Source organism: Streptacidiphilus neutrinimicus (genome assembly GCF_000787815.1).
Taxonomy (GTDB): domain Bacteria; phylum Actinomycetota; class Actinomycetes; order Streptomycetales; family Streptomycetaceae; genus Streptacidiphilus; species Streptacidiphilus neutrinimicus.
Map to the genome: position 1 here is coordinate 24877 of NZ_BBPO01000018.1, position 56649 is coordinate 81525.

Genomic DNA, 56649 nt, shown 5'->3' on the forward strand with positions numbered 1-56649 from the left:
CGTTGACGCCACGCCCGCGCCCGCGCTCGCGGCACCCCGGCCCGCCGCCCGCCGCAACGCCTGACGCGAGGCAGCCTCCGGGGCGGCCACCGCCCCGACAGCACGGCACCACCCTCCGCCCCCTCCGAGGAGTCCACTGCCTTGTCTGTGAAGACGATCTGGGACATCGACCACGCCTGCGGCCACAGCAGCCGCACGGACCTCTCCTCCCGCGCAGCCGACCAGCGTGCCGGCTACGCCCGATGGCTGGCCAAGCGCGAGTGTCCGGACTGCTGGCGCAAGGAGCACCAGCGCGACGCCCAGGACACCGCTTCGTGGCTCGTGGCCAAGCGCGCCGCCGAAGTCGCCGCGGCCGACGAGTGGCAGGAACGATTCCGCATGCCCCCGCTCGACGGCCCGGAGCGCGCCGTCCCCTGGGCCTCGACCGTCCGGCACCAGCTCATGACCGCCGCCTACTCCGCGCTGGTCAGCGAAGGCGACCTCGACGAGGCCGACTGGCAGGAACTGGAGGACCAGGCGCGCACGGTCACGCGCGCCGGATGGTGGATCGACCAGCGCGAGGCCGACGCCGCCGACCTGCCCGAGCTGCTGGCCGCCGCCTCGGACAACGACCGCACCAACGAGAACCCTTACTAGGCCGTCCGCCTGACGCCACGTCACAGGATGCGGGCCCGCGATCGAAGGGTCGGCGGGCCCGCTTCTACCAGAGCTGCGGCGATTTTGCACGCTCCGCCCGGTCGCGAGGGTGGATGCACACCCCGACCGAAGGAAGGTCCCTCTTCATGCACGTCTTGGTTGCCTGCAGCGGCAACGCCACGCTCGAAACGGCGCTCCTGGACGCCGGTCACCGCGTCACCCTGCTGGTACCCGCCGACACGGTCGAGCAGCGCCGCGCCGACACCCCGCGAGCCGACGGCGTCTTCGGCATCTCCCGATGGCACGACCCCATCGAGGCCACCCGCCTCCTGCCGCTCCTGCCGGCGGATCTCGACCGGGTGGCGACGATCGACGAACAGGCAGTCGCCCGACCCTGCGCGGTCATCCGCGAGCGCCTCGGCCTGCCGGGCCTGACCGTCGCCGACGCCCTCGCGCACACCGACAAGGACGTCGCCAAAAGGCGCCTGTCCCGCGCCGGGATCCGCGTAGCCCGGCACCTGCCCGTCCGCTCAGGCGCGCAGGTCGCCAAGGCAGGCGAGGAACTGGGCTGGCCGGTCGTGGTCAAGCCCGCGCGCGGCGCCGGTGCCACCAACACCTTCGTCGTGGAGGACAAAGCGCACCTCGACCGGCTGATCCGCCAGGGCGTCTTCGACCGCAGGGTGCCGGACAGCACCGGCCGCTTCGGCGCCGGGGAGTTCCTGCTGAGCCTCAACGAGCGTCCCGGCGGCTTCCTCGTAGAGGAGTTCATCCGGGCCAAGGAGGAATGGTTCGTCGACCTCTACCTCCACGAAGGCGAACTCCTCGGCGCCTTCCCCGGCCGGTACAGCGCTCCCCTGCTGGGCGTACTCGGCCGACACCAGTGGGACGCGGTCGTCCCCGCCAGCCACCGGGACGCGCGCGAGGTGGTGAAGTTGGCACTGCAGGCGAGCCGGGCGCTCGGCAGCGGCACCGGCGTCGTGCACTGCGAGATCCTGCGGACGCCGGACCGGGAACCGAAGCGACAGTGGGTGTTCGGGGAAGCCGCGCACCGGCCGGGCGGCGGCGGCATCGCCACCCTGTACTGCCGCCAGCACGGCCTGGACCTGCCGCCGATCCTGGCGGCACTGGCCGTCGGCGAACGCCCGGACATTCGCCTCGACGCCGCGCCGCCGACCCTTGCCAACCTGGTCATCGCCGCGCCCCCGGGCACCGTGCGGCGCGTCGCCACCGCCGACGAACTGCTTCGCCTGGACGGCGTCCTCGACGCCCAGGTCAACCTCACGCCGGGCCAGCGGACCCCGGGCAACTTCGGCACCATGAGCCTGGCCGGCGCCGTGACGCTGCGCGCCGAGAGCCTCGACGACGTTGCCCGCCGCTGCGAAGCGCTGGTCGACGCCCTCGGCCTGGAGGTCACCGGCCCGCAGACGCAGGTCGAGGGGTGCGTGCGATGACGACCACCTCGACCAGCCCCAGCACCTGGCTCCCCCGCGCGGCCGACCTGCCCCAGGTACCGCTACCGGCCCACCTGTTCCACACGACCGCCTGGGCGGCGGCCTGGGAGCAGGCGGCCCCGGAAGTCATCCGCTCGCACCACCACCTGCTCCTCGACGGCCCGGACGACCCCCGGCCCGAAACGGTGAGCTTCCACCTCGTCGAGCGCAGCGGGTTCTGGGACCGGCTCCAGCACGACGCCGCCATAGAGGTTTCCTGGCCAGCACCCGTGCTGTGCGCGGGCAGCCTCTACGCCGAGTACGGAGGCGCTGGCGCCGGCACTCCGGAGCACATCTCCGCCGTGCTCGGCAAGGGCCTCGCGCTCGCCCGCCGACTGGGCGCAGCCGCCCTGGTCCTGCCGAACCTCACGCTGGCGGAGGCCGAACCGTGGCTGCGCGAGCGGCGACCCGACGCGCGGGTCTTCACCGACATGGCGCACACCGCGCCGGTCGCCGGCGGCCTGGCCGCCCTCGCCGACCGCGCTCCGCGCCGGCAGGCGGTTCGCGACCTGATGCGCCAGCAGCGCCGCGGCGCCGACCGCGGCCTGCGGCTGAAGGTTCTGCAGGGCGAGGAAATGCTGCCCTGGCTCGACCGCTTCTCTCCGCTCGCCGGAGCGACCGCCGAGCGCCACGGCACTCCTCTCTATACGGCGCCCATGTTCCGGGCCCTCGCCCTCGTCCCCGGCGCCGTCCTGCTGGCCGCCGTGCTCGGCGAGGACGACCTGGCGGGCGCGTTCTTCTCCTTCCGCCACCGGGACCGGCTCCACCTGTGGGGAGCGGGGATCGACCACGCCCGCCAGCGGGACCTGCACACCTACACCTGGCTGATGGCCGAGTCCGTCGAGTACGCCCAGCGCACCGGAGCGACCGTGCTGGACGCCGGCCGCGGCAACTGCGCCTACAAGGTCCGGCACGGGCTGACCGGTGAGCGCCTGGACTCCCTGGTGTACCTCACCCGCCCCGCACCCGCGCTCACCGCGCAGTTGACCCGGCTCGGCGACCGGCTCCTCTCCTTCGCCCGCACCGGCAACCCGCAGCCCTGAGCCCGCCGCGGCCCCGGAGGCTTCACGCCTTCCGCCGCTGGCCCGGCTCTGGCAAGCCCGGCACCGCACCGTTCGGCACCGATGCCGCACCTCTCCCTCCCTTCCATCCCTCGTAAGGAATTGGCCACTTGAAGCACCGCAGCCTGCGTACCCGCATCGCGCTGACCGTCGCGGCCACCGCGACCGCTGTCCTCGGCACCGCCATCCCGGCGAGCGCCACCACCTTCTCCCACGTCTCCGGCTGCTTCGCCTGGAGCTGGTCCGACTCCGGCTGGTTCACCACGACCGTGTACTGGCACAACCGCTGCTCGACCCGTCACCGCATCGAGGTCGTGTGGGACGGCCAGGCGTACGACCCCACCGTCCGGCTGGTCAACGGCGACGGCAAGGGCAACGCCTGGACCACGTCCGACGCGGTCACTGGTGTGTACGACCTGGGCCGGGCGTGACGCCACCGCCGCCGGGGCCCCGTCAGCCGGTCTCGGTGATCTCGATCCTGCGGGAGCCCGCGACCGGCCGCTACGAGGCGCGCAGCACCAACAACTGGGAGCGCACGGGAGAGCCCTTCCTCCAGGACCTGCTGCAGCGGATCGGCTACGTGCCGGAACAGCGCCGCGGCCGGACGGTCCTGCGCCTGCCAGACCACCTCCGGCCGTCCCAACAGCGCGACCTCGCCGTGACGGCTGCGGTGACAGCGCGGCGGTTGGGCCATGAGGTGCGTCTCTCGCCGGATCTGCACGGAGCACAGGCCGAACCGCTCCATCCCCGGCCCCGGTTCGGCCAGCCGCTGGCCAGCCTGGCCTCCGAAATCGCCGAGGCGCCGGACAGCGACGCCCTGGCCGGGCTGCTACTGGAGCTGACCGCGCCGGTGACCGGTCTGCTGCCCTCCGCGGCAGCAGCGCTCGCCGAGGCCGGCCTGTGGCTGTCCGCCAACCGTCCAAGCGCCCCGGACGACCACGCCACCCAACTCACGAAGGCAGCCGAACAGCTCCAACGGCTCGCGGCGCGAGTCGCCGCGGCCCAGGCGCACACGGCGCACCTCGGCACCTCGCAGCACCCACCGGCGACGGCTCCCCGCCTCCGGGCCGTCCCCAGCCCGCAACCGCCGGTCGCACCGTCCACCGTGACGCGCCGAGCCCGCTGACTCCCTAGGAGCACCTCTTGATCTCCATCACCCTCAACCCCGACGGGGGCGTCACCGCCGAGGGAGGCGACTCGGCCGCCCACGACATAATGGTGACCCTGGGCTGGATACCCAAGCAGTCCCCCGGCCGCCTCTGGCAGGCCCTGCCGCCGGGTCTGACACCTGCGCAGGAGCGCGCGGCGGCCTCGCGCACCGCCGACCTGCTGCACGCAGCCGGCCATCGGGTCGAGCTGGCCCCGGAGCTGGACGTCGAACCGGAGCCCCTGCGCCTCGACGCCGGCAACGAGCAGACGGCCAGCCAGACGATCGCGGCCCTCACCGAGCGGCTGAGCCAGGCCACCAGCGCCGCTGAGATCGCCGAGATCACCGCGCAGGTCACCGACCAGAACAACGGCGCTCTCCACCACCTCTTCGCGTTCTTCCCGGCGGCCGTCGAGCGGATCGCGAAGGTCACCGCCTTCACCCCCGACCCCGACCCCCAGGTCCAGGCCCGGATCGACGAAGCGATGCAGGCGGCGATGGTCTTCACGCTGGACGAGGCCGAGATCCCCGCCGCGGTCGACCACCTCCTCCACGCGTTCGCGCGGGCGATGAATCCAGAGGCGGCGACCGTCCTCGTCGACCGGCTCACGCGGCAGGCCGCGGCAGCTCCCGCTCTCCGGCCGGTGTCCGGCAGCGACCCGGCCTCCCTTCCCACGGCGCTTCCCCGATCGGGGGCGAGCCGCCGTGGCTCCCGCTAACCGACGGACCGGCGACAAGGCACCGGGCATCGGCCCGGCCGCCAGCGCCAGCCCGCCTTAGCCCTTCGCCGAAGAGCCCCGCACCGTCGCGCCCGCTCGCAACGGACAGACGTCCGCCCGTCGCCGCCAACCACACACAGGAGCGCCATGACCAGCAGAAGAGCCCGCACCGCCGCCATCCCACCCGCCACTCCGGCCGGGTGCGCCCCCGGTGCGCTCGCGCGCGGACCTCCCAAGGACCCGCCCTTGCCCAACTCCTCCGCCCCTTCTCCGCGTTCCTCGACTCCCGGCACCGATCTCGCCCTCGGTGCGCTCATCGGTGGCGCCTGTGTACTCGCCGGCTACGGCACCCTCGCCTGGGCCGTCGGCAACCTCGCCGCGCTGGCCGCCGATCAGCCCAGCGCGCCCTGGACCCCAGTCACCGCGGCCCTGCACCCGCAGCAGCTCTGGCCGCACCTGCCCGGCTGGGAGATCCTCGCCTTCGCCCGCATCACACCGGGCCTGCTGCTCCTCGCGCTTCTCGCCCTTGGCCTGGGCGTGTGGATGCGGCTGCGGAAGGGGCGTGCCAAGGGCTTGGCACAGGCGCGCGACCTCTCCACGCTGCTGCCGCGCGAGACCACCGCCAAGGCGCGGGACCTGCGACCCAGTCTGGCCCTGGTCAAGAACCCGCCCGCGGACGAGACCGGCCTGCTGCTCGGCACGCTCCGGCCCGGCCGCCGCGAGGTCCGAGCCTCCTGGGAGGACGTCCTCCTGGCGATCATGGCACCACGGTCCGGCAAGACCTCCGGTCTGGCGATCCCCTCGATCCTGCGGGCGCCCGGGGCCGTCCTGCTGACCAGCAACAAGGCCGCGAAGGACGCCTACGCCGCCTGCTTGGGACCGCGCCGCGCGGTCGGCACCGTGTGGACGCTGGACCCCCAGCAGATCGCCCACGCCGAGCGCGTCATGTGGTGGGACGTGCTGGCGGACGCCCACACCCTCGCCGGGGCCAGGCGGCTGGCAGGCCACTTCGTCGCCGCCTCTGTGGACGAGTCGAACGCGAACGACTTCTGGTCGACGGCCGCCGCGAACACTCTGACCTCCCTGTTCCTCGCGGCGGCCCGTTCGGGGCGCCCGATCACCGAGGTACTGGCCTGGCTCGCGTCCCCGTCCGACCGCACGCCCGTCGACCTGCTTCGGGACGCAGGTTTCGACGCCGTCGCAGCCCAACTCCAGGGCACCGTCGCCGGAGCGGTGGAAACGCGCGACGGAATCTACGAGACCGCGAGGCAGTACGCGGCCTGCCTCTTGGACCCGGATATCGCCGCCTGGGTCACCCCCCAGCCGCTGCTTCCGGAATTCCAGCCCGCGGAATTCGTGACCAGCCGCGACACACTCTTCCTGCTCTCGAAGGACGGCGGCGGCAGTGCCAGCGCGCTCATCGCAGCCGCAGCCGACGCAGTCATGCGGGCCGCGGTTATCCAGGCGGAGCTCTCCGGAGGGCGTCTTGACCCGCCGCTGCTGGCGATCCTCGACGAGGCAGCGAACGTCTGCAAAATCTCGGACCTGCCCGACCTGTATTCCCACCTCGGTTCGCGCGGCGTCATTCCGATCACCATTCTCCAGAGTTACCGGCAGGGCGTCCGGGTCTGGGGAGAGGCGGGCATGGACGCCCTGTGGAGCGCTGCCACCTGCAAATTGATCGGTAGCGGGATCGACGACGCGGATTTCGCGGACAAGCTGAGCAGGCTCGTGGGCGAGCACGACGTGGAGACCCTCTCGTACTCCACCTCGGATTCCGGGACCTCATCGTCGACGAGCATGCGGCAGGAGCGGATCCTGCCCGCCGACGAGATCCGGGCGCTTCCCAAGGGCCAGGCGCTGCTGCTGGCGACGGGGATCCGGGCCGCCCTGGTGGATCTCAAGCCCTGGTACAAGGAGCCCGACGCGGGGCCGCTGGCCAAGCAGTCCGCCGAGGCCACGGCGGCTATCACCGAGCGCGCGCTCGCCAAGACCAGGGCTGCCGCTGGCCAACCGGAGGACGGGCTGCCGCAGGGCTGGCCGGCATGAGCGCGCGCCCCCGCTTTCCCGCGGTCGCATCCGACGCACCGTCTCGCCCGGCGCTGCGGACTCTCTCCTTGGGCGCCGGGGTCCAGAGCACCTGCCTGCTCCTGCTCTCCGCTCTGGGCCGCCTCCCGAAGGTCGACTTCGCGGTCTTGTTGGACACCGGCTGGGAACCCGAGGCCGTGTATTCCCATCTCGACCGTGTGGAGCGCGAGATCGCACGGCCCGCTGGAATCCCGATTATCCGGGTCTCTTCCGGGAATATCCGCGACGACGCACTGGACCCGGCGCACCGATTCGCGAGCATGCCACTCTTCATCCGCAATCCCGACGGCGGCGAAGGAATGACCCGGAGACAGTGCACGGGTGAATACAAGATCAAGCCGATAAAGACCCAGGTGCGTTCTCTCCTCGGCTATCCATATCCCAAGCGCATTCCGTCCGCCGTCTTCGTCGAGCAGTGGATCGGGATCAGCAAGGACGAGTTCCATAGGGCCAAGGACGCGGACGTGAAGTACATGCGGAACCGTTTCCCCCTGCTGGAGCTGGACATGTCCCGGGAGGACTGTGTCGACCTGCTGGGCGAGCACGGATTCGGGAGCACCCCGAAATCCGCGTGCCTAGGATGCCCTTATCACGGGAATTCCCAGTGGAGGTCTCTGCGGGACAGTTCGCCCGGCGAATGGGCCGACGTCGTCGCCTTCGACAGGGCCATCCGGGCGGGAAACGCCCGAGCGACCGCAGAGGGCTCCCCGCTGCTCGGCCAGGCGTACCTGCACCGCAGCCGCGTGCCTCTCGACCAGGCGCCGATCGACCGCCCGAGCAGCCGGGAGCGGGCCGCCCGCCAGACCAACGCGCCGTCCTCCTGGAGGACGGCGACGCGGACGGCTGCTCGCCCTGGGCCTGCCGCGGCGAGCACGCGGCCGTCGCGAGCGAGGCGGCGTGAAGACCTCGCCCGACCGGCGCCGGGACCTGCCCCTCTTCCTCAACCAACCCTGCCTTCAAGGAGCTCCTGTGCCCCGCCGCCGATCCGCGGTACCCGAGTACCTGGACCGTCCCGCTTTCCAGCCCACCGGACGGTGGACCGTCCTCGGCCGGACCCGGGCCTGGCTGGAGCAGTCCGCGCTCGCGGACCTCCTGGCCGCGCGCGACCAGGCGCTGGCCAGCCGCGAGCAGGCTCGGCTCTACCGCTACACGAGCGGGCCGCGGCTGTGACCCGTACCGCGACGGCCGTGGCTTTCGCCACCGAGGTGGCCGCGCGCCTACCCGGCTGGCGGCCGATGGCGCCCTACCACCGCCTGGTTCCGTATCTGGCCGCCAGCGCCGCCGACACGGTCTGGGACGACAGCTCGTTGCTCACCGCCATGCGCCAGCACCCGGTCTCCGACGTGGCGATGCTGGCCGGCACCGTCGGCGACGAGCGGATGCAGTTGCTCGTCCTGCCCCGTCCCGCCCGGCGCGGCTACCTGGTGGGCGCGATGCTCAACTGGGCTACTCCGCACCCGGATCCGACGTCCGACATCTGGGCGCACGTACCGCGTGCCGTCGCTGTCCCAGCCGATCCGGCGCGCGCGGCCAGCAGCCTGTCCGACCGACTCCTGCCCCGCATCACCCAGTGCCTGTGGAGCGTGCGCACCGAGGCCGTCGACCGAGCGGTCCGCCTCATCCGGACCGCCTCCGCGAGCTGGGACGCCGTCAGCGACAGTTTCTGCGACGCAGCCGGGTATCCGCTCGACGACCAGGCTTACGGCCAGGGCCTGGTTGCCCGCGACGCCCAGGCTTGGGACGGCTTCGCCGGCTACCTCGTGCACGGCCCGGCAGTCCTCGCCCGGGTCGAGGCTGACCTTCGCGGTGCCGGTTCCGAGTCCTCTGCCGGCGACCGCTGGCGGGTCTCGGAGCTTCGCCACGCGCTGACCGAAGGGCTCCGGCTCCAGAGCGAGTGGCTGACAGGCAGCGAGCAGGGACGCCTGTCGGGGGCCGGGCCGGCTCGACTTGCGGATCTGGAGGCGGAGCGCAACGAGGAAGCCTGGCACGCCATGACCATCGTTGCCGAACACGGCGCGGGCCTTGGCGAGTTCACCGAGCGCCTGGCGGCCCTGGGGAGCGAGGTCCGTCCCGGAAGCCGAAGCGTGATGCCCCGCCCGATCTCGAACCCGCGGTCCCAGCCCGCCGCGGCACGGACGCCTCCGGGACTGCCGGTGACACGGGGGCGACGCCGGTGAGCTACGCCGCCGCCCCCGCTGCCGGAGCCGAAGAACACGACCCGGTCCTCCTCGCAGAGCAGGCCCTCCTGGGTGCACTGCTGCTCGACCCCGGCCAGATCGGAGCCCTGGCAACCTCGCTGCGCCCGGAGGACTTCTACCGCCCCGTGCACGCCGAGACGTACCAGGCCCTGCTGGAGCTGGCCGTCTCGGACCGGAGCGCCGAGGGGCAGGCGGCGGATCCCGGCAACCTTCCGCTGCCGCTGGCGGTGCAGGCGCGCGTGTCCCGCCGGCTGCCCGGCCTGTCGCCGTCGTACACGCACGCCCTGATCGCCCGGTGTCCGCACCCGGCCCACGCCGCCGCCTACGCCCGGATGGTCGTGGACGCGGCCCTGCACCGCGAGATCACAGAGCACGCCTCGCGGCTGGCTCAGGTCGCGGAGCGCTCGCGCGAGGTGTCCAGTGTCCTGCACTACCTGGACGTACTCACCGACGCGCTGTCGAAGGCCGGGCGCTCGTTGACCCGGCCGCCCGATCCCGCCGCCGCACCGGCACGGCGAGCAGCGGCTCTCGATCGTTCGGGCAGCGCCGTCGGTACTGAGCAGCACGTGGTCGACGAGCAGATGGTCCTGGCTCTGCTGCTCCAGAACCCCTCGTCGCTGCCGGAGATCGCCCGGTGGCTGGTGCCCGCCGACTTCACCGAACCGGCCCATTCCCAGATCTACGCCTGCCTCGTCGCCGTCCACCGGCGCGACGACGTGGTGGACGCGCTCACCGTGCTGTGGGAGGCCCGCCACCGCGGCCTGCTCAGCAACAAGGAGCTGACGGCCAGCGCCGTGCTGATGCTGAGTTCCGATGTCGTGGGTGGCGATGCCGACTACTGGGCCTGGGCAGTGCTGCAGTCCGCGGTGCTACGGCACATCGCCGCCGCAGCAGCCGAGGTCATGCGCCTGGCTCTCCAGCCGTCGGCCCCTGAGCAGCTCATCCGTGACGCCTCCGCGGCCTTGGCCCCGCTGAGGGCCCTGCGGCTCCGCTGGCAGCGGGCCGTCGGCGACGCAGCCGCGCCGGGCGCCGGACCAGGGCCGCCTCCGCTCGTGCTGCACGCCACCGCCCGCCCCGCGAAGGAGCTTCCCGATCGACGACCAGTCCCGCCGGCTCACCGGCCTCGCCCACGATTACCACTATCTGCTCGACCACCCCCTGCGTGCCGGCCCGGCCGGCCCGGTGCCGGACCTCGACTCCGTCGCTTCCCGGCTCGACCGCACCGCCACGCTACTTGCGGACACCTGCACCGCAGCATGCGCGCCGCCTCCGACAGCCCGCGACCCCCTGGCGCTGCACTGCGCGACGCAGGCCGCCGCTGGACTCGCGGAATCCGTGCGCCATCTCGGCACCGCATTCGCCGGCCTGGGCCTGCTGCACAACCCGGCGCTGTCGGACTACCAGCGGGCAGCGACGCTCCAGGAGTGCATCGGCCACCTGCACCTCGCCGACCGGTGGCTGGACGTCGCCCGACTTCGGCTCCTGAACCAGCCGTCGCCGTCCGAAGACCTCGGCTCCCGCGCTTTGGCAGCCCGAATGCCAGGTGCCCTCTCCCCGCCCACCGCCCGCGCCGACGGGCCCGTGAGGCCGGCTTCGGCCCTGCCCGAACCCCGGCTCCCCGACGGACGGTCGGCGCCAACGGACGGATACCCGGGCCCTCGGCGATGAGCAACCCCCAGATGAACACCCTGCCTGACGACCTGCAGCGCCAGATCGCAGACCTGCGCACCGCAGGGGTCAGCATCGGCAGCTCCGAGCCGGGCAACCGGCCCCGGCGCACCCGCTGCTTCGGCGACCGTGCCCTGGACCCGGTGCTGCCCCATCACGTGTAGGAGACTGTCGTGCCTCTCGGCTCCCGAGAACTGATCGACCTCGGCCAGCAAGTGGGCCCCCTCCAGGTCGCCCTGGCCACACCGGAGGCGCTGGAAGCGCTGCCAACCCTGGAGCAAGCCCTCCAGCGTGTCGAAGACCTGGGCGCCCTGCTCGCGTCGACCGCCCGCGCTTTGCGCGAGAACCAGCCGGGCGAAGACGGCGGCCCCGCCCAGGTGAGGCCCCTCTGGCTCGCGCAGCAGGCCCTGGTTCCCCTGGCCCACGCGGCCGAGCGGGCCACCTGGATCACCAGCAACCTGGCCTACCTTTCCGCCTTCGACCTCACCGACGCCGAGCGTGCCGCCCCCGAAGAGGAGGTGATCGGCCTCCAGTACGAGCTGGGCGACGAACTGGCCACTGCCGTGGCCAACCTGCGCTCGGGAGCGCGGGAACTGGCGTCGCGCCCGGCCGCCGGCGCGCCCAGTCGCGTGGCCACTGCAGCCGGACGGGCCCACGGGCAGAGCGGTCCCGCTTCCACGGCCCGGCGCTGACCCGGGCGCCAAGCACCCAGAGCCCGCCCGAGATCCAGCCTGTCGGGCCCCGCGCCCCTGGCTTCAACCCTTCGACGGAGTGGCCCGTGCCCGACCCCGCCCAGCATCTCCTCGCACTCGCCGACCGAATCGACGCCTGCGGCGCTCAGCCCGTCCTGCTCGGCGTCGTGGCCCCGGCTGACCTGACGCATCTCACGCGGCTGCTCTCGGACCTCCAGGCGATCACCCAGGACGCAGCGGACACGGCGGCCGAACTGCTCGCGTCCCCCTCCGCTCCGGCCCGTGCACGCTCCGCTGCTCACGGGCTGGCCGAAGTGGCCGTCGCCACCACCGCGGCCGGCAGTCTCCTGGGCCGGGCGGTCCGCCAGTGTGCCGCCTCCGGCCTGCCCGGGGAGACCGCCGACGGCCGCGTGCTGCTGAACCGGCTGCGACTGCGGCTCGACGGAGCCGACACGGGGGCCCGCGTCCGAACCAGCCTGGCCGACGCTGCCCTCACCGCCCGTCGGGCCGCCGCCGCGCTGCCTGCGGAAGACCCCGTGCCGCTGCGTGCCGCAGCAGCCCTTCGACGCTCTGCAGGCGTCCGCCCCCGCACCACGCCCATACCCGTCGCCCCCGCGGTGCTGGCGACCGTCCTGCCCTTCCGTCACCGCTGAGCCGGAGCCGATGAACACACTTGCCGCCACTGAACTGGTCCCGCTCGCAGCCCAGTTCGACGAGATCGCCACCCGCCTGAGCGGCGCCTACGCCGACTCACTGACCGGGCTCGCGCTTCCCGCCGCCGAGTTGCACGCCCTTCTGGCGGATCTGCTCGACCGGGCGGCGCAAGCGAGCACCGAGGCCCCGGCCGCCACCGCGCTCGTGCACGCGCTGACCGAGGCCGCCGTCCAGGGCGCAGCCGCCGCACAGCACCTGGGACGCCTTGCCGCCGCCCACGGGCGGCTCGGTCACCTCGCGACACTGCGGCCCGCGCCGGCCCGGACCACGGCGATTCGACAGGCCCTGTCGGACGTCGAGGCCGCCCAGGACGCCCTGAACCGCGAGCTGACAGTCACGGCAGCGCAGTTGCGCGGGCACGCTGCCCGCCGGATTCCCGCAGGTCCGCAGACGCCGGTCTCCCAGCCATCCACTGCCGCCCGTGCCCGGCCCGCAGTGGTGCTGTCGGCCGCACATGCCCGCCGTCCCTGATCCTGGAGCCGCTGCCTTGCACGACCGCCCTGCCACCAGCGCCGCCGCCCGCCTGGCCGGCGACTGCGCCTCCGCCTTGCTGGCCCGCGAGGCCCGCCCACAGCCACCCACCGCCGACCAGATCCGTGACCACCTCGACGAGACCGTCCGCGTCAGCCGGGTGCTCGCCGAGTCGCTGGAGCAGGTCGGCACCCGGCAGTCCGCCGACCGACCGCACCCCGCACTACGGGACGCGCTGACAACCGCCCTCGGCCACACACAGACCGCAGCCGGCTACCTGGAGATCGCGCTCAACGCCGCAGGCCGCGAACCAGACGCCGGGCCGATCCGCTCCGCCACCGACGCCGTGTACTTCGCCCGGACCTCGATGGAACTCGCCCACCAGGGCCTGCGCGGATGGCTGCTGCGTACGGGCGTCGCCGAACGCCGCGCCGAAGCGGCCCGGTCCGCCCGCAGGCTCCGCACCGAGCAGAGCCGCCAACTGCGCTCGACCCTGACCTCGCAGCCCTCCCACTCCCGAAGGAACCGCACGTGACCACCCCGCCGCCGATCGGCTCCCTGTGTTCCGGCTACGGGGGCCTGGACCTCGGCGTCATGGCCGCCCTGGGCGGGAGCGTGGCCTGGCACGCCGAGGTCAACCCCGCTGCCGCCGCCATCCTGGCCCACCACTGGCCCACCACTCCGAACCTGGGCGACATCACCCGCATCGACTGGACCGCCGTCCCCGAGATCTGCGTCCTGACGGCCGGCTTCCCCTGTCAAAGACCTCTCTCTCGCAGGTAAGCGCGCCGGGCTGATCCCCGGCACCCGGTCCGGCCTGTGGCACACCATCGCCGACGCCATAGGCACCCTCCGTCCGTGTTTGGTGGTGATCGAGAACGTCAGGGGAATTCTCAGCGCAGGAGCAACCTCCGCTTCCCCGTCAGCCATTGGCGACCTGGAACAGTGCCCGTGGTGTCTGGGAGACAGCGGAGACGAGCATTCTCTGCGGGCACTGGGGTGTGTACTCGGAGACCTGGCCGACCGCGGGTACGACGCGGCATGGACGTGCGTACGCGCGTCCGACGTCGGCGCCCCGCACAGGAGGGAGCGCGTCTTCCTCGTCGCCTGGCCAGCCTCCGCAGGGCCTGCCGACGCCGAAGGCGCGGGACTCCAAGGGGCCGGACCCCGGCCGCGAGGACTTGGGCTTCGTGGTCACCCTGTTCGCCACCCCGACCGCGAACCTGGGCACGAACGGTGGGAGCCAGCCGCCCGCGAAGCGGAAGGCCGGTGGACACACCCCGAATCTCCAGGACGAGGTGGAGCACCTGTCACCGGAGACGGAGGCGTTCGGGCAGCCCAGCCTCCTCTTCCCGACACCGCTGGCGAGCGACGGGAAGCACGGGAGCGCGAACGCGCGCGGCTCGCGGGGGGACCAGACCATGTCGTCGGCGGCAGCGAGCCTGCTGCCGACTCCCCGGGCGAGCGACACCGGGACCGCCGGCCGCCGGGCCGGGCCGGGCTTCCGCCCGCCGCTGAGCCAGGTGGTGCTCCCGCTGTGGGAGGAGGATCCCGGTCCGGAGGACAGCAGACCGCGCCCGAGCGCTGGGGCCCCTACCTGCCGGCGATCAGGCGCTGGGAGGCCCTCACCCGCCCGGCTCCGGCCCCGACGGACGAACGCGGCCGCCTGTCGCCGGCATTCGTGGAATGGGTAATGGGGCTGCCCGAGTCCCACGTCACCGCCGTGCCCGGCCTGTCGCGGGCTGCGCGACTCACCGCTCTCGGCAACGGCGTCGTCCCTCCGCAGGCCGCACAGGCCGTCCGGCTGATCACCCCGACCGAGGCGCTGCGCTGCCACCACCGGCTCATCGCGCCGGGCGGGGGCGACGGGCGCCCCCGCGGTGGCACCGGCAGCTCGCGCTGACGGAACAGGCGGGCAACCGCCCGGGAAGCCACCGGGACCACCAACAACTCACCTCAAGGGAAGTGCACTTGGGATACGAAGAAGACCGCCTGATCCGGATCAACCTCTGGCACGGCTACATGGACCTGTCGTCCAGCCTGGACGGCCCATACTCGCCAGGCAGCCAGTGGCTGAACACCCTCGCCTTGTCGTTCGAGGAGGCGTGGAGGGAGGGAAGGCTTCCAACGGAGGGCGACCACAACGACCGCGGTGAAACCGGCGAGTACGGCTCCGACGTCGTCGGGGAGGTTGCCTCGGCCTGCGTCCCCATCCCCACCAACGAGCGGTGGCAGGTGTTCGTCGACCTCTGCGCCTACGGGTCCGAGGAGGCCAAGGACGCCCTGAAGCAGGGCGATATCACCGACGCGACGAACTGGGCCGGAGACGTTCTCGACGGCATGGCCAACAGCGCGGGACTGTGCTGGCTCGCCGAGCAGATCGAGGCCCGAAGCGCAGAGGAGGCGGAGTCCGAGTCGCCCGAGGAGGTCGACGAGTTCGAGGACTCGGAGACCGAGGCGCTGGCGGAAGCGCCCCCGGCCTGTGCCCGCCAGAGCGCCGCGACCCAGACAAGCGGATTGATCGAGCCCGTGCAGGCACCGCAGGCCGAGCGGCCCCCGCGCGCCGACCCCCCGGACTCCCCCGCCCGGGGCCGCTGACCCAGGCCGCCGGCCTGCGGACTACTCGGAGAACGCCTCTACCACAGGGTCGGCGATTTTTCACTCGCTGGCCGCCGACCAGAGTCGTGGGAGCGAACCCGTCCTACGACCTGGGAGTTGCTGTGCCGGAACCCGACAACCCGTCCGCCTCCGTGGAAGTACCCGCACTGCGGCTGCTGGAGCAGACCCAGCAGATGCTTGCCCAACTCCCGCCAGCGATCTCGGCGCTGGCCGCAAGCCACCAGGCCCAGACCCGTCTCGTCGCCCAGATGGCCGGCGGTGCGCCGGGCGGGGAGCCGTCCGGCGGTACCGCTGAGGGCGACCTCGGCCAAGGCGAGTCGATGTTCATCCTGGCCCTGGACGACAACGCCTACGCCCGCGAGGTCGAGTCGATGACGCCCTGGGTGGACGAGATCTTCCTCAAGATCTACGGGCGCGAGGTCAGCGGCGCGCGGCCCTGGTGCGTGCGCTGGCCCGAACACCCCGAGGTGGTCGCGCGCCTCCACGCGCTCTGGCTGGCCTGGCAGGCGTTGACGCACGTCGAAGCCGGGCATGCCGGTCCCTCGACCTGGCAGCGCGACCACCTGGACCCGGCCCTGATGCAACTGCGCGACCCGGCCGGGCCGCTGGGTGCCTGCACCACCCACCCGGACCGCCCGACCCACCGTCTGCTGCCCGTGCCGGATCTGACCGACCTGGCCGCGCTGCCGCGTCCGCAGCCCCGCCCGCGACCGCAGCCGACCCTGCCCCCGCAGCCGGATCCGGACCTGGACTCCGCGGCATGACGGCCTACTCCTTCGGAGCGCACCCGCAGGCTGTCGTGGACCTGCGCCAAGTCCCGTCCGTTGTACGCGACTCCGCGCTCGACCGGCTGGAGCAGGTGGTACGCGGCCTGCTGCGTGGCCTGCCACTGGGGCAGGTCGCCGCCACAGACCTGCGGGGATGCCGAAAGATCTACCTGGGCGACGCTGCCGACTGGCGTGCCGTGTACCTGGAACGGGCAGCCTCGCCCAGCGCGGTGCGTCCCCGTGAGATCAACCTGCTCGCGGTCGGGGCCCGCAGGGACCTGGTGGTCTACCGGTCAGCCGCCCAGCGGCTGCTGCAGCTCAGTTCCGGGTTCCTGACCCCGCATCCGCTGCCGCCGCGTGCCCGTGCCGCGCTGACCGCCTCCGTCCACGCTCCCCGGCCCGGTCACGGACTGCCGGTCGCAGGCGGCCGGGCGACCGGCTCGCTGGCGGCAGCACTCCGGCCGCTGGGCAGCCCGGATCTGGCTCTTCTGCGCGGAGGCGCTCGCCCTACCCGCTGAGCGATGCGAAAGGAATTCGATGTCCCACCCCCTGCTCCTGGACCGGATCGCCGCATCCGTAAGCGAGTTGCACGCCGACGCTCTGCTCCTCTCGCGGGCGATGGCCTCCGGCTCCCGCTCAGCGGTCGACACGCTGATCGGCGACCTCGGCGCACTGATCGTCTCGATCAACACCCAGCGCGGTCCCGACCAAGACGCATTGGTGGCTCTGCGGCACACAGCCACGGCTTTGACCCACCTGGTCCACGCCGCGGAGCACCTGGCCTCCGAGGACACCACGGCGCACGACGGGACTGCCGCGCTGCACCAGGTCCAGTCCGCCGTGCGCTGTCTGCACGTAGCACACAGCGACCTGCTCCGGGCCGGCTCCCGCCGCCTGGGTCCGGCCGCCCGCATTCTCGGGGCCGCTGCGTGAGCCGCGCCCCACGGCGGCGCTCCCGAGCACCGGAGCGGACCAGCCTCCTCAGCCTCCCTCTGCCGGCACCGATCCATCCGGAGTTCCCGTGAGCAACACCGTCACCCTCATACGCCCCGCTTCCAGCCGTCGTCTGCAGGGCGCCGACGATGTGCAGGAGGCCATCGAGAGCCTGGCCCCGCGCTGGACCACATGGACGATGCAGTTGGTCACCCACCACAAGCGGATGCGGTATGCCGAGGTCGCCGCCGCCATGACCTGGATCAGCCCCGGCAGCCTGCAGCCTCGACTCCGGGCGATGCAGGACGGCGGCCTACTCGCCCGCACCAGCTCCGGCGAGTACCTGCCGACCTCCGACGGCCTGCGCCTGTCGGCGACCTATGAGGCGATGGGGGCCTGGGGCCTTGCCCACCGCCCAGCGGCCGAGCCGGTCGCGCGCGCCGAGCACGTCGAGCGCTCGCTGTCGGCCCTGTCCCGCTCCTACACCACCCATCTGCTGTGGGCCGTGGAGCCGGGCCCGACCTCGCGGGCGGAGTTGCTGGAGCTGCTGCCGCAAGTACCGGAGGGCACCCTGCCCGGCAGGCTGATCCAGCTCACCGAGGACGGGCTGCTCTCTCGCAGCGGAGCTCCGCGCCACTACCGGTACGAGCTCACGGCGGCCGGCCGAGCGCTGGCGCCCTCGTGGGATGCGCTGCAGCGGTGGAACCGGGGCGAGGACGCGGCTCCCGCGGCCGGATCCGTGGTCGCCGCCGCTGTCTCCCGCGCGCAGGCCGCGGTTCTGCGCGGGGCCGTCCCCCCGCTGGTGTTCTCCCACGTCGAGCCGCCGCCCCCGCCGTTCGTGCAGCACGCCGTCGCCCCGTCACGAGCGCGCTGACGGAGCCGCGATGACCGCCTTCGAAGATCTGAGTCGGGCGCTCGCCCCGGACACCAGCGCCGCCACCGGCCGGATCGTGCTGGACCTGGTCGAGAACCTTGCCGGCGCGATCGAGGCGCTCACGGCGCACACGCGCGGCATTATGGCGGCCGGGGACGACGTCCGGGACACGGTCGCCGAGACCGTCCTGGCGTTGGTCCGTCCGTGCGGGCACGTCTGCCCTCCCCCGTCTCCTCTCCTCGGGCCGAACGAGACGTCCCTTGGTCGCGAGCTGCTCGACGAATGCGTCCGGATCGCGCTGGCGCTGCCGGAGGAGGAGCTGCTGCTGGAGGAACTCCTGGTGGACCTGCTGCGCGCAGATCTCTCGCACCCATGGAGCCGACAGCGTCCGCACGGGCTTGGCATCGCGCAGCTTGCCGAGTTCCTGGGTTGCTACGGCGTGCGACCGATCCCCGCGCCGTCCGCGGCGACGGAAGCTCGGCCCGGACAACGCGCCTACCGCCGCACCGACCTGCTCTTCGCCCAGCCGGGGCCGCCGGACCCTGGTGACGAGGCCGCTCTGCGGGATGCCGCGTGACCCGTCAGCCGCGCGCGTCTGCCACCGGCGGCAGCCAGTCCGCGTGCCCCTGCCCCGCGGTGGCCACCAATCCGGCCGTCAGCCACGTCAGGGCGACGACAACGCCTCGGTCGCCGAGTGTCTCGACCAGCTCGTCCACGGTGGTCGTTGGCGCTGCTGGGTGGCGCAGCATGCCGGCGGTCTCCAGCGCTGAGCGCCCGTTCATCTCGCCCAGGTGCTCGGCCACCCAGTGCACCGCCTGCTCGGCGCCTTCCGGGGGAAGCCCCCCCTCGGCCGCGCCGACCAGCCACGAGGCCAGAGTGCCGAAGGCGTACGCGTAGCCTTGGCCGGCGGCGTCCTCGCCCTGCTCGTCGGCCACCGTGTCGAGGTAGCGCAGCACGGTGATGGCCGGCGTGTCGGTCGCGGAGGACACCACGGCGCTGACCGCGGTCCGCAGCGCGTGCTCGACCTGTCGGTGCAGTTCGGCTGAGGCCCGGCGGGCCTGTGCGGCCTGGTGGCGCTCGACGGCGTCCAGGTATGCCTGCACTTCGTGGGCGGTGAACAGATGCTGCGTGTCCTCGGTGACCATGTAGCCGACGTCGTTGACCGCTAGCAGGTACGCCGGGTCGAGGCCGGCCGCCTTGGCGCTGCCGGCCAGGTCAGCGACCATCGCCTCCATGTCGCGCTCGTCCAGGGGGGTCGGCTCGGAGGCCGCGTGGTCGAACAGCAGCGGCTCGCCTGGCTGCGGGTCTCGCCCGAAGTGCTCGCGGAAGTCCGTCCGCAGCCGCTCCACGGCCTCTGTGAACTGCGGCGGCACAGACCCCTTAGGCAGTACGACCTGGACCGAGCCGTCGGGCAAGCGCACGCGCTGGGGGAACCGCGGGTCGCCCACCCGTTCATAGGCCACCCGCATGTGGTCTTCGCGCAGTGTCTCCTGCGCCGCCTGGCGGCTCTCCCTCTGCCGCCGGGCGCGCTGGGCCTTTCCGCTCCGCCCGTCCTTGGCCACTGGCGTCCGTCCTCCCTGTCGTGTCCCGAGACTATCCGCCAGCGACGCGATCACCGTCCGCGCCGCAAAGCGCGCCCACCCGAGGGCAGGAGATCGTGGGCCCTCCGCCCGATGCGTCGAACACGCCGGCCGGTCCACACCAACCAAGGACGGCGCGCATCACTGCTGCGGGTCCACGCCGTTCAGCGACACCCAGGTCGGCCGAACTTGAGGGTCGTTACCGCTCGTGTCGGCGAGCACCCACCACTGGCCGTCCCGCCCGAGGGCGAGGTCGAGCAAGTAGTTGGCCTGGAGCCGCGCGATCTCGTAACTACTGCCGTCCACCGGGTCCCAGAGCACGACCCGTCGACCGTCGCTGTTCAGGCCCTCGGCGACAACGATTCGGTCGCCGCTTCGGGCCACGCCCTCGGGCCAGTGCACCGCCGAAGGGATCCAGTCGTCACGGGAGACGTTGCGTCCCAGGTCCAGGTCGACAATCGCGCTGTGCCCGTTGGCGGACAACAGGAAGCGACGTCCGTCCAACCAGACGGCATTGAGCACCGCTGCAGGAAAGCCCACCTCATGTACTTCCTCTTCGCCTACTCTTCTCCCGAGCCGGGCCAGGAGGTGATGGCTCTGCTGCGCCTGTGTCGAGCGTTGGAAGACCCACGGCTCTCCGCCGGGGCCGCTCAGGAGATGGGTGTTCGATCCGGCGAACCCGCCTGCGATCACACGCGCTGATCCGTCCCACCGAATCACAGCGCCATTGCACACTGCCATCGTGCTGCCGTCCGGAAGGGACAGTGCACGGCCATGGCATCCCGGCAGGGGAAGGGCCCAAGCAGTCCTGCCCGTCTCCGGATCGAGCCTGAGTACGCCGTCCGGGGTGGTGACGAGGAGGTCACCGTCTGGACCGGGGCACATTCCGGAAGGCCGAGACCATCCCGGTCGCCCGGCGAACACGGCGACGGCCCGAATGCCGTCGCGCGTGGACAGCACTGTCTCCCAGCCCTCCAGCACCTCGGCGGCCGGGCCGGCACTCGGCGGCTCCGAGGAACGGCCGACCAACAGATCACCCAGGGGCACGTAGGAGCCGCCGTGACGAGCCGTGTGCCTCATCAGCGCGTCGAGCAGGGCAGTGGGAGACAGCAGCCCGCTGATCACAGCTTCGACGTGGGCCCGGTCCAGGAGGAGGATCTGCGGCCACCGCGGCTGCGCGGCCTTCGTCTTCACGGACTCGGTGTAGCCGCTCATCGACACGAACAGGCCCCGGGTTCCCGCCGGGCGGGAGTTCAGGCGTTCCTGGTGCGTGGCGATCGGGTCGACGTTGACGGCCGCATTCAGCCACTTCGCCTCCAGGACCCAGTGAATGCCCCTGTACTCGAAGAAGACGTCGACCTCGTCGTGCCCGCCTGAGCCGCGCACTCCGGTCTCAGCGTCGATGCCATCGGCCTGCCAAGCCCTGGCCAACAGTTCGTTGAAGTCGGTTCCGCGTTGTTGGGGTGAGCAGGTTCCCCCGGCGTCCAGTTTCCCGAACTCCTCGATCACGTTCCGCATTCTGGAGCTACCCATTCTTCCCTGTATGCCATGCCGATCTCGAAGGCCAGCGTCACGCCTGAGGAGATTCTGAAGACAGCTACGGCGACGTGGCGACCGCGGTCCTCGGCAGCGCCACGCGGTTCGCGTAGACGCTCCCCTACCGCACAGCTCACTTCTCGGGGCTAAGCAGACCTGCGATCTGGCCCTTCACCTGATTAGCGATGTCCTTGTAATCGACGACGCTCGCGGTTCCGGCCAACGCGTCGAGTCGGCTGAAGAAGTCGCGGAACGCTGAGTCGCGTGCTGTCCCCAAGTGCGCCGTCGCATGGAAGAGCCGCACGACGTTGTCGATCGCGCCCCACCCCCAGCACTGGCTGTTGGCTGCCCACGCCGTCAACGCTGCCTGCAACTGGTCCGCTGTCATGTAGACCGCACAGGGCAGCACGGCGACACGCTGGATCTCTCCGCCGTTGTCGAAGCTCGACGCCTCCTCAAGCAGAGGTCCGACGAACTCGGCGAAGTACGGGCTCGGCCGCTGGGCGACCACACGGGCTCGCCGCAAGGTAGACCACCCGTCCATGGCGCCCTCAAGCGAGGGCAACGCAGAACGCACCTCGGCGAGGGCGGCAAGGGCGAGTGCGCCGACTTCCGAGGACTCCAAATCGGGTGCCTCCCAACCTGCCTTGCCCTTGTGCCTCTCGCCGATGTCCCGGACCATCGCGTCCAAGTGGCTGAGCATCGGCTCGCTCATGCCGCTCCAGAACGCATCCAGATCACCGAGTCGCACGAGCGTGCGGCGCTGGATCTCCACCTGCGGCAGCGTGGACCACCGCTGGGCGAACTTGCCCACCATCTCGGCCACCAGGTCCCGGTCTTCCGCCGCGAAGATACGCAGGCACTGGGCCATTCGGTCGGCGACATCGGCCGGCGCCACGGCGGGGTGGTCGGGAAGCGCAGGTTCCAACATGGCGTGCCGTGCTGCGAATTCCACCACTCTGCGGCGGGCGGTGGGCCGCACCTGACGGAAGAAAGCGTAGGCAATGTGGAGCGGGTCGCCGAGGAATCCCGGGTCGAGGATGTGCTCGGCGAACGCCTCCACCACTTTGCGTCCTTGGCTGGCGGGGTGGACGAGTACCGCATCGAGCGCGACCGCCAAGTGCGCACGGGCGTACTCCAGAGGCGGATCGAACAACTCGCCCATCGGACGCAACGAGGGGTGAGCGCAGAGGTTGCGGTCCTCGCGCAGCCGTTCCAGTTGCACCCTCTGAGTGGCATCGATCAGCTCAAGCGTGACGGCGGTATCGAGAACCCGGCTCTCCACGCCCTGCATGGCCACGATCGATGCCCGGTCCAACTTGCCCTGTACTGCGGCGACCTCGTTGGTGAGATCGGCGGCCTGGGCCTCGCCGCTCTGATAGAGCGTCGCGATCTTGTCGATCAGGTCCGCGCACACGGCCGTCCACGTGAGCACAATCGCCGCCCGCGCGGCACCCGTCGTGTAGCAGCGGTGAGCCTCCTTCACCAACGGCCGAACCTCGGCGTTAGCTACTCGGGCGAGCTGAACCTCTAGGTCGAGCATCCAATCCCCTCCATCGTCCTGGGGACAATCTTCCTCTCGCAGGACGCCCGGGGGGTCACTCCGTCGGACCCACGTTCCGGCCCGAGGCGCCGACGCTCGGCCGGCGATGGACCGCAGGGAATTCGTCGTTGCTTGGCACCCCCCTAGTGGAGGGGCGGCCCCATACGCAATCGGCCGTCCGACTTCCAGGGCCACTCGTGGGGAGAACGACGCCGACCAGTGCGGTGGTCAGCCGTTGGCTCCCGCCGCCCACTGCTGCGCCTCTGTCAGGTTGTCGGCGATACCGACGACCTCGTACTCGAAGTCGTTCCAGCGCAGCAGGATGCGCTGCTCGGTGGAGCGAACGTGCATGGCACCACCGCCGACGGGCTGGTGGGTGCGACGGCCGCGCAGCGGGGGCTGGCGGCGCCGGAGGTAGGGCTCCAGCAACAGGGCGTCGGCTGGGTCGACATCGTCCGGCAGCTCGGGGTCCGGCTTCGGCTTGGCGTGTCGTCCCATGGCGGGCACCTTACCGAGGCCCAGCGGGCGGCGGGGCTGGTGCGCGCCGGGGTGCGAAGAGGTGGTGAGGAGGTGAGGGTGGTGGGGTGAACGAGAGCGAGCAGGATGCCCCGACCGATCCGCCGGTGGTGGTGAAACCGGTGCAACAGCACCCGACGATTCCGAGCGGCGGCATGGTGCGACGGGTGGAGGTCCGGCATCAGCTGGTCGGCCTCGCGCACCGGCGTAGCGACGTGGAGGAGCTGCTGCGGGTAGCGGGCCTGGAGGACCCGGACGTCACCGATCCCGAGCTGGTCCAGTGGCGCGGGGGCGGCCCCGAGGTGTGGGACTGACCCGGGTCAGTCTGCTCGTTTCGTGGGCACCGGGGGCCGTAGCCTGCTCAGGTGCGAGCTCCGCGTTCGCCGGCAAGGACGGCGAACGCAGCCAGGAGCCCGGCGAAGGCTTCTGCGAGGGGGCCGGTGGGGCCGGTGCCGTTGGGCCCGTCTGTGTAGACGAAGAATACGTCGGCCGGGTCGTCGCGCTTGACCTGGCAGCAGTACACGGTGCCGAGGTCGACGAACAGCGCGGCGTGGGCGTAGCGGATCTCGATCTTGTGGGTAGCCAGCGGAGGGAAGGAGCCTCCAACGGCGTCGCGTCGGACCAGTTCCTCCACCAGGTGCTCGGGCGCTGCCCAGCCCTCGTTGATCAGGACCAGGCCGTGGGTGCGGGAGTTGACCGCCCGCAGGGCCTCGCGCAGGTCCGTCGGCATGTCGTCGGCGCGGGTCACGGCGGCGGCCAGCGCGGCGTACGCCGTGCTGGGGTTCGGGAAGGCGAAGGTCTTCCGGGGCAAGGTCAAGCGCTTCACGGTGATCTGCCCGTTGGGACGTACGTGGAGCAGGCCGACGAAGGAGTCGGCGTCCCAGGTGCCGGCCAGGCCCTCGATCTGCCGCACGAGGGCGGCGCGCATCTGCTCGGCGGTGGGTGTCACAGGGCTTCTCCTATGGAGCTGTGGGACGACGGGCGTGGTCGTCGTGCGGCCGGGTGCGCGTAGGAGCTGGAGCACGACGACGGTGTCTGCTGCGGTGAATCGCAGATCCGCGCGCGTTGGCGTCGGCGCTGAATCTCGCTTCGCCGGCGGCGGCGCCTCTGGCATGGCCGCCTGCGCGCAGATGATGGTCTTGCAGGTCGGCCTTCGGTGCCGCAGCGAACTGCTCTCGCCCCAGGGCGCGCTGGGCGGTGTCGCTGCGCGAGGCACCCCTTGTGTTGATGGGGGTGCCTCGCCGACGTTGATCGTCAAGCAGATTGCGCAGTTAGTAGAGGCCCGGCGACTGGTGACAGCCCACCCCGACAAGACGCCGGTGATGCTGAATGCCTGCGCGGGCTACAGGTAAGCGCCGGCCAGCAGGCCATCGAAGGCGGTTACCCGGTAGATCTCTTCGAGGCCCCCCTCGCACTCCCGCTCGACTGCGGTGAAGAGGCTGTCGAAGTCCTCCTTCGTCAGCGCCGGCTCGTACCAGTCGTGAGCTGCACGGCACCGCACGAAGCGGAAGCCGCCGACCTCGATGAACAGCCAGTCCCGCCGGGCGCCACACTGCGCGCAGCGGACCTCAACGCCGAACGGTGCGTAGGGGTCGGCGTGGTAGATCGTGCGGATGAGCGGCCGGCCGGGAACTCGGGCAGGCCGATCGTCCAGGTCGTCGACGTGGTGGAGGTAAGGTCGGCCGGCGTCGAAGCCGGGGTCGTGTCTGGCGGTGCTCATCTCGCGCCCCCTCGTGCAGCGGTGCGCGGAGCCGGGACGGCTCTGCGGCGGAGGCGATCTTCTCTCGGATCCTGGGGCCGGCCAAGTCCCATTTCCGCCGCCCCAGTGGGTGCCGAAGTCAGGAAAACCCCAGGTCAGAACTGCTTCCGCAGGAACCGGAGCCATGCGTGACCGACATAGATCACACCTGGTGTTTGCAGGTGCCGCGCTGCCCTGTTCGCCCGGGTCTACGCCGCTTGCTGCTGCTCGACAGGCTCCGGATCCGCTTGATCGCCTTGGGCCTCGTAGGCAGCACGGTGGCGGTGCAGGCCGGTGAAGCAGGTGCCGATGGCTGCGGCCTGGGCAGCCGCCAGGGCCACCAGCAGCGCCGCCAGGTGAGTGGGTACGGCGGCGACCAGCACGCCGGCGAGCGGCAGGGGCAACCGCACCAGGAGCGCGGTTACCGCCAGCGCGGAGCCGAAATGGCGCTCCGGGATAAGCCGGGCGCGCGCCGTGCGCAGTACGACCGACACCGCGCCTTCGGCGCCCATCATCACCGCGACCGCCGCGCCGTAGGCCCACAGCGTAGGAGCGAGAGCGGCGGCAGCGGCGGACAGGCACATCAGCGCTGCGGCGACCAGGCCGACAGGGAAGAGCCCGAAGCGGTCGACCCCGCGCCGCGACACGCCGATCACGACGAGGGCCAGGGCCGCCGAGCTGCTCCAGATGACGCCCGACGCGGACGGGGGGTACCCCCAGGACCGGACGAGCACGGGGGTGGCGACCTCGATCGCGCCGCTGACCAGGTTGCCGACCATCAGCGCTCCGAGGAGCCAGGCCAGCGCGGGGGTCCGCCGCACGACACCCGCCCCGGTGGCCAGCGAGGTCAGCAGTCGCGGAGGCGGGTCGGTGACGAGTTGAAGGTGGGGGCGGTCGGAGCGCACGAGCAGGGCTTCCGTGCACACCACGGCCGACAGCACGGCGATGCTCGCCAGCAGGGCGACCGGGCCTGCCAGCAGCAGGACGGCGCCGAGGGCGGGCCCGACGAGCTGGGCGGTCTGGTCGATGCCGGTCATGACGGCCTGGACCCGGTGGGCGCGGTGCCCGGCCCTTCGGCTGGCCTCGGCGGCCAGGGCCTCGCTGGCCAGGTAGGAGCCTTCTGCAAGGACCCCGGTGAGGATCGCGTAGGCGAGGACGACGGCGATGCCGCCGCCGAGCGCGAGGCCGAGGATGGCGGCTGCGGTGGTCGCCGCACGCAGAGCACCGGAGGTGGCCGCGGCGGCGGCCGGGGTGTAGCGGTCGATCAGCGGTCCGGCTCCGGTAACGGCGGCCAGCCTCGGCAGCCACTCGGCGAAGAAGGCCAGTCCGGTCCACGCGGGCGAGCCGGTGATGTGGAGGACCATCAGCGGCACGGCGTAGACAACCATGGCGCTGGCAAGCGAGTCTGCGGAGCGCAGCGTGTAGCAGGCCACGAGCCAGGCCCTGCCGCGTGTCGGCGGTGGGCTTGCCCTGCGGCGTCGGGTGCGGTTCGGTCGGGCGGCCGAAGCGGGCATCGGGGTCACCGGTGCTCCTGTCTGGGATGTGGGCGGTCGGGCTCGACGATGCCTCTCGCGGGGAGAGTGAAAAATCGCCTGCCATGTGCTAGTTGGCGTCGGGGCCTCACCGTCCGAGGCCGTGGTCGGGATCCGTCTGGCCGGTCCGGCGGGCTCGGCTGTCGTCCGGCTTCGCCCGCTTGGTCGGGGACGGGGCGGCAGAGAGGTTGGCCAGGTGCCGGACGCGCCAGGCCAGCACGGCGGTCTCCGAGTCGGCGGTCTGCAGCTCCCGCATGGCACGGGCACGCTGCAGGAGGTCGTCGGGGTCGTGGCCAGCCTGTTGGGCCTCGTGCAGTGACGCGGCCAGCGCGTCCCAGGTCGGTTCGGCGAGCAGCCGCTCGGCTTCGGGGAAGGTGGAGCGCACCGTTGCCGCCTGTCGGTCCCGGGCTGGGGCGGGCAGGCGCTGTCCCCTCTCGCGCATCGCCTGGAGGGGTTTGCGGGTGACGGTGCGGTAGACGGCCCGGTACCTGGCTGCGCTCTCGGCCGCGGCGGCGGCTTGCTGGGCGTTGCCGCGTTGGGCGTGGTGGTGTTCGGCGGCGACTGCGAGCAGGATCAGTGCGCCCAGCAGCCAGGCGGTGACGCCGCCGTCCTCGCGGCTGAGCGAGAAGCCGGCGCCGAGCAGGTCGCGGGCGGCGCGGCGCAGCGAGGTGTCCTGTGCGCGGGCGGCGCGGACGTGCGAGAGGGCTACTCGGTCCCAGGCCCGCGCGGCGGACAACAGGTCGGCCCGGGTATCGGCGGAGGCCGTCTCCGCCAGCGCGTGCACCACTTCTACCGTCTCGCGGATGACGCGGGCGGAATCCGCCTCGTCGCCCTGTTCTACGACGATGATCGCGGCCTCGATCGCCGTGGTGGCACGGCGTCGGGCAGCGGCGGGCGTCGTGCCGGCGTCGTCCGGCATCTCGACGGAGGCGGCGTCGGCAGGATGATCGGGAGGTGCTTGGAGCTGCGCGAGGACCTGGTTGGCGGACAGGCCGAGCCTTGACCCGGCGAACCAGATGGGGGTGCCGTCGGCGGTGGTGTCTCCGACCGCTGCGACCTTGTAGCCCTGGACGTCCCCGCTGGGGAAGTACCTGACGTCGCAGAGCACGCCGGCCTGCCGCAGATGGGCGAAGAAGTCTTCCATCGTGGTGGCGCCGACCATCGCCTGGCGGACGGCATCCTGGAGGACGGTGCGGGAGGGCTCCGGCTGGCCTCGGCGTTCGGCCTTCGCGATCTCCCCTCGCTTGGGCCTGGGCGGGGCGGTTCCGTCTCCGGAGTTGAGCTGCCGCAGGCCGAACTCGCGCTCGATCTTGCGGCATTCGGCCTGGGCCCGTTTGGCGTCGTCGTGGTGCCGCGGCGCGCGGCCGTCCTGCGCGGCGAGGGTGGCCAGGAGGTGGATGTGGTCGCTGGCGTGCCGGACGGCGACCCAGCGGACGTCGCGGTTGTCCCCGTAGGGTGCGAGGCCGGTGGCGTGCATGATCCGGCGGGCGACCTCCCCCCATTCTGCGTCGGACAGGATGCGGTCACCCGGGGCGGTCCGCACCGGGCAGTGCCAGACGTGGCCTTCGTCGGGGTACTTGCCGTCGTGGCGCGCGAGCACCGGCAGGTCGAGGCGCTCGGCCATAAGCCGCATCAACCTCTTGGACTCGTCGCTGCCGTACGGGTGGTCTCCGGGGTCGGGAGTGAGCAGCGGAGCCCATGAGGCGACCAGGTGCTGGTCGGTGTGCTCGTCGAACCTGCCCGGCCCGAAGAAGTAGTCGATCAAGCCGTACGTGTCGTGGCCGGGCTTCTCCCCGATGTCAGGCACCACGTGGCTGCCTTCCGATCAGCTCGGCGGAGCAGTCCTCCACCTCGCCGGCGACGCGGCTGAGGCGTTGGAGGACGTCTTCGAGTTGAGTGCGGACGGGGTCGTCGATCACGCCCGTGATGTTGGCGATCCTCGCCAACTGGTTGAGGTTGGTGCCGACGCGGGAGAGCTGGACGGTGGCCTCCGCGAGCATGTGCACGGCGTCACTGCGGCCGAGCAGGTACGGGCGCACTCCCTGGCCGAGCCGGGCGAGCGCCAGGGCAGCGTCGGCGATGAAGGCCGCCGGGCGCAGCCCGAGGGCGCTTGCCGTGGCCTGCACCTCCTCGAACTCGGCCGCGTTGTAGCGCACCTGGGGGCGGAGGGTCCGAGCGCCCTCCGCCCGTCGCCGGTAGGCGAGGCGGGGGGCGAGGAGCGCCGAGACGTCGGCGAGGCCGTCGACCGCCTGCTGGGGGCCGCCCTCGGCACCCGGCTTCACGTCCTGCGCCCCCTGGCGCGGGACGTCCTCCGCCACCCCCGGGGCGGAGGCAAGCCCAATCGTCAGCCCCTCGGGCTGACGATTGGTATAGCTTGCTGCCGCGCGGTGGGCGGGCGGACTGCCCGCACCGCCTGCGCCGTTGGGCGAGCTCAAGCCGCCATCCCGCCCCGTCGGCGGCCCGGTCGGCGTGCGTGCGCCAGGGTGTCGACCGCGAAGTCGAGGGCCTCCTCGGTGCCGTCGAGGGCGATGACCGGCCCGGTGTCCTTGCGCCGGACCAGCCACCCGCCGTCGGACTGGCGTCGGGCCACGGTGACGTGCCCGTACGCGATCAGGTGGCGCATGAGGTCGACCGCCTGCTCGGCCTTGGTGCTGCTCGGCATGATGTCCTCGTCTCGGAAGTAGCACTGTCTGGTCCGCCACGCGGACCAGACCGGTCTGGTCCTCAGCGGCCTCGGGGCGGGGGCTCGCCTCGTTGCAGGGCGCGCAGGACCTCGCCCGCCCTCTCGTTGCTGATGGTCCGACCGGTGCCGCGGATCGCCTGGACCACGATCGGCCGGTTGAGTCGGCCGGCCTCGGCAGCAGCCTTCCGGCCGATCGAGACCAGTGCCTGGAACTCCGGGTCCTGGACCGGACCGGACCGGCTGTGCTCCGGACCACCTGCGCGGACCGGACGAGGCTGGCCTTGCGCCGGACCGACTGGACCGGCCGGAGTGTCGCTGCGGACCGGACCAGGCTCGGCTTCTCGGTCCGGTCCAGCCTGGTCACCCGCCGGGCCGGCCGCCCGGACCGGACCGACACCGCCTTCGCGTGCCGGACCAGACCGACCCGTCGCCGGAAGGGCCTCGCCCTCGCGGACCGGTCCGGACCCGCTGTCCTCCGGACCAGTTGCGCGGACCGGACCAGGCGGCACCCCCACCGTGTCGGCGGTCCGGACCGGATCGGACCGGTCCTCCGTCCGGCCATCGCTGCGGACCGGACCGGAAGAGCCGCGCGCCGGACCGGAAGAGCCACGCGCCGGACGGGGCTGGCCCTGTGCCGGACCGGCCGCGCGGACCGGACCGACACCGCCTTCGCGGACCGGACCAGACTGGTCCTCGGCGGGACCGACCGCCTGGACCGGACCGGACGAACCCTGCGCCGGACCGGACTGACCCTGGGTGTCCTTGCGCAGGATGACCTTGGTCTGGTCCGTAGCGAGCAGTTCTGCGCGGGTCGGACGGATGGCTGCGGACCGGACTGCGGTCGCCTCGGCGGCTGGCGAGTCATCGTGCCCGTCCAGCCGGGAGAGCGTCGCGCCGCTGCTATTCGGCTTCGCCGGCTCCGGACCGTCTTCCTTGTCTTCGCCGCGCATGTGTCGGGCGATCACGATGTAGAGGTGGACGGCGCCCCCGAGCGCCAGCGGAGCCAGCGTGGACAGGGCGCCGACGGTCCAGTTACCGAGCCGCAGCAGGTTGGAGCTGGTCTGGGCCGCCTGCTCCTGGTTCAGCCTGATCGCGTGGAGCGCGTTGGCCCAGACGGAGGCCGTCGTCGCGGTCCCGAACAAGCCCCAGGCGTACAGGCGCGCTCGGAAGGGGGCTTCGCGCAGGAGGACGAGTGCCCGCACGCCGTAGCCGATGAATCCGTCCAAGAGCAGCGGGAAGAGGTAGCTGAGGGTCGGCCGGATGTGGATGGCCACGGCCATCTGGCGAAGCGCGTCGTAGGACAGGGCGCTGCCGGCGGCGCCGAGCGCGAGGATCGCGACGAAGTCGGCGAAGGACACGCGCTTCACGCGGCCCACCTCTCCGCCTGGGTCAGCAGGCCGGCGGCGTCTTGGACGGCGTGGGCCTCGACGTCGTCGAGTTGGCGGCCTTCCGCATGCTCGGTGAGCAGGTTGCGCGCCCACTTGTTGCTGACGTTCAGCGTGCGGGCGAGGCGGGACGTGGGCAGGCCCAGGTCGTAGACCACCTCGACGGCGAGGTTGCGGTCATCCTTGGACAGGAGGTGGGCCTGGTCGCGGGCGAGCACGGCGATCACCCTGGATCGGCTCCCCGTCTTGGCGCGACGGTGCCAGGGGCGTCGTTCCTGCTGGGTCAGGCCGCCGCGGACGCCCTGGGTCTCGGCGAGGGCGAGCGCGTCGAGCAGGCATTCGGCACGGACGGGGCAGACGGCGCAGACGCGCTTCGCCTCGGCCTGGACATCGACGGCCTTGGCGTCGGGGTAGAACATGTCGGGCTCGGGGTGCCCGGCACACGCGGCGTCCACCTTCCAGGTGATGTCGCTGCTTTCGGGCAGGGGCAGGTCGTTCTCGTGCATGGGTGCGGTCTCCGTAGCCCTGGGCGCGGGACGTGGGCGGCGCCGGGCGGGTCGGTGCGAAGTTGGTGGGCGGCTGCCGCCGGTCAGCGGGCGGCGGGGGCGACTCTGCGGTCGCTGCCGTCGAGGGGGATCACGGTGCTCATCTGGCGCAGGCGGGAGGTGACGCGGTCGCCGAGGACGTCGCGCAGGTCGCCGGGCATCGGCCTGGGGCCGACGGGCAGGTTGCTCGTCATGATCGTCGGGAGCATCTCGCGGTACCGGTAGTCGATGAGCCGGTAGGTGACCTGCTCGGTGAAGGGCGTCACCCCTCCGACGCCGAGGTCATCCAGCAGCAGCAGCGGCGCGCGCTTGAGGAGCTCGAACTCCCTCTCGCCGTCCCCTGTCTGGCGCGGACGCATCATGGCGTGCAGCTCGGCGCTGGTCGTCTCGCGCCACGACAGCCGTACGCCCATGGCCAGCAGCGCCCTGACCGCCCCGTACGCCTGGTAGGTCTTGCCGGTGCCGGTGGGGCCGATCAGCAGGATCGAGGGCGCGTGGTGGATGCCGGGGCGGCCCTGGATGCCGGGGCGACCCGCGTCGGCGACCCGCCTGGTCCAGGCGGCGACGTCGGGGTGGGTGGCCTCGGCCTCACGGAAGAGGTACGGGATGCGGCGCTCGGCGGCGTCGAGGGCGTCCTGCGGCAGGTAGGCGCGGTCGTCGGCGAGCTCGGGCAGGGTTCGCAGGTCCATGCCGCGAGTGCGCAGGATCGTGGCCATCTTGGCCATCAGGCCGGCGGCGCGCTGGGGCTCACGGTCCATCACAGGCTCCCTGCGTAGGCGTCGGCGGCGACGGGGTTGGTCCAGGCGTGGTGAGGCTGCCGTGCGGCGGGCACGGCGGCGGGGCGGGGGTTGTCGGCTTCGTGGACCATGCTCGGCAGGACGGACGGGGACAGGGGCTTGTGCCAGTACCGCAGGAGTCCGGCGTGGATGCGGTCGGGCGCGACGCCCTGGTCGAGCAGGCTCTTGATGGTCTTGCCGAGGTGCCCGCGCACTTCGCGGGAAGGCTGACGGTCGGGCGCGAAGGTGCCGGTGTACCAGGCGACCATCTCCTGGGCGGTCTGGCCCCGGGGAGGGGTGGGCGGCTGCAGCGGGGGCGCGGCGAAGCCGTCCCCGTAAGGGGTAGATCCGAGATCCTTGATCCCAGATCCAGGCGCGAGCGGCTCCGGAGTCCTCTGGAGAGGCTCCGGAGAGTGGCTCTGACCTGCGGTTTCTATGCCGTTCTCCCCAGCGGGGGGCGTGATCGTCTCGGGGCGGTGGCTGGACTGCTCGACGGTGCTGGAGTGCACGTGCTGGCAGCGTCCGCAGGCCCTGGCGGGGCCCGGCACGGGGTGGGTCGGGCAGGCGGCATAGCGGCTGGGGGTCGGGTGGGAGATCTTCTGGTGCTCGAACCAGCCGACGAGGTGGAGGTACTTCTTGCCGTCGCAGCCGGTGTACCGGCAGACGAGTCCGGCCTGCTCCAGTTGCTGGAGGTGGTCCTCGACGTCCTGCCAGGTGATGTCGTCGCGCTCGGCCCAGACGAGTCCCTTGATGGATCTCGCCTTGTCGGCGTGGCGGCCCTGGTCGTCGGCGTGGCTGATCAGGCCGATGAACGTCAGGACGGCGGGGATGCTGACGGAGCACACCCTGTCGTTGGACCACAGCTCCGGCTTGATGGTTCGGATCCTGGCCATCTCACGCCTCCCCGGAGGTCGCGCAGACGCAGAGGAGCTGTCCGGTGGTGAGGTCGACCTCGTGGGGTCGGCTCCAGTCGGCGTGGGGGTAGTCGGCGCGCACCCAGGCGACGACGGTTTCGGCGGTGGCGGGGCGCAGGGCCTGTGGCCGTGCGCCCCACATGAGCGCGGTGGCGGTCCAGCCGCCCTCGGGCCCTGCGTCGACCAGGCGCAGGGTGAGCGCGCCGGGGAGCATGGGGCGCAGCGACGAGGCGAGGCTGAGCGGGCGGGCGAGGGCGGCGGCGGGGTCGGTGCAGTCCGGTCCGCGCGTAGGCATGGCTGTACGCCGGGGGTGGGTCATGAGAGACTCCGGGGTTAGGCAGTCCGGCTGGCTGGTGATGAGGCAGGCCGGCTGTTGGATGTGGTCAGCACCGCTGACGTCGAGCGCCCGGGAGTTCCCGCTCCTGGGCGCTTCGTCGTTCGGCGCCGGTGTGTCGTCGGTATCGCGGTGGTTGCCTCCTGCGAAAGCGGCACCACGAGTCGCGGTGCCGCCGCCGGGTCGGCGACGGGGAAGTCTGCATGCTTCCGGATCGCTCAACTGCGCTCTTTTGGATTGCAGTTGAGTGGGTGAGCCGTCCGGCCACGCTGCGGGGCGGCTTCCAGTTCCGGCCGCTCTCGGGCGACGGGAGCCGTCTCGGGCCGTAGCCATCGCAGTGCCTACGGTCCAACGCTTCGGCTGTCGGGGCCTTGTTCAGGCGTCCCGGTTCGCGGTGGCGCGGCACGTTCGCGGGATCGCGGCGCGCGCGGACGCGCGAACTTCCGCCCCCTGGGCCTGTGCCCGTCTGTGCAGTCGACGCTTGACCATAGCTCCCCCTCGGCGCGTTGTATGGCCTCCCCCACCCCCACCTGCTACACAGGAGTGGAAGTGGTGGCGTAAAGCTACACCAGAGTAGCGCCAGAGGCCACAGGAGTAGAAGAAGTGGCTCCAAATGGGGGCCATCTTCTACCAGAGTGGCTATGCTGGCCGCCGACCAATAAACCGCGAAAGGAGGGGCCGATGAGCGGAACGCCACAGGGCAGCATCGCCAAACGGCTGCAGTGGCTGTTCGAGAATGTCCACCCATCGGGGCGCGGCCCCTACACGCCGACGGAGGTCGCACAGGGCATCCGAGAAGCCGCCGGCGAGCAGGGCACGACCCTGGGGGCCAGCACCATCGCAGCGCTGAGATCTGGCGCACGCGACAACCCGAGCAGCGAGACGCTCAGGGCACTCGCCGGGTTCTTCGGCGTGAAGCCCAGCTACTTCCTCGACGACGAAGAGGCCGCCGAACACACCCAGGCGAAGGTGACCGCCATCGCAGCCATGATCGACAACCAGGTGCTGTCGGTAGCACTCCGAGCCAAGGGCCTGTCGCCCGACAGCCTCCGCATGGTCGCCACCGTGCTCAACCAGGCGCGCAAGCTGGAGGGCCTGCCCGCCCCGGACGACGACGGCCTCGATCTCAACAACTGATACGCACCGAGCAGACCCCGCCGCACAAGCGGCGGGGTCTCGTCGTCTTACCCGGACACCCAGCCCTTGCCAACGGCACCTCAAAGATATTGTCCAGCAGTTGATTTGAGCTGGCGTCAGATAATGGTGATCGCGATCACATCGCTTTAAAGGCGTGGACCGCTACTCGGACGATCACCTACGATCGGGCCACTGCGGACGAGCAAGGGCCCGCCCACCAGTGATTATGTCTGCAACAACGGGGGTCGGCTATGGACATACCAAGAAAAAGATCATGGAATTCGAGCGTCTTCGTGCGGACTGTGAAGAACGCCTACAGCTCCTGCGCCTGCCCCACCGCTTCAATACCGGACAGCTCCTCAAAGCCCTGGAGGAGTACCGGGGACACCCGGTCAAGGTAAAACCCGTTGACACCGGGGGGAATCTCGACCTCCTGTGCGGAATGCGCGCGGAGACCCCGGACGGCGACATTCTTTACTACGAACGCCAGGCGTCGCAGATGCACCGCAACCACATCGTCGCGCACGAGGTTTCGCATGTGCTTTGGGACCACCCTGGCTCACTGAGCGTGGACCCGACCCGCGCGGCCAGCCTCGGCCTCGACCCGGCGCTCATCCTGCGCCTGTCGGGCCGAAGCGTCTACACCGATGAGGACGAGCTGGAGGCCGAGTACACGGCCACGCTCATCCGCCGCCGGGCGTACCTCGAACAGCACTACGCGCCGAGCGATCCGCAGGGCGCGGACGACCGGTGGGATGCCGTGTTCGCCCGCCCGCTATTGCCCGGCCCGAGAAAGAAAGGCCGACGTCGTTGATCAGCGTCATCTTCACCGGCATGCCCGTGATCCTGGTCGCCGGCGCCCTCTACTGGGCGCGCGGCCGCGGGGGCTACCGGCCCTTGGGGATCGGCAACCTCTTCTCGCTCCTGATCGGCTTCGCGTTCGCGTTCGCCACCTACTCTCCGCTCGTCCGCGACGCGGTGGACACCGTAGCCCCCGACCTCTCTCGGCTCCTGAGCAACACGGGCACCCTGGTCGCCGCGGGCTCGGTCCTCGCGTTCCTGCTCGTCATGGACCGCGGACCGGCCGCCCGCACCGCTATCCGCTGGTGCTTCGGCCTTCTCGCCGGCGCGCTGAGCGTCATGCTGGTCTCCTACCTCGCCACGCCCTCGCGGCCCCTGCCGGACGGCTCCCGGGAGGTCTTCCCGCCGGCGCACCTGCTGCCGGTAACCCTGGACATTCTACACCATCGTCTACGTCCTCTACCTGGGGGTCGCTGCCGGCGGCTGCCTGCGCCAGACCTGGCGGCAGGCCCGCAACAACCGCTACCTGAGCCGAAGGGTCGGACTGCGGGTCACCGCCGTCGGCTGCGGCCTCGCCCTGGTCTACACGCTCTACAAGACGGTCGACCTGCTCGGATCTCTGTTCCAGATCGACGTCCTGCCGGGCGGCTCCCGCAGGTGCACGTCGCTGATCACGCCGGTCGACTGCGCGTTCAGCGTCGCCACCCCCATCCTCTCCGTCCTGATGATCGCCGGCGGCCTGCTGCTGCCCGCGCTGGCCTGGCCGCTGATCCAGATGCGGCGGCGCCGCTGGGAAATCCGCTCGTCTCGGGCGTTGAAGCCGCTGTGGAGCGAGCTGACCTCGGTCGCGTCTCAGATCGTGCTGCTGCCCGAGGTCGGCGCCGCGGACGAGGGCGCTGACTACGAGCTGCACCGGCGGGTCGTCGAGATCGCCGACAGCATCATGGAGCTGCGGCCCCACCGCTGTCTGGGTGTCGCCGAAGAGGCCCGCCGCCTGCTGGCGGCCGAGGGCCGCGATCCCGATGCCGAGCCGGCCGTGATCGAGGCGGCCGTCGTCCTCGGCGCTGTCCACGCCGCCCGGCTGGGCCGCCCCGAGGAGTCCGAGCAGGCGCCGACAGCGCCGCGCACTCGCTCCGGCGATCTTCTCGCGGAGACCGAGTGGCTGCTGGCCGTCGCCGCGGCATACACCGACGACCCGATCGCCGCAGCCGCCGCGCTCAGGCAGTCCGACGCCGACTTCGTGTAAGGAAGAAGCATGACCAGCACCCCGCCGGACCGGAACCCTTACGCCCCCTACGCCGCGGCACGCTCAGCGCGCCCGGTCCAGGAGGTGCCCGACCGGTCCGGCCGGGTGCCCAGCATCCTGATCACCGGCGACGCCGAGGCCCGCGAGGCACTCACCTGCCCGGCGCTGTCAAAGGACACCGCGGCCTTCTTCGCCAACCGGCCCTCCAGCCGGAACCTGCACCCGGCGGTGGCCCACACCATGCTCGCCACCGACCCGCCCGCCCATACCCGGCTGCGCGGCCTGGTCACCAAGGCGTTCACCTCTGCCGCCACGGAGCGGCTGCGCCCCTTCGTCGAGAACCTCACGGCGTCCCTCCTCGACTCCTTCGCCGGCCACGACGAAGTCGACCTGGTCAGCGCCCTGGCAGTTCCGCTGCCGGTCGCGGTGATCAGCGAGCTGCTCGGCGTGCCGCACAGCGACCGTGACCGGGTCAGGGCCTGGTCCGCGAGCTTGTTCGCCGCCGGGGACGACGCGGTGATCGACGCGGCCTCCCACGAGCTCGCCGGCTACGTCGAGGAACTTGTCCGGGACAAGCGACGCGCCCCCGGCGACGACCTGCTCACCCAGCTCATCGCCGTGCGCGACGGCACCGACCAGCTCTCCGACGAGGAGCTGGTCTCCCTCGCGGTGCTCCTTCTCGTCGCCGGCCACGAGACCACCACCAACGCCATCGGCAACGCGGTGCTCGCCCTGCTGCTCAACCCACTCACGCTGGAGCAACTCCGTTCCCAGCCCGAGCAGATCAGCGACGCCGTCCCGGAGCTGCTGCGCTTCGACAGCCCGGTGGCGATGGCGACGTTCCGCTACGCGACCGAACCGGTCGAGCTGGCCGGCGTCCCCGTCCCCGCCGGCGCGCCCGTACTCATCGCCCTCGGCGCCGCCAACCGCGACCAGCGCCGCTACCCCGACCCGGACACCCTGACACTGGATCGCGCGGACGGCACTAGCCTGGCGTTCGGCCACGGCATCCACCGCTGCCTGGGCGCTCCCTTGGCCAGCCTCGAACTCGGCATCGCTCTAACCGCGCTCCTCACCCGGTTCCCCAAGATCGCCCTGGCCGTGCCGGAACAGGAGCTGGAGTGGCGCCGAACCCGCCTGGTTCGCGGACTCACCCGCCTCCCCATCCGGCTTCGCTGATCCCGCATCTGGCACGCAACCCGCCCAGCATCTCGTCCAGCCGCAGGTTACGCCCCGGATCGAACTGTGGCTGCCAGAGAGTGCAGGATGACCGACTCGCTGCTCTGCAGGCCGGATGACAGAGCAGTGGCGAGTTCCACTGGGAGCTCTCCTGAGTCCAGGCCGCAGGCGTTCACCAGCTCCTGGCAGGCGCGGAGTTGGCTCTTGGTGGCGAGAGTGGCGAAGTGGCTGTCGGCCAGGGTCTCGCGGGCGGCGTAGCCGTCGCGCGCGGTGCTGGCTCGTTGCGCGAGATCGTCGACGAGGCTGCGGGCTGACGCGTGATCCGCGCTGCCGATGGTGTTCAGCGTGGTGAGACCGAGGCGTATGTCGAAAACGGTCAGACCCGGCTTGGCCGCGTGTCGCAGGTAGTAGGCCACCAAAGCGGAGGAGGTGTCGGAGTCCTGGGCTGCGCCGTTGTGGCAGAGAGCGGCGAGGCAGGCGGTGACTTCTTGCTCCCACGGATCTCCTGGGGTGGTGGCGGTGAGGAGGTCTGCTGCACGCTGTGTGTCGTTGTCGACGAGGGCTGCGACGACGGCGACTTGGCGGCCGTCCAGCATCCGGGAGCCGATGCCGCGGTGCTGCTCGATGTGGGCCAGGGCTTCCTGCCAGCGGCCGGTGCTGGTCAGGGTGCGTGTGCCGTCGGCGAGCAGGACGCGCCACAGCCACGCCTGGACCTCTTGTCGGTCCGCCTCGGTCCGGCAGAGATCAGCGGGGACAGTGATGCCCTCGAAGGTGGCGTTGCCGCCGGAGTTGACCGCTTCGTAGAGGTCCAGGAGCCGCTGACGGCCTTCGTCCGCGTTGCCGGCGCGGATCTGCAGCCGGGCAAGGTTGACCAGAGGTTCCAGGCCCCGGATCGCGCTGGCGGCCGTGAGTGGAGTGCCGTTCAGGTAGGCGCTGGCGTGCAGGTGGCACATCGCCCTGGACAGGTCGGGGAGGCCCAGGTCGGAGGCGAGGAGTGCGGACTGGTTGAAGACGGTGGAGGCAAGTCCTTGCTCGCCTTGCTGTTCAGCCCTGCCGGCCAGCTCGGTCAGTGCCTGGACGCGGTCCGGCAGGGGCAGGCAGGCGGGCCGGTTTCGGGCGATGAGCGGGAACCGTCGTGCTGTCGGGCCGTCCGCTTCCATGTCTCCCCCTTGCGTGTGACAGTGCAGGTCAGGGTTGGTGGAGTCCGCCGCGTGGGTGGCGGACTCCACCGATATCAACCGGGCGCGGTCGTCAGCGCCAGTCGACGAGGATGCGGTTCAGGGGTGTGTCGATGGAGAACAGGCCAGGCTGCTGCTCGATCGGCGGCGCGTCGAGGTGCTGAATCTCGAAGGTCGCCTCGCGGCCGCGGTACTCGCGGTCCCAGGTCCGGATCGCGTCGGCGACCTGTGCGGCCAGCTCGTCGCTGCCGGGCCCGTGGCCGATGACTCCGAACTCCCAGAGCTTGCCGCCCTCGCGGGTCGTCTGCTGCAGCAGGCGGCGGGCGAGGTAGGTGACGGCGCCCTTGTCGATAGCGGCTGTGGACGACGGGTAGGGGTCGTCGGTGAGCAGGGTGCCCTTGGCCTCGGGACGGAACAGCATCCTGGTCAGTCCGGAGGGCAGGGAGCAGGAGACGAACAGCTCCATCCATTCGGGCGACTCCATGGCCTGGACCGTCATGCCGGTCCACTCCTCGGTGCGCGGCTGGTCCAGCGCGCCGGACAGGGCCTCAGGGTCGAGCGGCAGACCGGCGGGGGCTTGGAGCCGGACCGTTTCGTCCGCGCTGATGGGGATGATGCGGCGGTCGTCGTCGGCGATGCCCCGGCGCAGCGGCATGAAGGTGTTCATCTTGCTGCTCACGCTGGTCCAGCGGCCGTCGTTCTCCTCGTAGGCGATGGACCGGGAGACGCTGCCCTTCAGGCGCTGCGGCACGACGAGGCGTCCGCCGGGGGCGAGCTGGGAGAGCCAGGCGTGTGGGATGCCGTGGGCGCCGACCGTGGCGATGATCCGGTGGTAGGGCGCGCCTTCGCCGTGGCCGACGGCTCCGTCGCGGGTGAGTGCCTGGACGTGCGGGTACCCGGCGGCGGCCAGGTTGCTGCGGGCGCCGTCCACGAGGTCTTCGTCGACGTCGATCGTGGTCACCTGGCCGCTCTCGCCGACTAGCTGGGCCAGGAGCGCGGCGTTGTAGCCGGTGCCTGCGCCGAGCTCCAGGATGCGCTGGCCGGGCTGAGGGTCGAGCTGGTCCAGCATGAGGGCCACGACGGTGGGCTGTGAGGCGCAGGAGATGGCCTGGCCGTCGGCGTCGTACTTGATGTTGACCGGGGTGTCGGCGTACGCCTCTTCGAGGGAGGCGTCGGGCACGAAGAGGTGGCGGGGCACGGTGCGCAGCGCGGCCTCGACGGCGGATTCTCGGGCGTATCCGGACTCGCGGATCTTGTCGACCAGGGCGTTGCGAAGGCGCGCGGCCTCGGCCCCGTTGGGGGCGATCGTGTCGGTTGTCACCGCTGCGACGTTAGTGGCTGCGGGTGTGCTCGCAGCGGACGACGCGGTGTTGTCACTCGATCCCATGACTGCCTCTCGTGCAAGGGTGAACAGGGTGCTTTGGTCGCTGGGGAGGAGACCGGCGCGGTTGGCGTGGAAGATCAGGTGGTGGGCGATGACGGCTCGCAGCCCGCGTGTGAGCCCGGCCCCGGCGGCGAGGTCGGCCAGCCGCTCGCCGGTCCGCTCGAAGGCGTCCAGCCACAGGCTGTGCGCGTCGAGCGGGCCGCCGGGCCTGGCCAGGCTGTGGGCGTCGGCGGTCATCAGCGTCCGGACTGCCGAGGTGATTGCGGCGGTCTTCGCTGGGCGGACGCCGGGGCGGAGCGCAGCGGCTTGCCCCCACGCGTCGCCTTGCTCGTACCAGTCCAGTCGGGCGGCGCGCATCATGGCGCTGAGCAGCAACACGGCCGTCTCCCGGCGTCCCAGGTGCCCGGCGCCGGGCTGGTAGGTGAGCAGGTGGCGGCTGTCGCAGTGGAACAGGTCGTGGGCTGCGTCCATGGCGGGCTCGCCGCCGAAGGCGATGGATTCCGGCTCGTAGATACCGGGCAGTGAGGACTTCACCGTGCCGTCGTCGAGCAGGTCACGCAGAACCTCCTGGAGCAGCGCAGACGGCCGGTCCGCGCGGTAGCGCAGCGGCCAGGGCTGCTTGTTCATGAACCACCAGCCGTCGGCCTGTCCGGCGTCCTCGGCGGCCAGCAGGGCGGGGCCGAGCCGTTCGGCTATGGCGCGCTTGGCGCTCGTGCGGTTGATGAAGGTGATGTTGTGCTGCTGCCAGGGTGCGGGGGTCATCTGTGGGGTCCTTCTGTCGTGGTCAGGCGATGAGGAGGCAGGCGTCCCAGCTCGATATCGGCGGGGTGCCGCTCGCGGCTTCCGTGAGCGCCAGTGCGACGCCGGCTGCGCCGTTGAGGAATCCCGGACCGGCTGTCTCGTCGTGTACCAGGGCGTTGGCCACGGCCGCCGGATCGGCTTCCGGCGGGCAGACGGCGTCCAGGAGGGCGGGTATCGCGGCGCGGAGCTGCCGCGCCGTCAAGGGGCGGGCGTCGACGGCGGCGCGGTCGGCGATGTGAGCGAGTCCTGCGAAGCCGTGGCACAGCCCGTGGTCCGTGGTGGCCTTGAGCTGGTCGGAGTCAGGGAGCAGGGCGGCGGTGAGCGTGGTCTCGGCGTGGATCTGGCGGCGGGTGTCGCGGAGGGCCAGGGCGGCGAGTTGCTGGGCGCGGGCATGGCCGGCGGTGCCGTAGCACCAAGAGGGGCGTCTCGGCGCGGAGGGTTGGGGGCGTCCCTCGCGCGGTTCCGCGCGGGTGACCCAGTACGGCCAGGTGGCACCGGAAGGGTCGTCCTCCCGCCAGCGGTCCAGCCAGGCCAGGATCCGCCGCAGTGCGGCGTGGTGACCGCTCACGGTGTAGCCATGCCGCTTGGCCAGAGCCAGCAGCGCGAGGACGCCGCTGATGCCGTGGGCCATACCCGTGTTGCCGTGCCCGCCTGGGAAGCGCGGGTCCGGGCGGCCTGCCGGCCCGGAGTCGGTCCACCAGCCAGGCAGGTCCTCGCCGTTGACGGTGACCGGTTCGGTGAGGCGGGTGCAGTAGTGCAGCACCTTGGTGAGGGTGAGGCTGAGCGGGGCACGGTGCAGGAGGTAGGCGCCGTAGCCGACCAGGCCACGGATCGCGTCGAACTCGGCGAGTTGCGGCAGTCGACCGGCGTCGATACGGCGGTGTGCGGCGTCAAGGCGGCGTTGGACGTCGGCTTGGATCTGCCCGTCCATGCGCGCCAGGGTGCCCTGGTAGGCGCTGGGTTTGTGGTCGGCGGCACGGGCCACCGCGTGGGCCAGCGCGGGTACGCCATAGAAGGGGTGGCTGTCGGGTCCGATGGTGACCGGCCCGCTGGCGGCGGCGAGCCAATCGCGGGCGCGCTGCCACGAACTGAATCCGGCTGCGGCGCGCTCGATGTGCAGCAGCGCGATGCCCGCGGGTCCGTAGGCGAGCTGTTGCCGGTTCGAGGAGACGTCTTCGGGATCGGCGAGCAGGTCGGCGATCGTGTTCGCGACCTGGAGCGGGGCGGTGCGGGTCACGGCGTCCTCCGGGACATCCAGGCCAGGGCGGCGGCGCGGGTCAGGTAGAGGCAGATCGCTTCCTCGGGGAAGTCGACTGCCACGTGCCGCACGAAGTGGACGTGCAGCAGCGAGGACAGGACGTCGTCGAGGCGGATCCCTTGGCCGTCGGAAACGTGCAGGCGGGTCCGGTATGCGGCAAGAGCGTGGTCGCGCTCGGCCCACGCCGCGACGACGGCTTCCCCGCCCGGTGCGCCGCGCAGCGCGGCCCAGTCATCGGTCGGGTCGGCGAGCCAGACCGTCTCCCTGAACTGCGGGCGCGGTACCGGGCCTGGGGCGACCGCGAGGATGTGGGTGGACAGCCAGCGCATGGCGGCCTTGGTGTCGCCAAGGAAGGCGGCGGCGATGGCGATGGTCTGTGCGGCCACCAGAGCGCGCTGCGGCGGGCGTTGCCGCTGGGCAAGAAGGCCCAGGACTGCGCGGGAGTCGGCGCGGAACACCTCCTCTGCTGCCGTCCAGGCGGCTCCGGAGCCCCAGCGTCCCATCTCGCGGTACGAGGTGGGGAGACGCAGGTCCGACAGCAGTCCGGCCGCACGCAGCTCGTTGGCCCAGGTGCCGATGGTTCGGGCGGTGTCGGCGAAGGCGTCAGGGTCGGGCAAGGCGATGCGCAGCCGCAGGTGGTGCTGGGGGTCACGGAAGCGGATGAACCACCACGGCGGGCTGCCGAGACGATCGAGCAGGTCGGGAAGGTGTTCGGCGAGGAGGGCGTCCTGCCGGCGCAGGTCTCCGTAGAGGGTGGCGAGCAGCAGCGGGGAGACGCCCGGGGTCTGGACCTGCGCGGCGGAGAACCTGCGCGCGGGGCTCGGTGTCGGCAGCTTCGGCCAGGCCGGTGGGCGGACCGCAGTGAGCGGCACGACGACTTCGTGCGCCCGGCCCCCACACCAGCCGTAGGCGCTGGCGTCCGGGGTCTCCAGCAGTACCGCGACGCCAGCGCGGGACAGGTACTGCCGCAGCAGCGTCCGGTGCGGCCCCAACCCCAGGTCCAGCAGCAGACGCTGATCGCCTTCGGCCAGGAGGACCCGCTGCGGGAGACGCCGCCGGGTGCGCCAGTCGTCCAGGGCGGCGTCCCACCGGTCCTGCAGGCGATCACGACCGGGCAGCTCGGCGGCCTCCAGCCGCCACCGAGCCGGGGCGAGCACCGTTCGGCCGTGGCGCACCCTGGGCAGGAACGGCATGGCGCTGGCCGCACCCCAGTCAAACATGGTGACCTGGGCGGCCTGAGCGCGGGAGAGCTCGATCAGGAACCGGGCCAGGGGCGGTGTGTGCTCGCGCAGGTTCAGCGCGTTCATCCCCACGGCCTCGATTCGCTGGCTGCGTTCGGGGGCGGCCAGGTACATCCGGCGGCCGTCGCAGGCCACGGCCAGGTCCGCGGGGGTGAGCACGTCGCAGCGAGGGGCGCGGTGTTCCTGGACGCTGATCACGGTCGGCAGGACCTGCGGGGTCCGGGTGACGTGGGCGCTGCCGGGGTGAAGCGGAGGGAAGGACATCTGTGCGGCGATGGTGCCGGTGTCCGCGGCGGGAAGCTCGGCCAGTTCGACTTCGAGGCGGGCGCGGTCCTCCGGGGTCAACACGGTGAGGAAGCGGCCGATGGTGACGCCGAGGCCCCTGGAGACGCTCGTCATCTCCAGCTGGAATCGTCCGCGTTGCAGTTCCTCGGCGCTGGCTGCGTGGATACGGACGCCGACCTCAAGATGGGGCGGCAGGCGGGGCGTCTCTGGGCCCAGGTCCATCGCCGCGATCAGGTCGTCAGTGAGGAGCACTTCGTCGCGGCCGTCAAGGATGGCGGCCTGCGCGGCGCGTAACAAGGCGTCGTCCCTCGTCGAGACGCGGGACCGTCGTCCGTCGCTGGGAGTGCCCGGGTATCCGTCGGGCAGGCCGATGCCGCTGTCAGCGACGACCTCGGCGAGCGGCACCATCGTGCCGATTCCGAAGGTCTCGTAGAACCGGCGCTGGTATGCCTTCCACGCGGCGGTGCCGTAGGGCAGGGGGCTGACCCGGGCCAGGACGGCAGCGGCACGTTCGATCTCGTAGGCGACGTTCTGCGGCACCTCGACGTCGGCGCTCAGACGCAGGTCGAGCGCGAGAGGGTGGCGGCGCAGTCCAGGGACGGCGGCCCGCATCCGTGCGGCGGCGCGGGCCCGGCCGCTCCTCGTGTCGCAGCCGCGCAGGTCCCGCTGTACCGCGCCCAGTTCACGAACGAGGTCGGCGACGGGTGCGACCGCGCCGGCACGGGCGGCGTCGAGCTGGGCCAGCAAGTAGTCCAGGGCATCGGTCTCGGTGCTGGGTGCGCGCAGATTAGTGATCAACACCCTGTGCCGGATCAGCCCTTGGATGAGCCGCTGGGCACTGCTCCCGTCGGCGTCGGGGAACTCTGCGATCAGCTTGCCCGCGAGAGCGCCAACGCTGATGGGTGCCTGCGCCGCATCCAGAACGGCCCGGACCGGCGGGGTCAGAGACATGGATGCCTCAACGGCCCTGCGCCGATCGTTGTCGGTGTTGGACTCGTAGGGCACGATCAGCCGTCCGCCGCGCACCTGCACGGTGTTGCTGACGAGCACCGGCAGGCGCTCCACCAGCTCAGGGCAGGCCTCAAGCCGCTCGACCACGGCGTGCAGCCACTCCGCGCTAGCTCGCGCGAGAGCATGGTGTTCTGGTCCCCACGTCGCTCTGGCGCGCGGTCCGACGGTGGCCGTAGTGACGCCGGCGAACAGACCGAACGGCGTTGCCCTCTGCTCGGCACGCAGGGCATACCGGGCCACTGCGGCGACCGCGCGGCGAACGTCGCGGTCTGGTGGGGCGCTGGAGGAGAGCAGGCCACGCACCTGCGAGACGAGGTCCGGGCTGGCGTGCTCCAGGGCCTCGGTGAAGTCCGTCCCCGTCCAGACAGCACGGAGCCAGCTCAGGCGCGTCTCCGCGCTGAGAGGGGACGGGTCATCCAGTTCGGGGACCGGCGGGACATGGAGGTCCGGCACGGCGACCGCGCGCACGAGTGCGGTCTTGCCTGCGCGAAACGCGCCTCTCGAAGTCATCAGAGCCTCCAGGTCGGCCGGACGGCCGGTGCCTTCGCGCTGCAAGGCGCAAAGGCACCGGCACAGTTCTATGCCTGTTGCTGTCAGGCCACGTTGGTGGTGCAGGCGCCGCAGGTCTCGCCGCAGCCGTCGTCGGTCAGGTTGACCAGGCCGGCCGGGTCGGCGACCTCGACCAGGGTGACGTCCAGCTCGAAGCCGCTGACCTCGGTGTCCGGCTGCGCCTTGGTGATGTGCTGGATGTTGCTCATGTCGACTCCCCTTCGGAGCGCGGGAACAGAAGTGGTGCATTGCGGGCCGCTTGGAGCGGCCGGATGGGCTCACATCGGCGAGGTATCCCCTCAGTGCCATCGCCGACGTGAGCCGCTGTGACGTGCCGGGACGAGGGAGCCCGACGCATCACGGCCCTGCTGGTGAAGCAGGGCGCCTCTGCTGTGGGTTGAGCAGAGGGGTCATGGGAGGGGCCATCTCAACAGGGCCACGTAGACGCCGGCGGCGAGGAAGGCGGGCAGACCGAGCCCGTATGCCAGGCGGCGGATCCGAGAGGGCCGCCGTGGTGTGGCGTGCCGTCGACGTACCGGCACGGGCACAGTGCGCAGACGAGGCAGGTTGATCGCGCCAGCCGGAGGACACACGGAGACTTCGTAGCGGGCTTGGTCGTCGACGAGCGCGAAGGTGACCGGCAGCCCGTTGTCTAAGCGGCGGGCGGCGACGCGCTGCGCGCCGACGTCGGTCATCCAGTCCTCGGCGATGCGTTGTGCGGAGTCGTCAAGCTGCGCGGCGGTCTCCCACAACTTGCGGTGCAGCCACTGCAGGGCCGCGCTCGGCGTCGGAGCGGTGTACCGGCTCAGCCAGTAGCCGCCCTGCGTTCCGTCGACCGGGAACGCCGTGTGAGTGCACGCGTACGCGAGGGGAGTCAGCCGGTCGGCGCTTGCGCCGGCAGAAGGGGGAAGAGTGCTGGTCAGCATGCTTCATCTCCTGTCGGGATGGTCGCCCACACGGTCTTGCCTACGGGGTTTCGGTCGCGGAAACCGACTTCCGTGGCGAGCATTCGGACGAGCGTCAGTCCGCGCCCGCCCTCGTCCTCGGCGGCGGCGATGACGGGCCTCGGTTGCTTTTCGCGGCTCGGGTCGGAAACCTCAACGATCAGCGCCTGGTCGTCGCTGAGCAGCGCGACGTGGACCAGGTGCTTGGTATCGCAGTGGCGGATGGCGTTGGTCAGCAGCTCGCTGACGATCAGCTCGATGTCGTCGATGGTCGCGGGCGGGACGCCGATATCCGTCAGGGCCCTGCGGGACTGGTGCCGGGCGAGTGCGACGGCCTTGGGGTAGGGGGTGAACCACATGTCCCATACCTCGGCTCGCGCAGCCTCAACTTGGGTTGCCTGCGTCATGGCGTTGGCCTCTCGCGTCCGGACTTCCGCAGATCGCGGGGAATCCTCAAGCGCGGGGCCTGGCAGGCACCCTCGACCGTCTCGCTGGCGGGGTGAAGGCCTGCCGCGGCGAGCAGCAGGTCGCGCCGGCGTTCCCAGTCCGAGGCGCTGCGACGAGGCGTGGTCATGACGCCTCCTGCTCGTCGAGGCGCAGGAGGTTCGCCAGCTCGTCGCGCAGCGCCTGCGCGTCCTCGGCGGTCAGGACGAGCGTGGTCTCAGCCACGCACACGCGGGAGCCGACTCGGCGCAGTCGCACGGGGACGGAGATGCGGCCGGCTTGGGTCATCTCAGGAGTGCCGGGGGCGCGTTCGACGCGCCATGCCCGTAACGTTCCGTGCGGGGGGTGACGGTTCGTCATGCTGTCACCGTAGAAGCACGGTTGGTGAGCGGCCCTGAGGAAAAATCAGGGCTTACAACTGGTCAGGGCTGAGTGATCTTTACGCGGTCATGCCGATGTGCTGCGCCACGGCCCTCAAATCCTGCCGCCACATGGGCTTTTCCCGCTTGAGCAGGTCAGCGACGGCCTCGCGGACCAGGGGCGAGTAGCCCACCTCTTCGGGTGACTGGTCGGTGATCCGCTTGAGCATGTAGACGGTGGCAAAGTCGTCTCGCTGGATGCGGTTGCAGTTCATGACCTCGATCAGGTACCGGGTCCGGCGCTCCAGCGGCAGGTCAGGGTTACCGTCCTCGACGGTGTCGGCCACGCGCAGGGCCTCCGCCGTGTCGCCCTCTTCGGCCCGAAGGTGCACCGCGTGCATGGCCACATTGGTCGGGCCGAAGCACGTGTGCCAGTCGTTGCGGTCCTGGCCGATTCGCAGCGCCATGCGCTCAGCCCCTCGGTACAAGTCCCAGGCGACTGGGCCTTGGTGGGCGCGTACGGCGGCGACCGACGCCTGTAGGTGGAGCGCTCCGTAGGCAGACAGGTGCTCGATCGGCGCGTCGTCGCTGGGCGTGCAGTTGGCGATCGCCTCCCTGGCCAAGGCGACGCTGTCAGCGACCTCGCCAGAGGACGTCAGGACGCAGGACAGGTTCCACGTCGCAGCGGCGAGCAACGCGGGGTCGCCGACCTGGTCCGCGAGCGACAGCCCGCGGTCGGCGGCGACGCGGGCCTGCACAGGCTCGCCAACGCGCCGAAGCCAGATCTGTGCCAAGCCGTACATGGAGATCAGGAGGGCAACGGCCTGCTTCTCCTGCTCTTCGCCTTCGGCGTCACGCACGGCGGCGTAGCCCTGCCGCAGCAGGTTCGGCAGCCGGCGGCCGACTTCGGCGTACCGGTCCTTGGTCTGGGTCTCGTAGACCAGCCACGCGTCATCCACAGCTTGTCGGTACTCGTCCACAGGCACCTCGCTGATGCCGGACGGCAGGAGGGAGAATGGCAGCGCGAGTACCCGCCGGATCGCGGGAACTGCTTCGTGCTCGGTCTGCGGCCCGGACACGGCGCCGGTCAGCACCCCGCCGGTCAGGTCCGCCAGGTCGCGGATGTGCAGCACACGGGCCAGGTCGATGAGGACGGACAAGCGGTCGATGGGCAGCACGCCCTTCTCGACCTTGTAGGCCCAGTTCTCGGACCTGCCGACGAGCTCTGCCATGGCCTTCTGCGACAGCCCCGCGCGCTCGCGGTAGTACCGAATGCGCTCACCGACGCCGAAGTCCTGCTCCAAGCCCATGACCTGAGTTCCCCTCAACCGCGCGCAGCCGATGCAACCCTCCACTGTCAGGGTACGGCCACGGCCAGTGCTCGCGGGAGTGTGTTCCCGACCGGACGCCCGCGTGGTATACGGTGCCCACACGCCCATACGGGGGTGCGCAGACCTGTACGGAGAGCCTCAGCATGCAGAACTACCGCGGCCTGATCCTCGACTTCGGTGGCGTCGTCACCATCCGTATGCGGCTCAATGGCGAAGCCTTCGAGCGAAGTGAAGGGCTGACGCCCGGGGCCTACTTCCACGCGCTGAACGAGCACCCGGACGGCGTCGCGATCTACAAGGCCCTGGAGGTCGGCGAGGCGACCCAGGAGGAGTGGAACCAGGTCATCGGCCGCATCCTCCGGGTCGATCCCACGGACCTGATGCGTCGCGCGTTGGCCAACCTGCCGCTGGAGCCCCGCATGGTTGACGTGGCGCGCCGCGCCCGTGCCGCAGGCATCAAGGTCGCCATGCTGTCCAACAGCTTCGGCCTGACCCCCTACAACCCCTACGCGGCGCTGGGCATGTGGGACGGGAAATGGGATGCGATCGTGCTCTCCGAACAGGTCGGAGTGCGCAAGCCAGACACGGCCATCTACCAGCACACCCTGGATCTGCTCCAACTCAATGGCGACGAATGCGTGTTCGTTGATGACCACGAGCACAATCTCCCACCTGCAGCAGAGTTGGGCATGCACACCATCCACCACACCGACGCTGAGGACACGGTTGCCCAGCTGGATGCCCTCCTTGGCTGTGTGACCGGCTGACCGTCAGGAAGGACACGGCATGACCGACCAGCCCACACCCGAGGCCATCGGCACTTCGGGCTTCCTGCTGGAGTTGGGCATGCTCAAGCGTGCCAAGCGCAGCGGCTGGTGGATCGCCGGGGTCACGGACTCTGAGTCGATCGCTGAACCCTCCTAGCAAACGGCCGTCATCGGCGCCGTGCTGGCCATGATGGAGGGGGCTGACCCGGCGAAGGTGGCACTGCTCGCCACGTTGCACGACACCCAGGAGACTCGCGTCGGGGATATTCCCTGGATCGGCCGCCGCTACCTGACGGCAGCCTCGAACGAAGACGTCACGGCCGACCAAGTCGCGGACTCCCATCCGCGTGTGGCTGACGGGATCAAGTCACTCATCGCGGAGTACGAGGCCCGGGAAACCCCAGAGTCGCAGGTCGCACACGATGCGGATCTGCTCGACTGCGCGCTTCAGGGCCTGGAGTACCTGCAGCAGGGCCACGTCCAGGCCCGCGAGTGGGTCAACTCCACGAAGGCCAAGCTCAAGACGTCCTCCGCGATCGCTCTCGCCGACGCAGCGAAGGGCATGACGATCACGGAGTGGCAGCGCACCTATCTGCGCTGAACAGCCTGAGTGCCTGGCGGCCTCCCTCTTGGAGTGCAGGAGGCACCGAACTCGCCCTCTCAGGCCGATTCTCCAAGCGGCTGGCCCGCAGCATCTTCGGCGCCAGCACCGAGGGTGGCCGGCTCGACGCCGATGACGCGCAGGATCTCAGCGGAAGCGACTCGGTACCCGCCGGCGGGAAGGCGGATCACGGGGCACGGGTATGTGCCGGCCTTCGCCTGCCGGTAGCCAGTGCTGCGGCCGAGCCCGAACGCCTGGTTGGCAATGTCGAGGTCGACCACTGCCGGCAGGGCCAGCACCTCAGCCAGGGTCAGAGCCTTGTAGAAGTTCGGTCCGGTCCGCGCGTGTGCTCCCACAGCTTCCTCCCCAGGGTTCTTCCTCCGTGATCGAGGACACCCTAAGCAGATTCGCTCCAGAAGCGTGAATCAGGACTATTATCGTTCTCATGGAGACTCTGGAGTGGATGCAGGAGCTGACGCGCCGGGTGGGGGCTCAGGTGGCAGCCCAGCGCAAGCGGCTTGGCTGGACCGGGGCGGAGCTGGTCGGTGCCTGTCAGGCACTGGGGTACAGCAAGCTCTCTGCCTCGGCGGTGTCGAAGATCGAGACTGGTGGCCGCGACGGGTTGACGCTCGCCGAGCTGCTGGTATTGGCCGAGGCACTGGGCGTTCCCCCCGTTAGCCTCGTCTTCCCGTTGTCCGGCGGCGATGTGAACAAGACGCCAGTCAAGAGCGTGACGGCCTGGGAGGCGGCCTCGTGGTTCACCGGGGAGGAGCCGTTGGAGGAACCTGCTGGCGAGGGTACGCCTCGTGGGGATCTGGAAGATCATCGCAGCCATGTCCTCTCCGTCCAGGCCGCCGTGCAGAGCGACCGCCTGGCCAGCGAGCGGCGGCGCCTGGCCTCCCGAGTCGAGGACCCCGAGCAGCGGGACCTGGCGCAGGAGAACGCAGCGGCCTTCGAGCAGATCGCCAGGAAGGACTGCCTGGCGTTGGGGAGGCTGCGGGACGACATGCGCCGTCGCGGCCTCAGCCCTTCTCCCCTGCCCCGTGAGATCGCCTGGGTGGACGACTCGGACTCCGGCAGGAGCGGCCGATGAGTGACACCGGCGTGGAGCGCAGGTGCACCTGCCGGATACCGGGCACCCGGCGCGCGTACGGCTCGCAGTGCCCCAAGCTGAGCAATCGTCGGCACGGCACGTGGCGGGCACGGCTGACGCTGTACCCGGCGACGGACGGGCGGGTCCGCCGCTTCGCCCGCCAGGGCTTCGCCAGCAGCACCGCCGCCGGAGAGTTCCTCGACGCCGTGCGCGCGCTCATGAGCGTCCCGGCCAAGGAGGACGCGGATGCGCGGACTGCCATCAGCGATCTCCTGGAGGAGTGCTCAAAGACCGGTGGTCCTCTGCCCGAACTGACCGAGATCACCCGAAGGTACGCGGTCCGGGTGAAGTTGACCGATGAGGTGACCGTCGGCGACTGGCTCGACCAGTGGCTGGAGGGCAAGGCGGCACTGCGGCGGACCTCCCGCAGCAGCTACGAGGGGCACGTCCGCAACCACCTCAAGCCGCACCTGGGCCACCACCGCTTGGGCAAGCTCGAAGTGGTCCATGTGGAGCAGATGTTCGCGAAGATCACCGAACAGAACGCGGCGATCCTGCTGGCCAACGCCGAACGCGCAGCGGTGCGTGACAGGCTCAACGCGACGCCGAACAAGGGAGCGGCACACCGGGCGCTCCGGAAGGAGCTGCGCGGGCAGCTCGCCGGCTTGCCACCCTTCCGTCGCATCACGGACGTGGCCACCCAGCACAGCATCCGCCGGACGCTGCGCGCAGCGCTCAACGTGGCGATCCGCCGACAGATCATCCCGAACCTGAACGTCGCCAGCCTCACGGAACTGCCCGCCCCGAAGCCGCGGAAGGCTGTCCTGTGGACACCGGAGCGTATCCGAGCCTGGGAGAAAACAGGAGTTCGGCCGTCACCGGTCATGGTGTGGCCGCCGCACCTAATCGGCCGCTTCCTCGACGGCATCGCCGACCACCGCCTCTACACTTTCTTCCACCTCATCGCGTTCCGCGGCCTGCGCCGAGGCGAAGCCTGCGGTGCCCGGTGGACCGACCTGGACGAGGAGAACGCCTCGCTCAACGTGGCAGTTCAGTTGGTGCAGGACGGATGGGACGTCTACGAGGGGATCCCCAAGACCGAAGCCGGCAGCCGTGACGTGGCGATGGACACGGAGTCGATGTCCCTCCTTACACGACAGAGGGTGGTCCAGCGGGACGAGTTCGTCGCCCTCGGCCTGGACCCTGCGGATGCGGTCAGGATCTTCACCGACGAAGACGGGAAAGAACTGCACCCAGGCAAGATCACCGATCTGTTTGAGCGGCTGATCGCGTCGCTCGGCCTGCCCCCGATTCGCCTGCACGACCTGCGGCACTGCGCTGCGACCCTGGCTCTCGCTGCCAACGTCGACATCAAGATCGTCTCCAAAATGCTCGGCCACAGCTCCACCACCATCACCCGCGAGATCTACGGCACCGTCCTCCGGGAGCTGTTCCACGCGGCGGCCGAAGCCGTCGTCGCCTTGGTCCCCCGGGCCAGGCGAGCAGGCGTGGCGGGCGCCTAGACGAGTAGATCCGAAGTGATCAGTGGTCATAGGCGGTCAGTGAGCGTGTGACTGGCGCGCCGATCTGGTTGTTGTGCCAGATGCCGGTGGTCATCGCCAGGATGCGCTGGGCGACCCGGATCGCGACGCCCTCGAAGGTCCGCCCGCCGTGTTGTTCCAGGTCGAGCTGCCCTTTGAGGGTGTCGTTGACCGACTCGATCAGCTGGCGGACCTTCTTGAGCATGGGCTCGCCGTAGCGCTTCTTCTCGCGCTTGAGCGAGGGCCGCAGCAGCTCGATGCCGAGCTCGGCGAGCTCCTTCTCGAACGTCTTCGAGGCAAAGCCCTTGTCCGAGACGAGCAGCACGCCCTCGCGGCGGGCGACCAGCTCGGCGTCGACCTCGAGCATCGCGGCCAGAACCTCGCGCTCGCCGATCTTCGGGTTGGCCAGTGCCCACATGATCGGCATGCCGGTCGGCGTGCAGACCAGGTACAGGCGCAGGCCCCAGAAGAAGCGGGAGTGGGAGGCGCAGTAGCCGTATCCCGCCCAGCCGGCAAGGTTCGAGCGCTGGACGGTGGGGCGCGACATGCCGCACGGCACCGGGGTGGAATCGGTGAGCCACACCGTGTCCGTCCAGAAGTCGCTGTCCCGGGCGAGTTCCCGGATCATGCGCTTGACCAGCGGCAACGACGCACGGAGGCGCTTGTTGTAGCCCGCTCGCTGCGGCAGGTACGGGAACATCCCGCACAGGTGCTTGCGGGCGTAGCGCAGCCAGCGGGCCTCGGAGTGGTAGCCGAGGAGCGCTTGCGCCACCGCGAGACAGACGAGTTCGGAGTCGCTGAGCAGGGGCGGGCGGCCCATCCACCGCGTCCCTCCGATCTCGTCGGTGAGGTAGGCCCGTGGGCGCGGTGCCGACGTTTCCGTCGGTCGTCTCCCTCGGGCCCCCTCCCGCACCCGGCGTGCGAATTACTCCGCACCGGGCGCTCCACGTGTCTTGACCGCCGGTCAGCCGCTTGCCGGGGCGGCTGCTGGTTTCGAGGGCCATGGGGTCGGGATATCACTGCCGCGGTAGCGGTAGCGTTCCACCGTGACGCTGGCCGCGCCGGTGAAAACGACCCCGTTGTAGGCGAAGCGCCATCCCCTGTCGCAGAAGCGGTTTCGCATTTCCTTCATCCCGAGCCGGTGCTTCCCTGTGTACTTGGCACGGATCCAGCGCATCAATCGGCACCAGGTGTGATGGTCGACTGAGGCGAAGACCGCCTTTGACACTCCGTATCGAAAGAAGTTCGCCCATCCCGCCAGGGTTCGGTTGAGGCTGCTCAGCAGTTCGTCCAGTTCCATATGGCGGGTTGATCTGTACGTTTGCTCCCTCACCTTATCCTTGATCGACGCGATGGACTTCTTGGAGGGTTTGGTGTAGACGTAGTGCTTCGCGGTTCCTCGTTTCCGCTGGCGGCGGATATTGTGCCCGAGGAAGTCGAAGCCCTCGTCGATGTGGACCACTCGGGTCTTCTCAGGTGCCAGCCGCAGCCCCAGTGGGGCGAGCACGACCGCCACTTCCTCGCGCAGGGCCTCGGCATGGTGACGGTTTCCCGATACCACCAGAACGAAATCATCCGCATAGCGGATGATTCGCCAGTTGCCAAGGCCGTCCTTCTTGCGCTTGGACCGCCGGTAAGGTGTCCCCATATCGCGGCGCCACTGCTGGTCGAAGTGATCGTCCAGCGCGGACAAAGCGATATTGGCGAGCAGCGGCGAAAGAATCCCTCCCTGTGGAGTCCCCGTCAGCGACTCTTCCCGATTTCCGAGTTCGGTGAGGATCCCGGACTTCAGGAACGCCTTCACCAGCCCGCAGATGCGCTTGTCCTTGATCCTTGTCCGGAAGCGGTTCATCAGCGCCGTGTGATCAATCTCGTCGAAACAGGCTTTGATGTCGCACTCCAGTATCCAGTGATAATCCCTGGATCCGGAGGCCAGATAGTGAATCTCGGCGATGGCGTCATGTGCGCGCCGTTTCGGGCGGAACCCGTACGAGCACGGCTTGAAGTCCGCCTCGAAAATGGGCTCGAGCACTGCTTTCAGGCTTGCCTGGACCACGCGATCTGTGATGGTGGGAATCCCGAGTTTCCGGAATTTCCCCGAACTCTTCCCTTTCGGGATCATCACCTGTCGCACCTCGGCCGGACGGTACTCGCCTGACTTTAGCAAGTCCCGGAGCCGGGCCAGGAAGACATCGACCCCGACCCAGGTTTCGACCATGGGTGCTGTGACCTTGTCGATTCCTGCTGTCTTGGCGCCCCTATTGGTGGACACGCGTTGCCACGCAGCCCTAAGGAACGCCGGGTCGTGCACCAGATTGAACAGATCATCGAAACAGCGGCCGGGTTCCTCGGCCGCCCAGCGGTGCAACTTGCTCTGCATTCTCCGTACCGCGATCTCAGCCGAATCTGCATCCGGCCATGACGCGGCGCCGGTATTCACCGGCGCATCTCCGGACATTACATGCACTCCTTGTCTGACACGCTGCCGCCCTTCTCCATGTGCTCGGGCTTTCCCCGGCTCGAAGTACTACGGCGGCTCCGCCCCCTCCGCACCTTCGGCAGACGTCGCACCTATCCCACCGACCGTCCCTGGAGGGGAAAGGCGGCAGGAACGCGTGCGGATGGTTCCCACGTTCCCTGTTGTCCGATCGACGGGTTAGGCACCCGGCTTTACCCCTGCGGCGTCGTCACGACTACTGCCGTAGACAATTCACCGTGACCTCCCGATTCGGACATCGAAGACCCTTGTCGGAAGTTCCTCGCCGCCACTATGAGTGGCGAGTGCGCACCGCGATCCAGCCCGCATCCACCGGGTTAGAGCTGGCACGTGATCAAGAGGCGTAACGCAGCCGGTTCCTCGCGTATACCTTCCCGTCTCGCTCACCACGCCCGGTCCATCCGGCAGTGCTGGACCGTCGCGACTTTGTCGAGGCTGCTCCCGCCGTCCCCGGCGACTCCCGGATCCGACTGCCTCCAGCTTCACCCCACCGCTACGGCGGAAGGGAGATGAGGGTCTTCCACCCCCATTCGGTACAACAACAGAGCTTCGTGGCGCACTCGATCTTCACGTAGAGTGCGGTCAAGAGGGTGTTCAGGTCGGTCGTCACAAACTGATCTTGGGCACCCTCGCCCCTTTCGCGGGGCGGAACTTCGGATCTACTCGTCTAGAACCTGACTCGGCGTCGGGTGGACGGAGGGCATCCCCGCCCACCCGGCGTCCGAGTACGCGGAATCAGCGGCGATCTGCCAGAACCGGGTCAGTCGGCTCGATCGCCACGTACGTCTCGGCCGTCCTCGACTCCAGCAGGCCGCCCCGGTCCTCAGGACGCTCCACCGCGTAGCGCGTAGCTCGCAGGAACCCGGCGGGCACCTCCTCGGCCGCGTAGGCGCGGGTCATCTCCCGTGTGGCCGTCACCAGCCGCTCCTCCTCGCGCTCATAAAAGGTGCGTCGTGCCTCGCGGGTCATCTCCTCGCGCTCCTCATCCTCCCCACGCCGTGTGAGGAAGGGGTCAGCAGGAAACAGGGGCTCGTCCGCCGGCACCTCCGCCTGCGCTTGGTGCAGGCGCGCGCAAGCCGCGTACAGGCCACGCGATAGGCCCAGATGAAGACCAATTCCGGGGATACGCCCGACCACGAACTCCCTAACTCTCGAACCCTGCTGCTCCCGAGCCCACTCAAGAGGAATCCCGCCCAAGACCATCTCGCGCAGCTCACGAGTAGCGACGTCCCCTTCAAGTGGCCTCAGCCTGCCCTCCCGCCCGAGCGGCCCATCCCACTCCGCTCCCGTCTCTGCGAGCGGGACGACCCGCAGATCCTGCACCGCCCCGAACGCCAGGGCCCGGAAGACGAGCAGTTGGTCCCGCGCCACGCGGAGCAACTCGTCGGGGGACTCATTCAACGGAGGTGCGCCTCCTCCACTCGGCGGGTCCGGCAGGGAGTGAATACCGCCGCCCGAGGATGGGCCGACGAGAGCGGTGTGCACCATCATGACGAGGTGGTCGTCCTCCCATCGGCCCGACTCGGGAAGTACCGTTCCGCAGAGCACCTGACGGTGCGGGACTGCAATCTCAGCCGTTGCCTGATCCAGTTGCCACTGCCCGTCGCGCATATCGCCTGCGCCCAGCGCCTTACGCGCCTTGGCCTCGATCAGCCAAGGCAACGCCTCGACAGCGTGGTTACCGTAGAGATCCGGGAGCTTCTTCGTCGGGTCCGCCAGTTCAGGGATCCCGCACGCCTCCAAGTGCACCGTGGCCGGCAGCCCCGCCATTCCGACCGTCAGCCACTGAGCCATCGTCATGCCGAGGTGGTAGCCGAAGGCCGCGTGGGCACTGCGCTCCGTG

At 70.7% G+C, this 56649-nt stretch carries 59 protein-coding genes and 2 pseudogenes (1 of these 61 only partly in view); 34 read left to right on the forward strand and 27 right to left on the reverse strand.

Annotated elements, in window-relative coordinates:
* The first annotated feature begins 147 nt into the window (after positions 1 to 147).
* The 24 genes and pseudogenes from TR48_RS14240 to TR48_RS14340 all read left to right on the forward strand — a co-directional run bounded on the left by TR48_RS14240 (position 148) and on the right by TR48_RS14340 (position 18654).
* Positions 148 to 636 (forward strand): hypothetical protein, encoded by a 489-nt coding sequence (locus TR48_RS14240; protein ID WP_439654469.1) that lies wholly within the window; start codon positions 148 to 150, stop codon positions 634 to 636.
* 146 nt (positions 637 to 782) lie between these two features.
* Positions 783 to 2087 (forward strand): ATP-binding protein, encoded by a 1305-nt coding sequence (locus tag TR48_RS14245; RefSeq protein WP_042366801.1) that lies wholly within the window; start codon positions 783 to 785, stop codon positions 2085 to 2087.
* Positions 2084 to 3169: a GNAT family N-acetyltransferase gene (locus tag TR48_RS43230; RefSeq protein ID WP_161789828.1), complete on the forward strand. Its 1086-nt coding sequence runs from the start codon at positions 2084 to 2086 to the stop codon at positions 3167 to 3169. Before TR48_RS14245 ends, TR48_RS43230 begins: the two co-directional genes overlap by 4 nt.
* A gap of 128 nt (positions 3170 to 3297) precedes the next feature.
* Complete coding sequence (locus tag TR48_RS14255; protein ID WP_042366804.1) at positions 3298 to 3618, forward strand: hypothetical protein; 321 nt, start codon at positions 3298 to 3300, stop codon at positions 3616 to 3618.
* A gap of 35 nt (positions 3619 to 3653) precedes the next feature.
* The gene (locus TR48_RS14260) at positions 3654 to 4313 is read left to right on the forward strand and encodes a hypothetical protein (protein ID WP_042366807.1); all 660 of its coding nucleotides are present in this window, start codon (positions 3654 to 3656) and stop codon (positions 4311 to 4313) included.
* Between the two features lie 17 nt (positions 4314 to 4330).
* On the forward strand, positions 4331 to 5053 hold the full coding sequence (locus tag TR48_RS14265; protein WP_042366809.1) for a hypothetical protein: 723 nt from the start codon (positions 4331 to 4333) through the stop codon (positions 5051 to 5053).
* Between the two features lie 246 nt (positions 5054 to 5299).
* Positions 5300 to 7102, forward strand: coding sequence for a type IV secretory system conjugative DNA transfer family protein (locus TR48_RS14270; protein ID WP_042366810.1), 1803 nt, complete (start codon positions 5300 to 5302; stop codon positions 7100 to 7102).
* Positions 7103 to 7197: 95 nt separating this feature from the next.
* Positions 7198 to 8042, forward strand: a pseudogene (locus TR48_RS45515) (hypothetical protein).
* 68 nt (positions 8043 to 8110) lie between these two features.
* Positions 8111 to 8311, forward strand: a complete 201-nt coding sequence (locus TR48_RS14280; RefSeq protein ID WP_042366812.1) for a hypothetical protein — start codon at positions 8111 to 8113, stop codon at positions 8309 to 8311.
* Between the two features lie 17 nt (positions 8312 to 8328).
* Positions 8329 to 9318, forward strand: coding sequence for a hypothetical protein (locus TR48_RS41940; RefSeq protein WP_152627971.1), 990 nt, complete (start codon positions 8329 to 8331; stop codon positions 9316 to 9318).
* The gene (locus TR48_RS40440; RefSeq protein ID WP_152627972.1) at positions 9315 to 11171 is read left to right on the forward strand and encodes a DnaB-like helicase N-terminal domain-containing protein; all 1857 of its coding nucleotides are present in this window, start codon (positions 9315 to 9317) and stop codon (positions 11169 to 11171) included. The genes TR48_RS41940 and TR48_RS40440 overlap by 4 nt, the downstream gene beginning before the upstream one ends.
* A 9-nt stretch (positions 11172 to 11180) precedes the next feature.
* Complete coding sequence (locus TR48_RS14290; protein ID WP_042366814.1) at positions 11181 to 11699, forward strand: hypothetical protein; 519 nt, start codon at positions 11181 to 11183, stop codon at positions 11697 to 11699.
* An 86-nt stretch (positions 11700 to 11785) separates the two neighbouring features.
* Positions 11786 to 12352: a hypothetical protein gene (locus tag TR48_RS14295; RefSeq protein WP_042366816.1), complete on the forward strand. Its 567-nt coding sequence runs from the start codon at positions 11786 to 11788 to the stop codon at positions 12350 to 12352.
* A gap of 10 nt (positions 12353 to 12362) precedes the next feature.
* Positions 12363 to 12884, forward strand: coding sequence for a hypothetical protein (locus TR48_RS14300; protein WP_042366818.1), 522 nt, complete (start codon positions 12363 to 12365; stop codon positions 12882 to 12884).
* A gap of 16 nt (positions 12885 to 12900) precedes the next feature.
* Positions 12901 to 13419 carry a hypothetical protein gene (locus tag TR48_RS14305; RefSeq protein ID WP_042366820.1) on the forward strand — a complete coding sequence of 173 codons (519 nt, stop codon included), beginning with the start codon at positions 12901 to 12903 and terminating at the stop codon, positions 13417 to 13419.
* Positions 13416 to 13667, forward strand: a complete 252-nt coding sequence (locus TR48_RS44700) for a DNA cytosine methyltransferase (RefSeq protein WP_063770985.1) — start codon at positions 13416 to 13418, stop codon at positions 13665 to 13667. The genes TR48_RS14305 and TR48_RS44700 overlap by 4 nt, the downstream gene beginning before the upstream one ends.
* 85 nt (positions 13668 to 13752) lie before the next feature.
* Positions 13753 to 13941, forward strand: a pseudogene (locus TR48_RS45520) (hypothetical protein); the annotation flags it as partial.
* A gap of 636 nt (positions 13942 to 14577) precedes the next feature.
* Positions 14578 to 14787 carry a hypothetical protein gene (locus TR48_RS45525; RefSeq protein ID WP_052442671.1) on the forward strand — a complete coding sequence of 70 codons (210 nt, stop codon included), beginning with the start codon at positions 14578 to 14580 and terminating at the stop codon, positions 14785 to 14787.
* 68 nt (positions 14788 to 14855) lie between these two features.
* Entirely contained in the window at positions 14856 to 15482 is a 627-nt protein-coding gene (locus tag TR48_RS14315; RefSeq protein ID WP_152627973.1) for a hypothetical protein, read from the forward strand.
* 122 nt (positions 15483 to 15604) lie between these two features.
* Positions 15605 to 16267 (forward strand): DUF4913 domain-containing protein, encoded by a 663-nt coding sequence (locus TR48_RS14320; RefSeq protein ID WP_063770987.1) that lies wholly within the window; start codon positions 15605 to 15607, stop codon positions 16265 to 16267.
* Complete coding sequence (locus TR48_RS38890; RefSeq protein WP_052442672.1) at positions 16264 to 16788, forward strand: hypothetical protein; 525 nt, start codon at positions 16264 to 16266, stop codon at positions 16786 to 16788. Before TR48_RS14320 ends, TR48_RS38890 begins: the two co-directional genes overlap by 4 nt.
* A gap of 19 nt (positions 16789 to 16807) precedes the next feature.
* On the forward strand, positions 16808 to 17203 hold the full coding sequence (locus TR48_RS14330) for a hypothetical protein (protein WP_042366823.1): 396 nt from the start codon (positions 16808 to 16810) through the stop codon (positions 17201 to 17203).
* Between the two features lie 88 nt (positions 17204 to 17291).
* Entirely contained in the window at positions 17292 to 18077 is a 786-nt protein-coding gene (locus tag TR48_RS14335; RefSeq protein WP_042366825.1) for a winged helix-turn-helix transcriptional regulator, read from the forward strand.
* A 10-nt stretch (positions 18078 to 18087) separates the two neighbouring features.
* Positions 18088 to 18654, forward strand: a complete 567-nt coding sequence (locus TR48_RS14340) for a DUF3631 domain-containing protein (protein WP_042366827.1) — start codon at positions 18088 to 18090, stop codon at positions 18652 to 18654.
* Positions 18655 to 18658: 4 nt separating this feature from the next.
* Here the strand turns inward: TR48_RS14340 and TR48_RS44330 are convergent, their stop codons facing one another.
* The 4 genes from TR48_RS44330 to TR48_RS14360 form a co-directional block, all read right to left on the reverse strand.
* On the reverse strand, positions 18659 to 19546 hold the full coding sequence (locus tag TR48_RS44330; protein WP_152627975.1) for a hypothetical protein: 888 nt from the start codon (positions 19544 to 19546) through the stop codon (positions 18659 to 18661).
* A 252-nt stretch (positions 19547 to 19798) separates the two neighbouring features.
* Positions 19799 to 21166 (reverse strand): restriction endonuclease, encoded by a 1368-nt coding sequence (locus TR48_RS14350; RefSeq protein WP_161789829.1) that lies wholly within the window; start codon positions 21164 to 21166, stop codon positions 19799 to 19801.
* Positions 21167 to 21326: 160 nt separating this feature from the next.
* Positions 21327 to 22736 carry a hypothetical protein gene (locus tag TR48_RS14355; RefSeq protein WP_052442673.1) on the reverse strand — a complete coding sequence of 470 codons (1410 nt, stop codon included), beginning with the start codon at positions 22734 to 22736 and terminating at the stop codon, positions 21327 to 21329.
* Positions 22737 to 22964: 228 nt separating this feature from the next.
* Positions 22965 to 23234 carry a DUF6087 family protein gene (locus tag TR48_RS14360; RefSeq protein WP_042366833.1) on the reverse strand — a complete coding sequence of 90 codons (270 nt, stop codon included), beginning with the start codon at positions 23232 to 23234 and terminating at the stop codon, positions 22965 to 22967.
* Between the two features lie 86 nt (positions 23235 to 23320).
* On the opposite strand from TR48_RS14360, the gene TR48_RS14365 reads away from it, so the two are divergent.
* Entirely contained in the window at positions 23321 to 23566 is a 246-nt protein-coding gene (locus TR48_RS14365; RefSeq protein WP_042366835.1) for a hypothetical protein, read from the forward strand.
* 47 nt (positions 23567 to 23613) lie between these two features.
* On the opposite strand, the gene TR48_RS14370 is transcribed toward TR48_RS14365, so the two are convergent.
* The 11 genes from TR48_RS14370 to TR48_RS14425 all read right to left on the reverse strand — a co-directional run bounded on the left by TR48_RS14370 (position 23614) and on the right by TR48_RS14425 (position 33120).
* Positions 23614 to 24201, reverse strand: coding sequence for a hypothetical protein (locus tag TR48_RS14370; protein ID WP_042366838.1), 588 nt, complete (start codon positions 24199 to 24201; stop codon positions 23614 to 23616).
* 393 nt (positions 24202 to 24594) lie between these two features.
* Positions 24595 to 24972: a hypothetical protein gene (locus TR48_RS14380; protein ID WP_052442674.1), complete on the reverse strand. Its 378-nt coding sequence runs from the start codon at positions 24970 to 24972 to the stop codon at positions 24595 to 24597.
* A 227-nt stretch (positions 24973 to 25199) separates the two neighbouring features.
* The gene (locus TR48_RS14385) at positions 25200 to 26504 is read right to left on the reverse strand and encodes an MFS transporter (RefSeq protein WP_063770990.1); all 1305 of its coding nucleotides are present in this window, start codon (positions 26502 to 26504) and stop codon (positions 25200 to 25202) included.
* 106 nt (positions 26505 to 26610) lie between these two features.
* Positions 26611 to 28332, reverse strand: a complete 1722-nt coding sequence (locus tag TR48_RS14390; protein WP_042366843.1) for a relaxase/mobilization nuclease domain-containing protein — start codon at positions 28330 to 28332, stop codon at positions 26611 to 26613.
* Positions 28322 to 28840 carry a plasmid mobilization relaxosome protein MobC gene (gene mobC / locus TR48_RS14395; protein WP_052442675.1) on the reverse strand — a complete coding sequence of 173 codons (519 nt, stop codon included), beginning with the start codon at positions 28838 to 28840 and terminating at the stop codon, positions 28322 to 28324. The genes TR48_RS14390 and mobC overlap by 11 nt, the downstream gene beginning before the upstream one ends.
* 113 nt (positions 28841 to 28953) lie before the next feature.
* Positions 28954 to 29184 carry a hypothetical protein gene (locus TR48_RS14400; protein ID WP_042366844.1) on the reverse strand — a complete coding sequence of 77 codons (231 nt, stop codon included), beginning with the start codon at positions 29182 to 29184 and terminating at the stop codon, positions 28954 to 28956.
* 62 nt (positions 29185 to 29246) lie between these two features.
* A complete protein-coding gene (locus TR48_RS46815; protein ID WP_439654468.1) occupies positions 29247 to 30572 on the reverse strand; it encodes a DUF2637 domain-containing protein in 1326 nt (441 codons plus the stop codon).
* Positions 30569 to 31096 carry a WhiB family transcriptional regulator gene (locus tag TR48_RS14410; RefSeq protein ID WP_052442676.1) on the reverse strand — a complete coding sequence of 176 codons (528 nt, stop codon included), beginning with the start codon at positions 31094 to 31096 and terminating at the stop codon, positions 30569 to 30571. Before TR48_RS14410 ends, TR48_RS46815 begins: the two co-directional genes overlap by 4 nt.
* 83 nt (positions 31097 to 31179) lie before the next feature.
* Positions 31180 to 31893, reverse strand: coding sequence for an ATP-binding protein (locus tag TR48_RS14415; RefSeq protein ID WP_236652146.1), 714 nt, complete (start codon positions 31891 to 31893; stop codon positions 31180 to 31182).
* On the reverse strand, positions 31893 to 32804 hold the full coding sequence (locus TR48_RS14420) for a hypothetical protein (protein ID WP_042366846.1): 912 nt from the start codon (positions 32802 to 32804) through the stop codon (positions 31893 to 31895). The genes TR48_RS14415 and TR48_RS14420 overlap by 1 nt, the downstream gene beginning before the upstream one ends.
* A 1-nt stretch (position 32805) precedes the next feature.
* A complete protein-coding gene (locus TR48_RS14425; protein ID WP_042366847.1) occupies positions 32806 to 33120 on the reverse strand; it encodes a hypothetical protein in 315 nt (104 codons plus the stop codon).
* A 720-nt stretch (positions 33121 to 33840) separates the two neighbouring features.
* On the opposite strand from TR48_RS14425, the gene TR48_RS14430 reads away from it, so the two are divergent.
* The 4 genes from TR48_RS14430 to TR48_RS14450 all read left to right on the forward strand — a co-directional run bounded on the left by TR48_RS14430 (position 33841) and on the right by TR48_RS14450 (position 37522).
* Positions 33841 to 34296 carry a helix-turn-helix domain-containing protein gene (locus TR48_RS14430; protein ID WP_042366849.1) on the forward strand — a complete coding sequence of 152 codons (456 nt, stop codon included), beginning with the start codon at positions 33841 to 33843 and terminating at the stop codon, positions 34294 to 34296.
* Positions 34297 to 34570: 274 nt separating this feature from the next.
* Positions 34571 to 35110, forward strand: coding sequence for a hypothetical protein (locus tag TR48_RS14435; RefSeq protein ID WP_042366851.1), 540 nt, complete (start codon positions 34571 to 34573; stop codon positions 35108 to 35110).
* Between the two features lie 432 nt (positions 35111 to 35542).
* A complete protein-coding gene (locus TR48_RS38895) occupies positions 35543 to 36343 on the forward strand; it encodes an MAB_1171c family putative transporter (protein WP_369405580.1) in 801 nt (266 codons plus the stop codon).
* 9 nt (positions 36344 to 36352) lie between these two features.
* On the forward strand, positions 36353 to 37522 hold the full coding sequence (locus TR48_RS14450) for a cytochrome P450 family protein (RefSeq protein WP_042366855.1): 1170 nt from the start codon (positions 36353 to 36355) through the stop codon (positions 37520 to 37522).
* 47 nt (positions 37523 to 37569) lie between these two features.
* On the opposite strand, the gene TR48_RS14455 is transcribed toward TR48_RS14450, so the two are convergent.
* The 8 genes from TR48_RS14455 to TR48_RS14485 all read right to left on the reverse strand — a co-directional run bounded on the left by TR48_RS14455 (position 37570) and on the right by TR48_RS14485 (position 48286).
* Positions 37570 to 38682, reverse strand: coding sequence for a hypothetical protein (locus tag TR48_RS14455; RefSeq protein WP_174501696.1), 1113 nt, complete (start codon positions 38680 to 38682; stop codon positions 37570 to 37572).
* A gap of 91 nt (positions 38683 to 38773) precedes the next feature.
* Positions 38774 to 40846 carry a methyltransferase, FxLD system gene (fxlM, locus tag TR48_RS14460; RefSeq protein WP_042366857.1) on the reverse strand — a complete coding sequence of 691 codons (2073 nt, stop codon included), beginning with the start codon at positions 40844 to 40846 and terminating at the stop codon, positions 38774 to 38776.
* Positions 40847 to 40868: 22 nt separating this feature from the next.
* A complete protein-coding gene (locus TR48_RS14465) occupies positions 40869 to 42122 on the reverse strand; it encodes a lanthionine synthetase C family protein (RefSeq protein WP_042366859.1) in 1254 nt (417 codons plus the stop codon).
* Positions 42119 to 45064, reverse strand: coding sequence for a lantibiotic dehydratase (locus TR48_RS14470; RefSeq protein ID WP_042366959.1), 2946 nt, complete (start codon positions 45062 to 45064; stop codon positions 42119 to 42121). The genes TR48_RS14465 and TR48_RS14470 overlap by 4 nt, the downstream gene beginning before the upstream one ends.
* A 209-nt stretch (positions 45065 to 45273) precedes the next feature.
* Complete coding sequence (locus tag TR48_RS40455) at positions 45274 to 45438, reverse strand: FxLD family lanthipeptide (RefSeq protein ID WP_084729400.1); 165 nt, start codon at positions 45436 to 45438, stop codon at positions 45274 to 45276.
* Between the two features lie 201 nt (positions 45439 to 45639).
* Positions 45640 to 46155, reverse strand: a complete 516-nt coding sequence (locus TR48_RS14475) for a hypothetical protein (RefSeq protein ID WP_042366861.1) — start codon at positions 46153 to 46155, stop codon at positions 45640 to 45642.
* Positions 46149 to 46532, reverse strand: coding sequence for an ATP-binding protein (locus TR48_RS14480; RefSeq protein WP_063770988.1), 384 nt, complete (start codon positions 46530 to 46532; stop codon positions 46149 to 46151). The genes TR48_RS14475 and TR48_RS14480 overlap by 7 nt, the downstream gene beginning before the upstream one ends.
* Positions 46533 to 47056: 524 nt before the next feature.
* Entirely contained in the window at positions 47057 to 48286 is a 1230-nt protein-coding gene (locus TR48_RS14485; protein ID WP_042366865.1) for a helix-turn-helix domain-containing protein, read from the reverse strand.
* 164 nt (positions 48287 to 48450) lie between these two features.
* On the opposite strand from TR48_RS14485, the gene TR48_RS14490 reads away from it, so the two are divergent.
* From TR48_RS14490 to TR48_RS14495, 3 genes are read left to right on the forward strand one after another with little or no spacing between them, the layout of a single operon-like run.
* Complete coding sequence (locus tag TR48_RS14490; RefSeq protein ID WP_042366867.1) at positions 48451 to 49074, forward strand: HAD family hydrolase; 624 nt, start codon at positions 48451 to 48453, stop codon at positions 49072 to 49074.
* Positions 49075 to 49093: 19 nt separating this feature from the next.
* Positions 49094 to 49231 carry a hypothetical protein gene (locus tag TR48_RS46585; RefSeq protein ID WP_369405578.1) on the forward strand — a complete coding sequence of 46 codons (138 nt, stop codon included), beginning with the start codon at positions 49094 to 49096 and terminating at the stop codon, positions 49229 to 49231.
* Between the two features lie 12 nt (positions 49232 to 49243).
* Entirely contained in the window at positions 49244 to 49675 is a 432-nt protein-coding gene (locus tag TR48_RS14495) for an HD domain-containing protein (protein WP_369405581.1), read from the forward strand.
* Positions 49676 to 49734: 59 nt separating this feature from the next.
* Here the strand turns inward: TR48_RS14495 and TR48_RS14500 are convergent, their stop codons facing one another.
* Positions 49735 to 50031: a helix-turn-helix transcriptional regulator gene (locus tag TR48_RS14500; protein ID WP_042366869.1), complete on the reverse strand. Its 297-nt coding sequence runs from the start codon at positions 50029 to 50031 to the stop codon at positions 49735 to 49737.
* 89 nt (positions 50032 to 50120) lie between these two features.
* Here TR48_RS14500 and TR48_RS14505 point away from each other — a divergent pair, with 89 nt between their 5' ends.
* Both TR48_RS14505 and TR48_RS14510 read left to right on the forward strand, forming a co-directional pair.
* A complete protein-coding gene (locus tag TR48_RS14505; RefSeq protein WP_042366871.1) occupies positions 50121 to 50768 on the forward strand; it encodes a helix-turn-helix domain-containing protein in 648 nt (215 codons plus the stop codon).
* Positions 50769 to 50974: 206 nt separating this feature from the next.
* A complete protein-coding gene (locus tag TR48_RS14510) occupies positions 50975 to 52291 on the forward strand; it encodes a site-specific integrase (RefSeq protein ID WP_236652147.1) in 1317 nt (438 codons plus the stop codon).
* Positions 52292 to 52310: 19 nt separating this feature from the next.
* Here the strand turns inward: TR48_RS14510 and TR48_RS14515 are convergent, their stop codons facing one another.
* From TR48_RS14515 to TR48_RS45530, 3 genes are all read right to left on the reverse strand, one after another.
* Complete coding sequence (locus tag TR48_RS14515; protein ID WP_042366961.1) at positions 52311 to 53147, reverse strand: IS982 family transposase; 837 nt, start codon at positions 53145 to 53147, stop codon at positions 52311 to 52313.
* A 126-nt stretch (positions 53148 to 53273) separates the two neighbouring features.
* Entirely contained in the window at positions 53274 to 54767 is a 1494-nt protein-coding gene (ltrA, locus tag TR48_RS14520) for a group II intron reverse transcriptase/maturase (RefSeq protein ID WP_042366875.1), read from the reverse strand.
* A gap of 774 nt (positions 54768 to 55541) precedes the next feature.
* A protein-coding gene (locus TR48_RS45530) for a hypothetical protein (RefSeq protein WP_236652149.1) crosses the window boundary here: on the reverse strand, positions 55542 to 56649 show its 3' portion. Its footprint extends 389 nt past the window's final position; only the last 1108 of its 1497 coding nucleotides appear in the window; its start codon lies beyond the right edge, outside the window; it ends in the stop codon at positions 55542 to 55544.

Coding starts and splice junctions, on each gene's coding strand:
- TR48_RS14245 (WP_042366801.1), top strand. CDS start 783: ATGCACGTCTTGGTTGCCTGCAGCGGCAACGCCACGCTCGAAACGGCG.
- TR48_RS43230 (WP_161789828.1), top strand. CDS start 2,084: ATGACGACCACCTCGACCAGCCCCAGCACCTGGCTCCCCCGCGCGGCC.
- TR48_RS14300 (WP_042366818.1), top strand. CDS start 12,363: ATGAACACACTTGCCGCCACTGAACTGGTCCCGCTCGCAGCCCAGTTC.
- TR48_RS45525 (WP_052442671.1), top strand. CDS start 14,578: ATGGGGCTGCCCGAGTCCCACGTCACCGCCGTGCCCGGCCTGTCGCGG.
- TR48_RS38890 (WP_052442672.1), top strand. CDS start 16,264: ATGACGGCCTACTCCTTCGGAGCGCACCCGCAGGCTGTCGTGGACCTG.
- TR48_RS14330 (WP_042366823.1), top strand. CDS start 16,808: ATGTCCCACCCCCTGCTCCTGGACCGGATCGCCGCATCCGTAAGCGAG.
- TR48_RS14340 (WP_042366827.1), top strand. CDS start 18,088: ATGACCGCCTTCGAAGATCTGAGTCGGGCGCTCGCCCCGGACACCAGC.
- TR48_RS44330 (WP_152627975.1), bottom strand. CDS start 19,546: ATGCGGGTGGCCTATGAACGGGTGGGCGACCCGCGGTTCCCCCAGCGC.
- TR48_RS14355 (WP_052442673.1), bottom strand. CDS start 22,736: ATGCTCGACCTAGAGGTTCAGCTCGCCCGAGTAGCTAACGCCGAGGTT.
- TR48_RS14360 (WP_042366833.1), bottom strand. CDS start 23,234: ATGGGACGACACGCCAAGCCGAAGCCGGACCCCGAGCTGCCGGACGAT.
- TR48_RS14380 (WP_052442674.1), bottom strand. CDS start 24,972: ATGAGCACCGCCAGACACGACCCCGGCTTCGACGCCGGCCGACCTTAC.
- TR48_RS14385 (WP_063770990.1), bottom strand. CDS start 26,504: ATGCCCGCTTCGGCCGCCCGACCGAACCGCACCCGACGCCGCAGGGCA.
- TR48_RS14400 (WP_042366844.1), bottom strand. CDS start 29,184: ATGCCGAGCAGCACCAAGGCCGAGCAGGCGGTCGACCTCATGCGCCAC.
- TR48_RS14410 (WP_052442676.1), bottom strand. CDS start 31,096: ATGCACGAGAACGACCTGCCCCTGCCCGAAAGCAGCGACATCACCTGG.
- TR48_RS14415 (WP_236652146.1), bottom strand. CDS start 31,893: ATGGACCGTGAGCCCCAGCGCGCCGCCGGCCTGATGGCCAAGATGGCC.
- TR48_RS14420 (WP_042366846.1), bottom strand. CDS start 32,804: ATGGCCAGGATCCGAACCATCAAGCCGGAGCTGTGGTCCAACGACAGG.
- TR48_RS14425 (WP_042366847.1), bottom strand. CDS start 33,120: ATGCCTACGCGCGGACCGGACTGCACCGACCCCGCCGCCGCCCTCGCC.
- TR48_RS14430 (WP_042366849.1), top strand. CDS start 33,841: ATGAGCGGAACGCCACAGGGCAGCATCGCCAAACGGCTGCAGTGGCTG.
- TR48_RS14435 (WP_042366851.1), top strand. CDS start 34,571: ATGGAATTCGAGCGTCTTCGTGCGGACTGTGAAGAACGCCTACAGCTC.
- TR48_RS14450 (WP_042366855.1), top strand. CDS start 36,353: ATGACCAGCACCCCGCCGGACCGGAACCCTTACGCCCCCTACGCCGCG.
- TR48_RS14455 (WP_174501696.1), bottom strand. CDS start 38,682: ATGGAAGCGGACGGCCCGACAGCACGACGGTTCCCGCTCATCGCCCGA.
- fxlM (WP_042366857.1), bottom strand. CDS start 40,846: ATGACCCCCGCACCCTGGCAGCAGCACAACATCACCTTCATCAACCGC.
- TR48_RS40455 (WP_084729400.1), bottom strand. CDS start 45,438: ATGAGCAACATCCAGCACATCACCAAGGCGCAGCCGGACACCGAGGTC.
- TR48_RS14475 (WP_042366861.1), bottom strand. CDS start 46,155: ATGCTGACCAGCACTCTTCCCCCTTCTGCCGGCGCAAGCGCCGACCGG.
- TR48_RS14480 (WP_063770988.1), bottom strand. CDS start 46,532: ATGTGGTTCACCCCCTACCCCAAGGCCGTCGCACTCGCCCGGCACCAG.
- TR48_RS14485 (WP_042366865.1), bottom strand. CDS start 48,286: ATGGGCTTGGAGCAGGACTTCGGCGTCGGTGAGCGCATTCGGTACTAC.
- TR48_RS14490 (WP_042366867.1), top strand. CDS start 48,451: ATGCAGAACTACCGCGGCCTGATCCTCGACTTCGGTGGCGTCGTCACC.
- TR48_RS46585 (WP_369405578.1), top strand. CDS start 49,094: ATGACCGACCAGCCCACACCCGAGGCCATCGGCACTTCGGGCTTCCTG.
- TR48_RS14505 (WP_042366871.1), top strand. CDS start 50,121: ATGGAGACTCTGGAGTGGATGCAGGAGCTGACGCGCCGGGTGGGGGCT.
- ltrA (WP_042366875.1), bottom strand. CDS start 54,767: ATGTCCGGAGATGCGCCGGTGAATACCGGCGCCGCGTCATGGCCGGAT.